Genomic DNA, 57671 nt, shown 5'->3' with positions numbered 1-57671 from the left:
GTAGAGCGTGCGGCCAGCTTTGATGTGGATATCCGGGCCGACCGTCGCGGTCGACCAGCGGGCCAGCACGAACGGGGTCGGTGGCAGCGGCAGCGGCGTCTCCGCCTCCAGGGCACCGAAGACTGCCATCGGTGCGGCTCCGCCCAGCGGGCGGCATGGTCTCTGGCCTGCGACGTCCTGAGCCCAGGTGACGGCCTCGGCCTGCATGTGCTCGATCGAGGTGAACTCCCGTCCGCGCCAGAACGAGTCACGGATGTAGGGCATCGGCCGTTCGACCCGCGGTTTGTCCTTGGGCTTCAGTGCGCGGGCCGGATCGACCAACGCCCCGTAGTGGGTGGCCAGTTCGGCATACGCCTTGTTGACTTTCGGGTCGTAGAGGTCGGGCTTGTCGACCCCGGTCTTGAGGTTGTCGGGCACCAGCCGGCGCGGGGCGCCGCCGAAATAGCGGAAGGCGGCGACGTGCGCCTCGGTCCACGAGTGCTGGTGCAGATGCAGGACCGGACGCACGAACATGTGGCGTGAGCACGGCAGCACCATCACGAAGGCCCAGATCCGGTGCCGTTTGCCCGTGCGTGGGTCAGTCCACTGCCCCAGAAACCCGTAGTCGATCTGGGCTTCCTCACCGGGCTCGACATCCTCGCGGAGCACGGTGACCTGCGAACTCTGCAGTCTGTCAGGGAGCGTGGCATGCACCCACCGGCGGAACGCGGAGACGGATACTTCCAGCTTGTGCTCGTCCCGCAGCCGCTGATGGATCGTGGTGACCGTCACCGTCCCCAGCAGGCTCTCGATGTAGTCACGGTGCCGGTCGATCTCCGGCCAAGTGATCCGCCTCAAACGTGAGTTGGCCAAGCCGGGCCACCACTCCTTGACCAGCTTGGCCCAGTCCGCCTCGCTCATCGGCGGACCGCCCGGACTGATCCCCGCCGCCTCCGCCGGGGCCAGATACTTGCGGACCGTCTTGCGGTCCAGTCCCAGCGACGCGGCCAGCTCGCTCTTCGAGCGGCCTGCGTACCAGTGGACATAGATCTCGGTGACATCGACCACGACGAACGTTCTCCTCGCCATCCGGGCTGCCCAACGGCCATCCGAAGCATGGTCCGAGGACTGCCCACCGCACCTCCGCGATGACCAGGTCCCTCGATCCCGAACTCCGCTGTACCCATGGCCAATTAGGAGAATTCGGGATGGGGAATTACGAGACGCTCAAACCACCCGGGATGGGGAAATACTCGATCGTCGACATGTGAGGAACTCCGCCAGTTGGACGGCAGCCCGGGACGAGTCGGCCAGTGCCTCGGCGGTCGCCACATCGCCGTCCAGCCAGCGGGACACCGCCCACGGCCACGGATAGCCGAAGTCGGGCTCACCCACCCCCGCCGGTACGGGGATAGCCAACGGCAGGTGCGGGGCGAGCTTGGGGAGCCACTCAGACTCCTTCATGGCCTGTCTGATGGCACCCGCATGGCGGGGCAGCCGGACAGACAGGTCCTCACCCAGCCGGTAGATCACATGGTCCGAACCGGCCGGGTCGAGCAGCTTGAGAGGCAGCTCGGCCCACTGCGGGAACTGCGTATCGACCAGACGTCTGGCCAGTGCGGCATCGATCGCGGGGCGGGGGTCCGCGGCTCTCCCGGCGGCCAAGAGCAACTCCTGTGGTGGGCCCGCTCCATGCGGCAGGCAGTCGGAGCCATCACAGCGCCTCGTGCACTCGTCTGTCGATCGATTTTCCTCGACTGGCCATCCTCTGCTCCGCGCACTCCACACGCACGCCTGTCGAAGCCGACCCAGCGTGTTCCCCATGAACTCAGGGGACTATCGCTGAAAATGGCGGCACCGGACCCTCAGTTCCCGATGAACTACCTTCAGCTTTCGCGAACCCACGGGAATCTCGGCCCTGTTCTCGTATAGCTACCGCCAGGTGGCGTGTAGCACTGAGTAACTTTCGTAGCCCTCGTTTCCCCGCCTGGGTCGCTTCGTTGAGCTGAACGAGTGACGGCGAAGGATGGGGCGCATGCGGCAGGACTGGGAGCCGGAAGACCTGATCGAGGTCTGGACGCTGCTCGAAGACGACATGAAGAAGGTGCGGAACAAGTCCGGGGCGACCTGGTTGGGATTCGCGCTGTTGCTCAAGTTCTTCGAGGTGGAGGCCCGGTTCCCGGAGTCCGCCAAAGAGATGCCCGCGGCGGCGGTGGAGTACGTGGCCCAGCAGGTGAAGGTCCCCGCCGAGGCGTGGGACGCCTACGACTGGCAGGGTGACCGGATCAAGCGGCACCGCAAGGAGATCCGAGAGGCGTATGGGTTCCGGGCGAACACCGAGGAGGACCAGGAGCGGCTGGCCGAGTGGCTGGCCGCTGAGCTGTGTCCGGTGGAGCTGTCGCGAGATCGGCTGGCGGCAGCGGTGGTGGCCCGCTGCCGTAACGACGACATCGAGCCGCCGGCCCCAGGCCGGGTCGGGCGGCTGGTGGGCAAGGCGGTCAAGGACTTCGAGGCCCAGTTCTGCCGCAGCAGGATGGAGCGGATCTCACACGCGACGCGGTCGCGCCTGGAGGACCTGGTCGCCGGCAGCCAGGACGAGACGGGCGAGGGAGCGGACTGCCAGGATGTGGTGTCGGCCGGCGGGCGTTCGCACTTCGCCGAGCTGAAGGCCGACCCGGGGGCGCCGGGCCTGGAGAGCCTGCTGGCGGAGGTGAACAAGCTTCAGCGGGTGCGGCGGCTGGAGCTGCCCGCGGACTTGTTCGGGGACGTGTCGGAGAAGCTGGTGGACGCGTGGCGTGCGCGGGCGTCGAAGGAGTACCCGGCGAACCTGGAGCGGATGAAGCCGCCGCGGCGCCTGACGCTGCTGGCCGCGTTGTGTCATGTGCGGCAGACGGAGATCACCGACTCGCTGGTGGACCTGTTCATCCAGCTCGTGCTGAAGATCAACACGAGGGCGGAGCGGAAGGTCGACAAGGAGCTGAACGCCGAGCTGAAGAAGGTCCGGGGCAAGGAGGGGATGCTCCTGCGGGTCGCGGAGGCGGCGCTGTCCGAGCCGTCCGGCACCGTGCGGCGGGTGATCTACCCGGTGGTCGGCGGGGAGAAGACGTTGAAGGCCCTGGCGGCGGAGGCCGCGGCGAACGAGGCTCGCTACAAGGCCCGGGTCCGTACGGTGCTGCGCTCCTCGTACTCGGCGCACTGGCGGCGGATGCTCTCGCCGCTGCTGGGCGCGCTGGAGCTGAAGTGCAACAACACTGCCTACCGGCCGGTGATGGACGCGATCGATCTGCTTCAGCGCTACCTGGACCAGCCGTTGAAGGAGGGGGCGTTCTTCGATCCGGCGGAGAGCGTGCCGTTGGCGGGGGTGGTGCCGGATCAGTGGCGGGCGGCGGTGGTGGACGACAAGGGGCGGGTCGAGCGCATTCCGTATGAGCTGTGCGTGCTGGTCGCTTTGCGGGACGCGGTGCGCCGGCGGGAGATTTGGGTGTTGGGGGCGAACCGGTGGCGCAACCCGGAGGACGACCTGCCCGCCGACTTCGAGGACAACCGGGACGTGCACTACGCCGCGCTGGGCCAGCCGCAGGACGCCAGGGAGTTCATCGCCGCCCGCAAAACCATGCTCCGCACCTCGCTGGACCGCTTCGAGGGTGCGCTGGCGGAGGGTACGACGGGCGGGGTGGCGATCGTGAAGAAGCACGGCGAGCCGTGGATTCGGGTCTCCCCTCGGGCGAAGCAGGAGGAGCCGGAGTCCCTGGTCGCCATCAAGGAGAGATCGAGCGGCGCTGGGGCACCATCGACCTGCTGGACATCCTGAAGTACGCCGAGTTCGACACGGACTTCATCGCCGAGTTCACCTCGGTGGCCACCAGAGAGAACCTGTCCAAGGACGTGTTGCGGCGCCGCCTGCTGCTGGTGCTGTTCGGGCTGGGCACGAACATGGGCATCAAGCGGGTCGCGGTGACCGGCAAGCACGGCGAGAGCGAAGCGACCTTGCGGCGGGTGCGGCACCTGTTCGTCAACCGGGCCAACATGCGTGCGGCCCTGCGCAAGCTGGTGAACGCCACCTTCGCCGTCCGGGCTGATGCCGAGGCTGAAGAACATCGGCTCCGCGAAGCTGTACCGGCCGGCGGCCGGGGAGGACGACCAGGGGCCGAACCTGGGCCCGGTGCTCTCCACCAAGACGATCGACTGGGACCTGATCGCCCAGCAGTACGACCAGATCGTGAAGTACACCACTGCCTTGCGCCTGGGGACCGCGGAGGCCGAGCAGGTCCTGCGCCGGTTCACCCGAGGAGGGCCGAAACACCCGACGTACCGGGCGATCGAGGAGCTGGGCCGGGCGGTGCGGACCTTGTTCGTCTGCGACTACCTGGCCGACGTGGAGATGCGCCAGGAGATCCATGAGGGGTTGCAGGTGGTGGAGAACTGGAACTCCGCGAACAAGGATCTCTTCTACGGCAAGGACGGCGACTTGGCCGGTTCGGACAAGGAGTCCCAGGAGGTCAGCATGCTCGCGCTGTACCTGCTCCAGTCCGCGCTGGTGCACGTCAACACGCTGCTGGTGCAGGAGCTAGCCGATCCGAAGTGGGCGGACAAGCTTACCGACGCGGACCGCCGGGCGCTGTCGCCGCTGTTCTGGACCCGTGTGAATCCGTACGGCCGCCTCGATCTGGACCTGTCCATCCGGGCGACGGTGCCCGGCCCGCGCACGCCGCAGGGTGAGACAGCAAGCACCTCGGCGTGACACTCCGGGCCTGGCCGGAGCAGTGGTGCTTGCTCAGCCGGGCAGAGTGACGAGCCCCATCTCATAGGCGGTGATCACGAGCTGGACCCGGTCCCGGGCGCCCAGTTTGGTGAGGAGGCGTGACACGTGCGACTTGGCGGTGGCCACCGTGATGAAGAGGTCCTCCGCGATCTCAGTGTTCGTCCGGCCGCGCCCGATGAGGGTCAGGACTTCCTGTTCCCGCTCGGTGATGCCCTCGACTGGCCGTGGCGAGCGCCGCGGGGGGTTCCCGACGAAGTCGGCGATCAACCGGCGCGTGACCCCCGGCGCGATCAGCGCATCGCCGACGGCGACCACGCGGATGGCTGCGAGGATGTCGTTCAATGCCATGTCCTTGACCGCGAAGCCACTCGCTCCGGCCCGCAGCGCGCCGTAGACGTGGTCGTCCTCGTCGAACGTGGTCAGGACGAGGACGCGCGTCGCGGACGGGCCGGCGGTGATCTGGCGGGTGGCCTCGATCCCATCCATGCCGGGCATCCGGATGTCCATCACCACGACGTCAGGGCTGATGTCCCTGACCAGTTGGACCGCCTCGGCGCCGGTGGCGGCTTCGCCGACGACCTCCAGGTCGGGGTGATCGGCCATGACCAGACGCAGGCCGGACCGCACCAGTGGCTGGTCGTCGGCGAGTACGACGCGTACGGGACCGGTGGTCATCGGGCCTCCACCGCGACTTTGACGGGGGCGGGCAGCGGCAGCCGGGCCGTCACCCGGAACCCGCCCTCGGGGCGCGGCCCGGCGCTGAGGTCGCCGGACAGCAGGGTGACCCGCTCCTGCATGCCCACGAGGCCGAAGCCGTGGGCCGATCCGTTCTCGGTGGCACCGCGCCCATCGTCGACGACCTCCACGGACAGCTCCTCGTCCCCGTAGTCGATGAGTACCCGACAGCGTCCGGTGCCCGCGTGGCGGACCACGTTGGTCAGCGCCTCCTGAACGATACGGAAGGCGGACAGGCCGATGTCGGCCGGCAGAGGGCGCTCTTTCCCACTGCGGCGCACATCAACATGTACCCCCGCGTCGGCCGTGGCCGCCGCCAGCCGGTCGATGTCCGCCAGACCTGGCGAGGGTGCGAGGACTGCCTGCCCTCCCGTGGCCGCCGCACCCGGGCCTGCCTGACGGAGTGCCACCAAGGTGTGCCGAAGGCCCGACAGAGTCTCCCTGCTGGTGGCCTCGATGGCCCGCAGTGCCTCACCGGCCTCCGTGGGCCGGGTCCGGATGACTTGGCTCGCCGCCCCTGCCTGGATGGCGATGATGCCGATGCTGTGCGCGACCATGTCGTGCAACTCCCGGGCGATCCGCAGCCGTTCGGCGATCACGGCCTCGGCCACCTCCTGTGAACGCAGTGCCACCGCGTGCTCGCGGCGCTCACGGCTCAGCAGTCCGACCGTGCAGGCCGCTGCCATCGCCAGGAGGGCGATCACGACGTTGACGATCAGATTGTCCCCGTGCGCGTAGCCGCCGATGATCAGGAGCTGGATGATGAGGGATCCGGCCACGGCGACGATCGAGGCTCGCCGCGCGCAGATGGCGACGATGAAGCCCAGGACGAGGTCCACCGCCAGATACGACAGAAACTGGCCCTGGTGCGAAGCCGACAGGTTCACACGGGCGGAGCTCGGGGCGCCCACCACCACGGCGGTGGATCCGAAGAGCGCAATGGATAGCGCCAGGAACGGCATGCGTCGCAGCACACCGACGAGCAGACTCGCGGCAAGCAGTGCCCCGATACCGTGGACGGTGCCCGAAGCCCGCGGCGCGCCTCCGATGAGCAGCCCCACCGCGAGGAGATATAGGGCGCCTCCCACCCAGGCCATGGTCTTCGTTCTCGTCATCGCTGGTGTGGCCTCTCAAGAGGGAGACCGCGCCGTGCGACGCGCGAGGGCAACGGGGTGGTCGGTATGGCGTCCATCCCGCGAGGGTATCCAGCTGCCGCCCCTGGGGGATCGGCCCGCGGACGTACGCCCACGGGCGAAGGCGGCCGCGCGATTGCCGCCCACGGCCCCATGACCGGACGGGGCCCTCCCGGCAGGGTTGTCCCTGTGATCGAAGTCAACGAACTCACCAAGCGCTATGGCGACAAGACCGCAGTCGACCAGCTGTCCTTCACCGTGCGACCGGGCAAGGTCACCGGATTCCTCGGCCCCAACGGAGCCGGCAAGACCACCACTCTGCGGATGATCCTCGGCCTGGACGCGCCCACCGGCGGCGGTGCCACAGTCAGCGGTGTCCCCTTCCGCAGCCACCCGCGCGGGCTGCGGCACGTCGGCGCCCTCCTCGACGCAGGCCAGGTCCACGGCGGACGCACCGCCGCGGCCCACCTGTCCGCCCTGGCCTACAGCAACGGGATCTCCCCACGCCGGGTCGACGAGGTGCTGCACGAGGTGGGCATGGCCGAGGCCGCGTCCCGCCGCATCGGCGGCTTCTCGCTCGGCATGAAGCAGCGGCTCGGGATCGCCACCGCGCTGCTCGGCGACCCGCCGGTGCTGATGTTCGACGAGCCGGTCAACGGCATGGACCCGGAAGGCGTGCTCTGGATGCGCCGCCTCTTCCGGCGCCTGGCGGCCGAGGGGCGTACGGTCTTCCTCTCCAGCCACCTGATGTCGGAGATGGAGAACACCGCCGACCAGCTCGTCGTCATCGGCCGGGGCCGGCTCATCGCCGCCGAGTCGGTACGGGACTTCGCTGCACGCAGCACCCGCCTTGGCGTCGTGGTGGGCACGCGGCAGGCCGCCGAGCTGACGGCAGTGCTGACCGCCGCGGGGGCGTCGGTCGAGCCGGAGGGGTCGGCGGACGCCCAGAAGCTTGCCGTGACCGGGCTATCGGCGGACCGGATCGCAGCGCTCGCCTTCGAGAACCGGATCCTGCTGAACGAGCTGACCACCCGGACCGCCTCACTGGAGGAGGCCTTCATGGAACTCACCGCCGGCAGCGTCGAATACCAGGCAGGACAACCCCGATGACCACACTCTCCTCGGCCACCCCGACCATCTCGGCCGTGACTGTCGCTGAGCTGGCCGTCCGGTTCCGCAACCTGCTCGTCTCCGAATGGATCAAGATACGGTCCCTGCGCTCCACCCCGTGGACCCTCGCACTCACCACCCTTTTTGTCATCGGGTCCGCCGCTGTAGCGGCACTGACGGAGATCAACAGACTCCGGACGATGAGCCCGGCAGCAAGGGCCGATCAGGGATTCCTCGTGTTCGACGCGTTCCCCGCGGCCGGTTACATGGCGCTGATGCTCGTCGCCGGCAGCGTCGGCGCCCTCACCGTCGTGAGCGAGTACAGCAGCGGCCTGATACGCACCACCACCGTGGCTGTCCCCGCGCGTGGTGCGGTGGTGTTGGCCAAGGCGGTCGTCACCGCCGCGCTCTGGACCGCGGTCGGTACGGTCATCTCCACCGGTTGCTTCCTGATCTCCCAAGCCATCCTGAACGGGCAGCAGGCCGGAGTTCCGCTCACCCATCCCGGAGTGCTCCGGGCGTTGGTGGCATCCTCCCTGCTGGCCCCAGTCTGCGCACTGATCGGCCTCGGCTTCGGCGCTCTGATCAGGCACAGCGCCACCACCATGGTCACCAGCGCCTTCACCCTGGTGATGCTGCCGCCGATCTTCTCGCAGAGCGCACGCTGGTCCGCCGCGGTGAGCCACGCGATGCCGGTCACGGCATGGAAGCGACTGGTCCAGAACTGGGCGCCGGACCCCCATTCGCTCGCCTACAGCTCCACCGTCCCCGGTTCGTGGGCCGTGTACGCGCTCTGGCCGCTGATCGCGGTCGTCCTCGCGGTGCTCGTCGTGCGGCACCGCGACGTGTGAACGTGCCTCCGAGATTCGGAGGCACAGGGCAAGGCCCTCGAAGCTTTCGCAGCCTCGATGGCCGTCTCTCACAAACGACCCTTTCTCGGAGCAAGATCAAGAACAGTCAGCGGGAGCGGCCCGGGTCGCGGATTCACTGTCACAACTCGCTCTCACTCAAAAGTGGAACCAGGCATGTTCTGGGAAATGTTTGTGACAGCATCCGGGGCCATGACGGACCCTCAGATCGCACTTACGTCCGAAGCGGACGACGTCGAGCGCCATCCTTGCCCACGCTGTAACGCTCAGCCAGGCTCACCCTGCCGCTCGCGTTCCGGCGCGGTTGCCGGGACCTACCACACCGGCCGCTTCACCAAGGTGCCCCGGCTCGCGAAACTCCTGCGCGTGCCCACCCCTGCCGACCGCGGCCCCGGCCAGCCGTGGCGGCCCGGCGCCCGCGCCTGTCGATCACGACACCCCGACCGCGGACATCCGCATCGGGTACGCGCGGTGCTCCAGCCTCACCCAGGAACTCCAGTCGCAGCTTGACGCGCTCGCCGGACACGGCATCCCACGGGACAAGATCTTCGCCGAAAGTTCAGCACCCGGATGCGGGTCCGCCCGCAGTTCGAGGCCGCGCTCGCCGTCGCGAGGGAGATCAAGGCCCACGCCCCGCACTGCCGCGTCATCTTCACGGTGAACGAGATGAAGCGTCTGGGACGCGACGCCGCGGAGCTGACAGCGCTCGCCGACCACCTCACCGCCCACGGCCTGGTCCTGGAGATGCTCGCCGGCCCTCTCCAGGGGATGTACGACCCCAGCGGACCGGGGCGCCTGCTGTTCGGGTTCTTCGCAGCAATGGCGGAGACGGAACGGGAGAACATCCGGGAGGCCACCCTCGAAGGGCTGGACGCCGCGGCCCGCAAGGGCAACCACGGCGGCCGACCGCCGGTCATCACCGACGACATGCTGCACACCGTGCTCCGCCGCCGCGCGAACGGCGAGACCGTCGAGGACATCCAGCCCGACCTCCTCATCCCCACTGGCCGCCGCAAGGGACAGAGCCCCAGCCTCTCCAGCGTCTACCGGGCGCTGGCCGAGCACGAGAAGACCCAGGCGTACCCGGAGGCCGTCGAAACGGCACACGCCGACTTCGCCGCCCTCCAGCAGCGCGACCGCAGCCCCACGTAGTTGCTCAGCGCTACACACCACCTGGCGGTAGCTATACGAGAACAGGGCCGATACGACCTCGCCGGCACCGGTCCCACCGCCACCGAAGCCTGACCCGACGCCGGAGGCGCGCCCGCGACCGACGACGACCCGCGCGCCGGCACGGGTCTGCTCGCCGCCGACCTCGCCCACCACGACGGGCTGCTCGGCTCCCCGCCCAGTATCCGCGAAGGGATGCGGAATCAGCTGATCCGCACATGCCCTGTACCCCGTACCGGGGGATCATCGTTGTGAGGCGGTCCGCAGATCAGAAAGAGTGGCCGATGTTCGAGTTCGAGAGCTTCGAGGAAGCTACCGTCGCCGCCGCGCTTTTGACTGGCCCCCGGCACCGGCTGGTGCAGTGCAACCGGGCCTTCCGGGCACTGTTCGGTTTCTGGCGTTGCGGTCAGGAGGCCGGCGTCGCCCTGGCCGGCTCGGGGCTGCGCCCGGTGCTCCGGGCGCTGGACCGGGCCGGGACCGACCGCTCCCCTGCGCTGCTCGATGCTGCCGGGGTCACAGCCCAGGGACCGCCCGGGCATCGATTCTGGGTGGTGAGCTGTCTGCCGGTGACCTCCCGGCACGGGGCGTCCGTGCTACTGCTCGCGGTCAGGGCGCCGGACGAGCTGGGGGGCACCGCCGTGCGCCCGGCGGACACAGCGGATCCCAACGCGGACCTGGCGCGGTACGAGGCCCTGCACTCGGCCGTGCCTCAGGTGGTCTGGCGGATGACCCCGCAGGGCGAGGTCTCGGCTCTGGTCGGCAGCCTCGGGGAGACGGGGGGCGGCCTGTGGCACCCCAGTCAGCCCGCTCTCTCCTGGATGGACGCAGTCCACCCGAAGGACCGCGACTGGTTCGCCGGACAGTGGGCCGCCACGGCCCGGGGCGACGCGCTGCTCGACGCCGTAGTGCGGATCCGGCGGGCCGGGAACCCCGTCCGCTACCGGCATGTCAAGATCATCGCCGTGCCCGTCCTTCGCCGCGGTGAGCTCTACGAGTGGATCGGCACCGTGGCGGACGCCGAGGACCAGTGGCGCCAGCAGACCCGGGACCGTCTGCTGAAGCGGGCGTCGGCGACCGCCTCCGCCCGCGACCTGCGAGAAGCGTTCGCCACCACCGCCTCCGCTGTGGTGCCCGATCTCGTCGACGCCTTCGTCGTCTTCCAGCTGAGGCACCCCGAGCACACCCGGTCCGGCGCCGAAGCCCTCAACGCCACCAGGGCACGGACGGCGCTCGCCGCCGGCGTACCGCCGCTCCCGCCGATCACGGACGACTTCACACTCGGCGCTCTGGCCGAGACAGTGGTCGACAGCCGACGGACGAAGCTGGTGACCTTCCCTCCCGGCGAACCGCCGAAAGCCCTGGTGTCAGAGCCGTCCGCCGACTGGATGGTCCAGGCCCGCGCCACCAGTCTGGCCATCGTGCCCGTCGTCGTCGACGAACGGACCGTGGCGCTGGCCGCAGCAGCCACCTGCCTCGGCAACCCGCCGCCCGACGACTCCGAGCTCCGCCTGCTCGAAGAAGTCCTCCACAGCGTCCGGGGCCCGTTGCGGCGCGCTCTGGAGCTCCAGAGCGTCCGCCACACCGCCCTGGTCCTCCAGCGGTCCTTCCTCACCACGCCGCCCCACGTCGACGGCGCGGAACTGGCCGCGGTCTACCAGCCCGCCAGCGCGACGGCGGAGATCGGCGGTGACTGGTACGACGCGATCGTGCTACCGGACGGCGCCGTCGCCCTCTCCATCGGCGATATCGCCGGACACGACCTCGACGCGGCAACCCAGATGACCAAGGCCAGCAGCATGCTGCGAGCACTGGCCTACGCCGACGGCCCGGCCGACCCCGCGCACACACTCAGCCGCCTCGACCACGTACTGCAAGGCGTCAGCACCGCCCCCCTCATCACCGCCCTGCACACCGAGCTCCGCCCGACCGCAAACCGCGCCTGGAGCGTCACCCTGTCCAACGCGGGACACCCACCGCCCCTCCTGATCCCCGCCGACGGCCCGCCCCGCTATCTGCACGGCCCCCTCACACCCGATCCACCCCTGTGCGTCGCACCGGATATGGAGCGCCACCACTCACACCACGAACTCACCGACGGCGACACCCTGCTGCTCTACACCGACGGACTGGTCGAAGTGGCAGGCACCGACATCTCCGACGGCTTGCAGCGCCTTGCCGACCAGGCCAACCTCGCCCGCAACCCCGACATACCCCTCACCGAACTCGTCAACGCACTGCTTCCCCTCCCTCACGAGCGAGCGGACGACGTGGCCATTCTCGCGTTCCGCGCCGACAGCAGACGTCAGCCGCCACACGGCGCAGGATCGCACCTCCTCGTTGAAGGCCCCGCACCAGGGCGTCCAGCGGGCCGGGGACGACGCGCTGCGAGCCGGCAAGCGCCGCTGCCGCATCCGCTGCCGCAGCCACCGACAGACGGACCACGGCGGGCACTCCGGCGTGTCCGTCACCGGCGCCGAGGCTGACCTGTGCTTGCGATGGCGGCTTGCCACAGCAGCGGCTCAACACGATCACGTCTCAGAGCTTCTGTACGAGGTCTATGCGTGGCGCGGGCTGCGCCGTACGGCTGCCCGTTCCGTCGGGAGGGGGAGCCGTACGGTCAGCGGTTCGTCAGACCCTCCGAGGATGAGCCGCAACACGGCAGGTGAGGCTGGACGATGGCATTCCATCGGGCGAGGGCATCGAATCGCAGCCTGATGGACACGCGCCCGTCGGGGTGGGAGCTGAGCACCTGGGAGGCGTGTCCGTCACCGGCGCCGAAGTATGCCGTCCGCGGCCAGGACAGGGCGTCAGCGGCTACGGTCCGAACACTCCGGCACTGCCCCGCACTGCGAGGAAACCCATGACGCACCCGCCCCCCACTTGGCCCGTTTCCGTCAAAGGCGTCGCCCTGGACCTGCGCGGCCGGATGCTGCTGCTGAAGAACGAACGTGACGAGTGGGAACTGCCCGGCGGCCGGCTGGAGGCAACGGATCCCAACCCCGAGTCCACGGTCGAGCGCGAACTGCACGAGGAGCCGGGCTGGACGGTGAAGGCGGGGCCGCTGCTGGACACCTGGATCTACCAGCCGCTTCCGCCTCGTACTGGACGTACTCGGATGCCTTCGAAAACGCTGTCAACGAAGCGAGGTGCCGTGCCAGGCGTCCCGGGCCCCCGAAGATCCGCCGGCTAGGTGGGCCAGATCGTCGTCGGCCGGACGGGGCATCATCTCTTGCCGCTGCTCTCGTCGTGGGCGCCGTCGACGGCCGGCAAGCGCCGGTCGACCGACGCGGCGAGGTCGGCGAGGCGCACGCGCCGCTGTTCCTCGGGCGTCTTGGCGAACTCCGCGAGCTGTACCGCCTGATTCTTGATGCACTCGACTAACGCGATCACTCACCATGTGGGCACCACAGAAGCTGAGCCAGAACCACGACTCGTGAATAAGTCCACCGCGCGCACCCGCCGCGGCCCCCACTCCTTTTCCGATGCGGCTTCTCCTGCGTGCGGCCATGCTCGACCGGGCGCTTCACATGTGGCAGCGGCTTCGGCGTCGTTGAGATCACGACCTGCGGCAACTCCGCCTCACGCAGGCAGAGCCAGTTCATGTCGTGGACCTCTTGCGCCGTGTGCCCCGACCAGGCTGCGTACTTGTCCAGCCACGCCTTGTTGAACGCCCCGCCATGCGGCGTCCTTGGCCCTCTGCGGTACGGTCCCGGCTCCGCCTTGGGTACCAGTTGGGGACCATACGGTGTAGGCACAGGTGAACGGCATGGACAGCGGAGCACGCCGCTCTCCCTTATTTCTAGCTGTATATGCAGACAAAAGGGATCAGTCTTACTCCTGGGGGTCAAGGGGTCGCAGGTTCAAATCCTGTCGTCCCGACTCGTGACAGTCGTAGATCGGGGCCTGTTTCGGAGAAATCCGAAACGGGCCTCTGGTCATTTCGGGGGCCGGGCCGGGCGAGTGGGGCCGGGCGGGGCCGAACGCGCCGATCTCCGAAGGGGTCACGGCCACCGGCCGGTGGGGCTGAGGTCGGCCGGATGGTCGGGCAGGGTCACGGTGCTGCTGACTCGCTCTCCCAGCTTGAGCATTCCGTTCAGGAGCAGGGGACGGGACAGCAGGGTGTTGCGCAGACGCAGGCCGGCGGCGGTGCCGGGGGCGAGGAACTTTCCCGTGCGCTCGCCGCCCGCCTGGCAGCCCTTCGCGTACTTGCGGAGCCTGCTTTCGTACCGCGTGAAGGCCGTCCGGTGGTCGCCGCGGGCTCGGGCGAGTTCGCAGGCGAGCACATAGGCGGCGACCACCGCGGTTCCCGAGCCCATGCCGCCGATGGTGGCCCCGCACGCGGCGTCACCGACGAGACAGACTCGACCCGTCGACCAAGTGTCCACGTCCGCCCGGCTGATGGAGTCGAAGTACAGGTCGGGGGCCTGGTGCAGGGAGGCGAGCAGGTGGGGCACCTCCCAGCCGAGTCCGGAGAACGCGTTGTCGATCAATTGCTTCTGCCGGTCGAGGTCGTGGCGGTCGTAGGACAGTTCCGGCGAGGCGAAGGCGAAGAACGCCCCTGCCCGGGCCGGATCCCGATGGTCGGCGCCGGCGGAGGCGAGCCGCCCCGGCACGTTGTACCCGACCGACCCCTTCTCCAGGCCCAGTTCATTGGGGAGCCGCCAGGTGGCGGCGTAGTACCCGAGGTGGCTCACATAGTCCTCCTCCGGGCCGAAGGCAAGGCGGCGGACGTTGGAGTGCAATCCGTCCGCGCCGATGACCAGGTCGAAGTCGCGTGAGGCTCCGCGCCGGAAGTCGACGCGGACGCCGGACGGCGTCTCGGTCAGGCCGGTGACCGAGTCGCCGAAGACGTACTCGGCGCGGGGGAGGCTGTGCTCGTACAGCACACCGGCCAGGTCTGCGCGCGGCACCTCTATCTCGCCCCCGGCGAACTCGGCCGGCAGCCGCAGCAGTGTCCGGCCGCGTTCGTCGACGAAGCGCATCGGGCTGCCGCCGGTCTGGATGTCGCGCAGCGCGGGAAGCAGGCCCATGCGCTCCAGCACGGTCAGGTGCGTCTCGCCGCGGAAGTCGACGGCCTGGCCTCCCTGGCGCAGGGCGGGGGCCAGTTCGAGGACGGTGGGTTCGAAGCCGAAGCGGCCCAGCCAGAAGGCCAGCGCCGGGCCGGCGATGCTCGCGCCGGAGATGAGGACGTTCTTGTTCACGGCATGCCTCCGCTCGAAAACTGTGTCCTGAGGACACTATTAATTACTGTGTACCCTAGACGCAGTTGTTTCGGCAAGGTGCGAGCTGCGAGGCGGGAGGAGCGGCAGCCATGGATGGTGAGCGCACCGAGATGGTGCGGCTGCTGTGGGGTCCACACCCCAAGCCCGCGCGAGGTCCCCGGCCGACGCTCGACCTGCGCCGCATCGCGCGGGCGGGGATCGAGATCGCCGACTCGGAGGGGCTGGGCGACGTGTCCATGCAGCGCGTCGCCGCGCGGTTGGGCGTGACGAAGATGGCGCTGTACCGCTACGTACCGGGCAAGACGGAGTTGGTCGCCCTGATGGTGGAGGCCGCGATCGGGCCTTGCCCGCCGCCGGAGGAGGGTCGGTCCGTGGGCTGGCGGGAGCAACTGGAGCAGTGGGCAAGTCAGTTGCTGACTCTCTTTCTCCAGCACTCCTGGGTGCCGGCCGCGACGGTCGGGCCGCGCGTCCAGGGGCCGGGGGAGCTGTCCTGGCTGGAGCGTGCCGTCTCCGCGCTGGACGGCACGGGGCTGAACGGTGCCGAACGGATGGACGCGGCTGTCCTGCTGGTCGCTCACATCCGCGGCATCACCCAGCAGGCCCACGCGGCGGGCGGCCCCGCCGGCACCCCGGAGGCACAACTGGGGGCCATCCTGGGCGACTTGATGCGGTCGCACGGAGAGGCGTTTCCCGCACTCACGGCGGCCCTCGCGTCGGCGGTCGAGTCCGACGGCCAGGATCAGGCGTGGGAGTTCGGGCTGCAACGCATCCTGGACGGCTTGGCCGCGCTCATCGACAGGCGCGGCTGACCCTGGCCTCGGGTCACGTTCCCGATGGGAGAAAGGCTCATCTCGGAACGTTCCGCCCAACTGCTTCTTTCGCCATGAGGATTCGTATGATGCGGCAATGGCAAGTCACGGGGATCTCATAGCGGGGCGCTACCGCGTCACGACACCGCTCGGACGCGGCGGTATGGGCACGGTCTGGCGGGCGAACGACGAACTGCTCGGCCGCGCCGTGGCGATGAAGGAGCTGCACGTCGACCTGGAGCTCTCGCCCGCCGAAGCCGAGAGCCGGCGCGGACGCACGCTGCGCGAGGCGCGCTCGGTCGCGCAGGTGAAACACCCCAACGTCCTGGTCCTGCACGACATCGTCCAGCACGACGCGCAGCCCTGGCTCGTGATGGAGCTGATCGACGGCAGCTCGCTCTCCGACCGGATCGTGGCGGACGGCCCCGTCCCGCCCGCCGAGGCCGCCCGTATCGGACTCGCGCTGCTGGCCGCGCTGCGCGCCGCGCACACCGCCGGAGTGCTGCACCGTGACCTCAAGCCCGCCAACGTACTCATGGAGGCGGGCACGGATCGCGTGGTGCTCTCCGACTTCGGGATCGCGCAGGTCGACGGGCAGGCGACGCTGACGGAGACGGGGGCGTTCGTCGGCTCCGCCGAGTACACCGCTCCGGAGCGGATGTCGGGGGAGCGGGCGGGCCCGGAGTCCGATCTGTGGTCGCTCGGGGTGCTGCTCTGCGCCGCGGTCGAGGGGGAGACGCCGTTCCGCCGCGACTCGCTGGTCGGCGTGCTGCACGCCGTGGTGATGGACGAGGCCAAGGTGCCCGACTCGGCCGGTCCGCTGCATCCGGTTCTGGCAGGCCTCCTTGAACGAGACCCTGGCCGGCGGCTCGGCGCGGACGAGGCGGAGCAGGCGCTGCGCGGCTTCCTGATGGAGGGGCGGGCACCGACCGTACCCCTGCCCCACATGCCGGCGACCCTCCACTCCGGGGCGTCGATCCCGCCCGGCGACCCGACCCTGCTCGGCGCCGCCGCCGCACCGACCGGGCGCCCCCGGGTCCGTACGGCGATCCTTGCCGGCGCCCTGGTCGCCGCCCTCGCGGCGGGCGGTACCGGCGCGTGGGTCATGACGCGGGACGACTCCACCGCGGGGCAGGAGGGGACGGGGCAGGCATCGAAGAACCCCGACATGCCGAAGGACCCCGGAAAGAAGAACTCCGCCGCCCCCGGCAAGGACAAGCCCGCGGACTACCGGACGGTCAACGACCCGAGCGGCTTCACAATGGCCACGCCCACCGGCTTCCTCCGCTCCTCCGAACCGCCCCGCGTCTACTACAACTCGACGGACAACGCCTTCCGTATAGGCGTCCACCCCCAGCCGCTGGACCCGAACGGCCCCGCGGCGGTGATGCGCCAAGCGCACAAGGACGGCCCGTCGGACTACCCCGGCTACCGAAACGGCTCGGTCCGCGAGACCACCCACAACGGCTTCCCGGCCGCTGTCTGGGAGTTCACCTGGAACGGCGGCCCCACCGACGGCGGCCCGCGCCGCACCTACGACCTGAGCTGGAACGAGGGCGGCAAGATGTACGACCTCTGGGTCTCCGCGCCGGCGGGCCAAGCAGCGGCAGGCGAACGCCACTTCATCAAGGCCCACAGATCCTTCGCCCGGACCGGCTCCTGACGTGTGCTTCACGGGAACCACGCATACGGCCTGAGGTGGCCGGAGGCGTCGAGTGCGGCAGCGGTGGACATTCGCCAAGCGCGGGAAGAACACTTCGTGAGCTGAGGCGTTTGAGGCTCTCTGCGAGTCTGACCGGGGGTCAATTCCGGTACCCCTGTTGGCGGAAGCCCGCGCGGAAGTTCCGTCGCCGGAGGAGCAAGGCTACGCAAATGCGCTGCCTGAAGGGCGGCCCCGGTGGCTGGTGGCTGGCGGGCTTGTGCTGTCGGTCGCGTCGCGAGGGTGGACATCTGTGCGAAGAAAACGACACTGCTGGCGCTCTACCCCGCCCGGGTAAGGGCATTCGCCTTCCTTCGTGTGATGACAGGTGAAGTCGGCAAGAGGGAGGGTAATTCGGCGTACCTACAGGAGGGCTGAGGATCACACATGACCGTTGAAGCCGACCGTGAAGCCGTACTGGCAGAGCCATCCGGGCAGCAGAGCCTGGCGACGTCCGCCGCGCGGAAGTTGGCGACGGCGAGGGAGCACGGCGTGGACGACAAGGTCCGCTTCCACCTCAAGAACATGCTGCACACCGGATTCGAGAGCGACAGCTTCCAGGCCATCTGGAACAACGAGAGCACCAAGTACGTGGACCTGACCCTCCTGTTCCCCGAATACGCCAGGCTCCTCAAGCACGGCGGTCGTTACGTGACCATCACCGGCTGCTACAACGACGCCTACGGGCTGCCGTCCCGGGCCGTCAGTGAGATCAACGCCCATTACATCTGCAGCATTCATCCCCGCAGCCGCTACTTCAAGGAAATGGCCGCCAACCGCCTGGTCCCCGTCAGCGTCGTCGACCTCACCGCGGCCACCATCCCCTACTGGGAACTGCGCGCCGAGTCGCCCCTGGCGACCGGCATCGAGAAAGCCTTCCTGGACGCCTACAAGGACGGCAGCTTCCAGTACCTGCTGATCGCCGCCTACAAGGTCTGATAGCCGGGTTGGTCTGCCGGGCGTCAAGGTGCTCACCCCGCCCGCACGCTCTCGGCCGGGGCCGGCCCGCGCGAGAAGTGGCGCGCGCTGGGGACGAGGGCGGCGGCTGCCGGGGCCATGAAGCAGATCAGCGTGCACACGGTCAGTACGGCGCGGGCGCCGAAGGCGTCGATGGCCGGGGCGATGAGCGCGAGGCCGACCGGCGCGAGACCGTACGACAGCATGAAGTCGAGAGAGGAGACACGGGCGAGCCTGTCGGGTGCCACCTCGCGCTGAGTGGCGGTGAACCAGGGGACGTTGAACAGTTCGATGCCGATTCCGGCGACCGCGTACGCGGCGATGACGACGGCGGGGTGCACCGGGAAGAGCAGGCTCAGCGGGGCGAAGCCGTAGGCGGCCAGTCCGGCGAGGGCTGCCCAGCCCTGGGAGGGCGGGCGCCAGCGCGCGATGAGCAGTGCGGCGGCGAGGGCTCCGGCGGTGTAGGCGGTGGTGGCCGCCGCGAGGACCACACCGGTGTCGTACCGGTCCCGGCTGACCAGGGGCAGTGCGACACCGGTGGCCGAGTAGCCGGTGGCGATGACGGCGGTCAGTGCGGCGAGCGTGGCCATGAACCAGGGGTGCCTGCGCGCCTCGCGCACCCCGTCGGCGAACTCCGCGAGGAATGAGCCGCGTTGGGGCGCGGCACCGGGCACACCCGGCGCGCCGCGCCCCGTCCCGCGCCCTTCGCCACGACCACCACGCCCGGGTATGAGCGCGGCAAGAAGCCAGAGCGCCCCGATGCCCAGGAGCAGTGTCCCGGTGCCGAAGGCGACCGCGAGCAGCGCGGTGAGGGCGGGTCCCGCGAGGGTGCTGACCCGGACGGAGAGCGTCATGGCGGCGTTGGCCTGCTGCCTGCGCCCGGGGTCGACGACTTCCGCCGTGAGGGCCTGGAAGGCGGGCCGGCAGGCGCCTTGACCGGCTCCGGCCAGAGCGGCGGCGAGTGCCATCAGGGGAAGCGAGCGCCCCAGTCCGGCGGCCAGGAGCGGGGCGGAGGCCGCGGCCACCAGGCCCGACCAGAGAACGACTCCGCGCCGGGAGTGCCGGTCCGCCAGCACCCCGCCCACGGGGACCGCCGCGAGGAATCCGGCGGTGCGGGCGGCCAGGAGCAGGCCGAGCGCGGCGGGGGACAGCGTGCGGTCGAGTACGGCGAGGCCGAGGACGAACGGCAGTGCCCAGGTGGCGAGCCCCGACGCGGTGGCGCCGGACCACAGCCGCAGGAAGGCGGCGTCCCGCAGCACGGAACGCGCGGGCGGGGGAGCGGACTTGGTGAGATCTGTCGGGGTGGGTGGGGTCGGCACGGTGTGACGCTCCTGACATCGGGGACCATCGGGGGCCGGATCGGGGGCCTGTTGATCCGGCTCCACCACCGCCAAGGACTCGCAGGACGGGGCCTGTTGACGTCGTACGGCGGCGAAGGACGGAACGGCGTGGGCCGCTCGGGGGCGCCTAAGGGTAGCAAGATGAAAATGATTATCGTTATAGTGCGGGCTGGCTCGCGCTTCCCCGTCAGAGGCGTGGGCCCTATCTGCCCCGTCTTCGACCGGAGGACCCTGATGGACCCGACACTGACCGGATCCCGACGCCGATCCGAATCCCGATCCGAATTCCGACCCGCACCCCGATCCCGATCCGGATCCGCCCTGCTGGAACAGCTCCCGCCCCCGCTCCCCGCAGAGCGGATCATCGCGCTCAACCAGCCGAAGGACGATCTGCACACCACCCGCGCCTACACCTGGGAGGGTTGGGACTTCGAGGCACCGCCGGGCGTCTTCCTGCCGGGAGCGACCAGCCGGATGATCCACGAGCGGCTGCTCGACGGCCGGATCGAGGTCCGCGGGCGCCGGTACGGTGCCATGGGCGCCGGACTGGGCGTCGAGGCCGTCGCCGCGGGCATACGCGGGGCCCGGGAGATCTACGCGTTCGACATCCACGCCGAGAGCGTGGACACCGCCGCCCGCCACTACGAGCGCCTGGTCGGCACCCGCGAGGGCACCGCCTTCCTCCCCGCGGCGGGCGACCTGTTCGACAGACTGCCCCCGGGCGTGCGGCTGGACGTCATCACCTTCAACCCGCCCGCCGTCAGCCGGCGAGTCAGTGACGACCCCGCCGTCGTGCGCAACGTGTGCGTGGGCGCGCCCCTTCTGACGCGGTTCTTCACCCAGATCCGCGAGCGGGATCTGCTCGCCGAGGGCGGCGAGGTCTTCCTCGTCGTCTCCAACACCGCCGACCTGCGCACCATCGTGCGCGATGCCCTGGACCAGGGATTCACCGCCGAGATCGACCACCTCCACGACTGGCGGGACGGCGTCCTGACCTTCCTGTTCCGGCTGACCCGAGGAGCCCGGTCATGACCTCGCGGACCTCCCCCGCCCGCCCCCGCACCGTCGACCACCTGATGTCCGACGTCCTGGCGGGAGCGCACGGCCCGGACCCCGCCGGCCTCACGGCCACCAGCGCGTTCTGGATCCACCACGGCACCCGCCTCGCCGGCGGTGACACCACCTACCTCAACCAGTACGTCCTCGTCAGGCTGGGCGGATCGTTCGGCGCCTGCGCCTTCGAAGCCGGTGAGGTCGACCCCGCCGTCTGCCGGGACGCGTCCGGGGTGCCCCTGGACGTACTGCTGCGCGACGCTCCCCGGCCGATCCGGATCGCCGCCCTCGACGCGTACCTCACCGAGGCCGAGCCCCACCCGCGTGCGGTACGGGCCGAGCCGGTGCCCCTGCCCGCCGGGACGCCGGAGACCCGGGCAGTGGCACGGGACGCCGCGGTGGCCGGTCTGCTGGACATCGCGCCCGGCGCGCGGGTCGGGCTCATCGGCGTGGTCAACCCTCTCGTCGCCGCGATCCGCGAGCGCGGCGGCATCCCCCTGCTCTGCGACCTCAACCTGCGCACGACCCAGTGGGGAGACCCGGTCGGCGCCACCATGGACGCCGTTCTCGGGTCCGCCGACGCCGTCATCGCCACCGGAATGACGGTCGGCAACGGCACTTTCGACACCATCCTCGCCCGCTGCCGCGCCCGCGCGGTGCCGCTGATCGTCTACGCCCAGACGGGCAGCGCGGTGGCGCGCGCCTTCCTGGGATCGGGCGTGACCGCCCTGTCGGCGGAGCCGTTCCCGTTCTCCCAGTTCAGCGCGGAGCCCACCACGCTGTACCGCTACCGCGCGCCCGCCGGGGGCGGCGCGTGACGGCCGGCGCGGAACACGCCATGTCCGGTACGGGCCAAGCCAGTTGCCACCACGGCGAGATCCTGCAAGGCGTCTTCCTCGACGCCCGAGGTCGACGCTGCGCCGGTCTCGTCACCCTGCCCCTGGCCGGCCTCGGCACCCGCGCCGAGGCCGTGATCCGGCCGGGCGTCCCGCCCGGGACCCACTCGGTGCACCCGCCCGACCGCACGAAGGCGCTGCGCGCCGCGGCCATCGCGCTGCGGGAGTGCCGCGCCCGGCGGCCCCAAGCCCCTTTCGGCGGACTGGAGTTGAGGCTCGACGGCGATGTCCCGCTGGGGCTGGGCATGGGCTCGTCCAGCAGCGACGTCATCGCAGCTGTACGGGCGGTCGCGGACGCCTGCGGCGTGCGACTGCCGTCGCGGACCGTGGCCCGTATCGCGGTACGGGCCGAGCGGGCGTCCGACCCGCTGATGCTCGACGGCCGGCCCACGCTGTTCGCCCAACGGGAGGGCCGGGTCCTCGAAGTCCTCGGTGCCGCGCTGCCGCCCGCCGTGATCGTCGGCTGCGCCCTGGGAGCGGGGCGGCCCGTGGACACCCTCGCCCTCCCGGCCCCGGCCTGCGACGACGACGACGTGCGCGGTTACGAACGGCTGCGCGCGCTGCTGCGGCGGGCGATCGCCGAAGGGGACACCCGACTGCTCGGGCACGTGAGTACACAGAGCGCCCGGCGCGCCCAACGGGTGCTGCGCCACCCGGAGTTCGACCGCCTGTCGCGCGTCGCCGAGCGGACCGGGGCCGTGGGGGTGCAGCTCGCACACAGCGGCAGCGTGGCCGGGCTGCTCTTCGACCCCGCCGCCCCGGACCTGCGGGCCCGCCTGGGCCGCTGCGTACTCGCCCTGGGCCGCGCCGGTATTCCCGTGACCCGCACCTTCACGACCGCCGCGCCCGTCGAGCCGGCCCAGCCCCGCACGCCCCTCACGACCATCCAGGAGTCCCGCCATGGACGAGCACATCGCCGACGCGATCGGACGCCCCGATCTGATACGGATCGACGAAGGGCTCATCTGTCTGCGCTTTGAGACCATGAAGGCCGTCTCCGCGACGGCGGCGGTACGCCACCTGCTCGACACCGGCACCGTACGGCCCGGCGACACCCTGCTGGACAGCTCCAGCGGCATCTACGCGTACGCCCTCGCCCTCGCCTGCCACCGCTACGGCATGCGCTGCCACATCATCGGCTCCACGACCGTGGACCACACCGTGCGCACCCAACTCGCCGTGCTGGGAGCGGAGTTCGAGCAGATGGATCCCAGCGACGACCTGAAGCTCGACCAGAAGCGACGGGTCGCCCGCATCCACGAGATCCTGGCCAAGCACCCCGAGTACCACTGGATGCGCCAGTACCACGACGACATCCACTACCTCGGCTACCGGGCCGTCGCCGACCGCGTCCACCAGGAGACCGGCCCCGGGCCGCTCACCGTCGTCGGCGGAGTCGGGTCCGGCGCCTCGACAGGAGCGCTCGCCCGCCGCCTGCGGGAGCACTCACCCGGTGTCGGCCTGATCGGCGTCCAGCCGTTCGGCAGTATCACCTTCGGCAGCGAGCACGTGCCCGACCCCGACATCATCATCGCCGGAATCGGCAGCTCCATCCCCTTCGCCAACGTCGACCACAGCCTGTACGACACCCTGCACTGGCTCGCCTTCACCGCCGCCCTCGCCGGCAGCGTCGACCTGCTGCGCAGGCACGCCGTCTTCGCCGGACTCTCCACGGGAGCCGCGTACTTGACCGCCCGGTGGGAACGGAACCGGGACCCCGGACGGACCTTCCTGTTCATCGCCGCCGACACCGGCCACCGCTACACCGACTCGGTCTTCGCCCGTCATCACACGGCACAGCCGGCCGACGCCCTCGCCCCGCGCACCGTGTCCACGCTCGACCAACTCGCCCACCCCTGGTCACGGATGGACTGGAACCGCGCCCCCGCCCCCCTGCCCGCACGCGAACGGCCGACCCGTTGACACTCCACCACCCCACACCCACCCAGCTCCCGGAGACCGGCACCCCCGCGACCCCACCCGTCGCGGACACCGGGCGGCTCCACCGCCCGCCGGCCGTCGCCGCCCTGTGCGCGGCCCTCGCCCTCGTGCTGGCGGGCTCCGTACTCCTCGCCATCAGCCTCGGTCCGGCGCCGGTCGCGCCCGGTGACACCGCCCGCTTCCTGTGGGCGGCGATCGGCGGCGGCCGCGTCGCGGCGGCCGACATCACGACGTATCAGATCATCTGGGAGATCCGCACCCCGCGCGTGCTGCTCGCCGCCCTGGTGGGCGCCGGGCTGAGCGCGGTCGGTGTCGCCATCCAGGCGATGGTCCGCAACGCGCTCGCCGACCCGTTCGTCCTCGGGGTCTCCTCCGGAGCCTCCGTCGGCGCCGTCGGCGTCACAGTCACTGGGGGGCTCGCGGGTCTCGGCGTGTACGCGGTGTCGGCCGGTGCTTTCGCGGGCGCCCTGTTCGCCTCCCTCCTGGTATATCTCGCCTCCTCGCGCGGCGGCGCGCTGTCCCCGCTGCGGCTCGTACTCACCGGCGTCTGCGTCTCGTTCGGGCTCCAGGCCGTCATGAGCGTGCTCATCTACCTCGCACCGAGCAGCGAGGCGGCCGGCACCGTCCTGTACTGGACGATGGGCAGCTTCGGCGCGGCGAGCTGGGCCGCCCTGCCGGTCGTCACCGCGGCTGTCCTGCTCGGCATCGTGCTGCTGCACCGGCGCAGCCGTTCGCTCGACGTCATGGCGCTCGGCGACGAGACCGCTGTCAGCCTCGGCATCAGCCCCGACCGCCACCGGCGCCTCCTGCTCGTCCTCGCCTCCCTGCTCACCGGAGTCATGGTCGCCGTCAGCGGCGCGATCAGCTTCGTCGGACTGATCGTGCCGCACCTCGTGCGCCTTGTGGTCGGCGCCGGACACGCGCGGGTCCTGGCCGTCGCCCCGCCGGCCGGGGCCGTCTTCCTGGTGTGGGCCGACCTGATCGCCCGCACCCTGGTCGCCCCCCGTGAACTGCCCCTCGGCGTCATCACCGCACTCGTCGGAGTGCCGGTCTTCATCACGCTGATGCGCCGCAAGAGCTACGTCTTCGGAGGCCGCTGACATGGAGCTCACCCTTGACGGCGTGACGTTCGCCGTCGACGGCACGACCCTGGTGCGGGACCTGTCCCTGCACGCCGGCACCGGCGAGGTGGTCGGACTCGTCGGCCCCAACGGCAGCGGGAAGTCCACCGCGCTGCGATGCGTCTACCGGGCGCTGACACCCACCGGCGGAACGGTGCTGGTCGACGGGCTCGACCTCACCGCGCTGAGCCTGCGCCGGAGCGCGCGGGCCGTCGCCGCCATGACCCAGGACAGCTCCGTCGATCTCGACTTCACCGTCGAGGAGGTCGTCACCCTGGGCCGGGCCCCGCACCTGCGCGGCAACCAGACCCTGAGCGAGCGGGAACGGGACCTGGTGACCGACACCATGGCCCGCCTCGACATCGGCCCGCTCGCCCACCGCGGGATCCTCACGCTCTCCGGCGGCGAACGCCAGCGCGTCCTGGTGGCCCGCGCCCTGGTCCAGGAGCCGAAGATCCTGGTGCTGGACGAGCCGACCAACCATCTCGACGTCCGGCACCAAATCCAACTCCTGTCCCTGCTGCGCGGATCGGGCCTGACCGTCCTGGTCGTCCTGCACGACCTCAACCTCGCGGCAGCCGCCTGCGACCGGCTCGGTGTCCTCGCCGAGGGACGTCTCGTCGCCGCCGGCACACCCGAGGAAGTCCTCACCGCCGAACTCCTGCGAGACGTGTTCGGCGTCCTGGCCGACGTCGTACGCCACCCGCACAGCGGCGACCCGCAACTGCTCTACACGCTCACACCGCTCACACCCCACTCATGAACAGAGAGACACCCATGTCCCCACGTCCTGCGGTACGCCGTTCCGTTCTCCTGGGTACGGCCCTGACCGTCACCGTCCTGCTCGGCGCCTGCGGCGCCGACATCGAGACCGGCACCGAGGCCGGGGCCGACGCCGAGATCACCGTACGGCGGTGCGGCGAAGCGGTCCCGTACACCGTCCCCAAGAGGGCCGTGGCCTACGAAGGAGGCAGCGCGGACAAGCTGTTCAGCCTCGGCCTGACCGACCACGTACTCGGCTACGTGATGCCCCCGGCCAACCCGCCGGTGAGCGAATCCCCTTGGGCCGCCGAGTACGCCAAGGTCAAGATGCTCGGCGACGACCTCCTCAACAAGGAACTCATCGTCTCCCACAAGTCCGATCTCGTCGTCGCCGGCTGGAACTCCGGCTTCAGCGACCAGCGCGGCATCACCCCCGAAATCCTCGACAGGCTCGGCGTCCAGAGCTTCATGCACACCGAGAGCTGCTACAACTACCCCGGTTTTCCCGAGAGGACCGCCCCGTTCGACGGGCTCTACACCGACCTCGAACGGCTCGGCGGGATCTTCCGTGTGGAGGACAGGGCGACCGAGGTCGTCGCCGGCCTGAAGAAACGGGTGAACGCGGTCAAGGCGAAGGCGCCCACGACCGACCCCCTGCCGGTATTCCTCTACGACTCCGGCACGGACCAGCCGTTCACGGCCGGGAGCCAGGTTCCGCCGAACGACATCATCAAGGCCGCCGGGGGCCGGAACATATTCGACGGACTCGACGAACGCTGGACACAGGTGAACTGGGAAGCCGTCACCCGGGCCGCACCCGAGGTGATCATCGTCCTCGACTACGGCGACCAGCCGGCGAAGGAGAAGATCGACTTCCTCAGGAAGTCGCCCCGCACCAGCGAACTGCCCGCCGTGCGGAAGAACCGGTTCTTCGTCCTCGACTACAACGAGGGCATCAGCGGACCGCGGAACATCGACGGGCTGGAGAAGTTCGCGGTCTACCTCGCCGCACTGGACCGCTGAGGCCCACCGGAGGCGTCGACCGCCGACGTCGACCGCTGACGCCGATCGGAGGTGCCGATCGGAGGTGCCGGGCCACGGGGGTCATTTCAGATAGTTGTAGACGGTGGCGCGGGACACGCCCATGATGTCGGTGAGCGTCCGGACCGCGTTCTTCACGTCCAGGAAGCCCTCGTCCCGCAGGAAGCGGACCATTTTCCTCCGCTCCGCGGAGTCCAGTCCGCGCGGCGTTCGGCCCCGTTCGGCGGCGTACTCCTCGGCCAGCGCGCGCAGTTCCCCGGCGGTGCGTGCCCGCAGGGTTTCGGTGACGGACCGCTCCTGTCCGTCGGTGCGGACCAGACTGTCCAGGCTGCGGGCGACGGTGGCGAACAGCGATACGTCGAGATTGAGGCAGATCGCGGCCACGTACTCACCCTCGCTGTTCCTGATCCCGATCGAAGTGCTCTTCGCCGGGCGGCCGTCGGGGAACGTGTTGGGGTAGTTCTGGATGACGTTGGGGTAGCCGGGGTCCTGGATACGGGCGATGCCCAGCTCGGTCGCCGGATCGCCGACGGAGCGGCCGGATTCGTTGTTCTCGATCGCGCGAATCGAGTGCTCCGGGTCCCGCAGGTCGTGCAGGACGACTTCGCACAGGCCCGGGAACATACGGCCGATGGCGGTCACGATGGTCTCGGCCTCGCGCAGCAGCAGCTCGTCCTCGTTCATGTGAAGAGCCTTCCCATCGTCGCGGCGGCTTTGAGGCCCGACCCGGTCAGAACGACAACAACCTTCTCACCGGGGCGAATTGCTCCCCGGGCGGCGAAGGCGTCGATCGCGGCGGCTGCCGAGGCGGAGGTCGGTTCCGCGTACAGTCCGATTCCCGCCAGCCGGCGGGTCGCCGCGACGATGTCCTGCTCCGGGATCGCGACCGTGTCACCGCCGGATCGCCGGATCGCCTCGACGACCTCCGGCAGCCGGACCGGCGACCTGATCGCGGTGCCTTCGGCGACGGTCGGCCCGAAGCCGGTCGCGGGCCTGCCCTGGAACGCCGCGTGGATCGGCGCGCACCGTTCGGGCTGGGCGACCAGCAACCGGGGAAGCCGCTCGATATGGCCGGCGGCGAGCAGTTCGCCGAAACCGAGGTCGCAGCCCAGGACGATGCTGCCCGCCCCGGCCACCGTGACGACGACGTCCGGCGCCGTGCGGCCCAAGTCCTCCCACAGCTCATAGGCCAGCGTCTTGGTGCCCTGGAGGAAGAGCGGATGCCAGTTGTGGCTGGCGTAGGTGGTGGTCCGGGCCTCGTGTATCGCCTGCTCGGCGGTGGCTGTCCGGTCGCCCGGCACCAAGGCCACCTCGGCACCGTACGCACGGGCCTGGAGCACCTTCGCCGGGGACGTCCCCTCGGGGGCCAGGATGCGCGCACGGATACCGGCGGCGGCGCAGTAGGCCGCGACCGAGGAGCCGCCGTTGCCGGAGCTGTCTTCGAGCACCGACTCCACCCCGGCCCCGGCGAGCGCCGACACCATCACACTGGTCCCGCGGTCCTTGAAGCTGCCGCTGGGATTGAACCATTCGAGCTTGAAGTGGACGTCCTGGTCGCCCCAACTCCCTTCGATCAGCGGGGTACAGCCCTCGCCGAGCGACACCGGCCGGGTGATGGCTCCGGGAAGCGCCGCGCGGTAGCGCCACAAGGAGCGGGTGGAATTCTCGATGCTCCCCGGCCCGATGCCGGGCCGTGGCCTGACCGTCAGGGGCGCGCCGTCGTCGCCCCGCCAGCGCAGCGCGTCGAGTGGATAGGTCCGCCCGGAGCGCGGATCGAGATAGACGTCCATGGTCACCTTCCCGTAGATGGATGAACAGTCTAACCATTGACTAAATGTCTACCTCACGGGTGGTCTCGCCGGGTGCTCGCGTCCGGTGCGGACCGCCGGCGAAGCGCGGGAACGAGGTGCGCCGGGTTTCACCGGGATACGGCCGCGGCGGGCCTCGGTGGGGGCTTCGACGGGCGTGTACAAGCGGTCGGGGGGACGGGTCCACCGGAGCGCGGCCGGTCCGTCCACCGCCCGCCACGACCGTCAACTCACCCCATCTGACCTGGCCTTCCATGCCGTCAGGCCGTACCGTCGACGCATCTGGAAGGGGATGTGATGGACCGGAACATACGTACTGTCGACGATGTGTTGAAGCTCCTGGACGACCTGTTCGCACCGGAGGCCGACCGGTGGACGACCGGGGCATCCGACTGGTGGGACGGCTTCTACGCCGACCGCTCGCGGGAGGTGCCGTTCTTCGTCGAGAAGCCCGACGAGAACCTGGTCTCGTATCTCGACCGGGGCCTGGTCGCTCCGCAGGGCCGGGCTCTCGACCTCGGGTGCGGGCCGGGCCGCAACGCCATTCGGCTGGCCGCCGCGGGCTTCCAGGTGGATGCCGTCGACCTCTCCGCGACGGCCGTCGCCTGGGCCGAGGAGCGCGCCCGCGCGGCCGGCGTCGAGGCCCGGTTCCGCTGCGGCGACGCCTTCGACCCCGATGGGCGGGGGTCGACTGACGGCCCGTACGACCTGATCCACGACTCGGGCTGCTTCCACCACTTGCCGCCCCACCGCCGTATCAGCTACCTCGCTCTGCTCGAACGCGCGCTCGCGCCCGGCGGGCATCTCTCCCTCACCTGCTTCGCGTCCGGCGCGATGGGGGCCGAACTCCCCGACTCCGACTTCTACCGCCGGTCCGGACCGCACGGCGGTCTCGCCTACACACCCGACGCCCTGCGCCGGATCTTCGCCGACCTGACGGAGATCGAACTGCGCCGCGTGAGCGACGAACCGCCCGAGTCCGCACGCTTCGGCGAACCCGTCCTGTGGACGGCCCTCTTCCGAAAGCCGACCGGGCGCCGGACATGAGCCATCGTCCGGCGCTCCGGGCGGAGTCGGAGGCCGGGCGTCAGACGACGCAGAACTCGTGCCCCTCCGGATCGGCCATCACCACGTGATCCGGTCTGCCCTTCAACTCGTGTTCGTGGAGCACCGTCGCACCCGCCGCCGTCAGCCGCTCGACCTCGGCGATCACCCGTGGCCACCGCGTCTCCCAAGGGGTCTGCCGGCCGCCGCCGACCCGGAGGTCCAGATGCAGGCGGTTCTTCACCACTTTCGACTCCGGGACCTTGAGGAAGGACAGCGTCGGCCCCACCCCGTCCGGATCCGCGAGATACGCGCCGTCGTCCCACTCCTCCTCCGGAACCCCGTAGTGGGCGAACCACGCCTCCCAGGTGGCGAATCCGGTGGGCGGGGGCGGTTCGGCATACCCCAGTGCGAGCGCCCAGAACTCCGCCAGTTTCGATGGGTTCGCGCAGTCGATCGTCAGACTCCACTTGGTGGACACAGTGCCTCCTCGGTCGTGTCCATGAACGGTACCGGGCACCACTGACAACGCCGGAATCCAGTACCGCCCGGCTCGCCCGGCGCTGTAGCGTCATGCCCCATGAAGTGATCTCTCCGACCACGACGTCCACGTGATCACCGCCGACGACCGCCCGGTCCTCCCGGCGGCCCTCACCGAGGGCCGGCGTTCGACCGCGCTGGATGTCATGTCGCTCTCCCTGTCGGCGTTCCGTACCCACGGCCCGCCCGGAGGCGCGCACGCCTGGGACCGTTACGCCTTCGTCCACAGCCAGGTGCTGCTCGACCGTCTCGACGGCACGATCACGCAACTGGTCGAGGAGAAGGCCGTTCTCGAAGGTCTTGAGGCGCACCGTCTGGTCCGCTCGGAACTCGACGTGCACATCAATTCCCTCTACCGGTCGGTCAAGGGCCACCACAACAACCGGCCCGCCGTCGCGCACCTGTTCGCGACCGTCGAACGCGCCGCCCGGCGGGCCGGCCACGGCTCGGTCCTCGACTCCTGGGGGACGGACACCGACCTCCCGCGCCCGCGAGTCTGACCGGACGCCGCCACCGAGGCCGGGCGAAGACGCTGGAGGACTACAAAATCCGTGCCCTGGACGCGGTGGATTCCGTCGCCGCCGCGATACGGCGCGCCTTCCCGCAACTCGGCGGACGCGACGCCGTCGACCTGAGCGCGGCCCTCACCTCCATGGTCGGCACGCTCCGGCAGATCGCCAACCCGTCGCGGACCATGGCACGTCTACACGCAGGACCCCCGGCTCGCCCACACCGCCGACGACTTCCTGCCGCGGCTCACGCGGCTGGTCGAGGCCTTCGTCCTCGGGCTGCCCACCCGGAGCGCGGACGTCGGGGAGGAGTAGGGGTTGATTGGAGCCGACACGTCGACAATCCTTGTCCGATGCGCTACTTGCGGGTCTGTCGAGTTCGGAGCGATTGCCGGTGACCTATGAGATACGTGGCGCCACGCCACCCACGCCCGGTGGCCCGCCCCCGGCGAAGCCCGGCCGGCTCGTCGCGACGAGCGACCTGCACATCCGGTACGCGGAGAACAAGAAGATCGCGCACTCCCTGTGGCCCGAGTCGGAGCACGACTGGCTCCTGGTGGCCGGAGACATCGGCGAGTTGGTGTCCGACATCGAGTGGACCCTGCGCACCCTGAGCGAGCGGTTCGCGAAGGTCATCTGGGTGCCGGGCAACCACGAGCTGTGGACGGCCCCCGACGACCCGGTCCAGCTCAGGGGTGAGGCGAAGTACCACCACCTCGTGGAGATCTGCCGGGGGCTCGGGGTCCTCACACCGGAGGATCCGTATCCCCTCTGGGAGGGCGAGGGCGGCCCCGCCGTCATCGCGCCGCTGTTCCTCCTCTACGACTACTCCTTCCGGCCCCCGGGCACGTACTCGAAGGATTCGGCCCTCGCCGTGGCCGAGACCGCCGGTGTCGTGTGCACCGACGAGTTCCTGCTCCACCCCGACCCGTATTCCAGCAGGGAGGCGTGGTGCCGCGCCCGCCTCGCCGCCACTGAGCGCCGGCTGGCGGAGATCCCGCCCGAGCTGCCCACCGTCCTGATCAACCACTGGCCACTGGTGCGCGAACCCACGGACGTGCTGTGGCGGCCGGAGTTCGCGCTGTGGTGCGGCACGGAGGGCTCGGCCGACTGGCCGCACAGATTCCGGGCCGCCTCGGTCGTGTACGGGCATCTGCACATACCCCGGCTCATGTGGTGCGGTGGGGTGCCTCATCAGGAGGTTTCCCTGGGCTACCCGAGGGAATGGGGACGGCGCTCGCAGGAACCGGGCCGCCCCGTACAGATCCTGCCGCTGCCGGTCCATGAGGAAACGGGGCAGAAGCGGTGATCGAGCGCATCGTGCCCGCCACGGCGGAGGCGGTTGAGGCGTACGGAGACCTGCCCGAGGCCACGCTCTTCCCCGAGGAGGCACTGCGGGTGAAGTCCGCCGTGGCCAAGCGCCGGGGCGAGTTCACCACCGCCCGGCACTGCGCGCGGCAGGCCCTGACGCGGCTGGGCGCGCCGGCGGGGGCGATCCTCACCGGCGAGCGCGGCGCGCCGCTGTGGCCCGAGGGGGTGGTCGGCAGCATCACGCACTGCGACGGCTACCGCGCGGCCGTCGTCGCCCGCCCCGCGCGGACCACCTCGATCGGCATCGACGCGGAGCCCGCGCTGCCGTTGCCCTCCGGCGTCCTGGAGTCCGTGGCCCTGCCCGAGGAGCAGATCGCCGTCAAGGAGCTCCTGAGGTCCGAGCCGGACGTCCCGTGGGACCGGCTGCTGTTCAGTGCCAAGGAGTCCGTCTACAAGGCGTGGTTTCCGCTGATGAGGAGCTTCCTGGAGTTCGAGGCGGCCCGGCTCGTCTTCGACCCGGCGGGAGGCACGTTCACCGCGCACCTCCTCGCCGGGCCGGCGCGGGCCGGGAGCCGTACCTTGCACACGTTCGACGGACGCTGGCTGTCGGCGGACGGCATCCTGCTGACGTCCGTCACGGTCCCGGCCTGATCGTCGTCCCCACTCGCCGGACGGGCCGCGACCAGGCAGTCCGTCCGGCGCCTCAGGAGGCTCAGGACACTCAGGCGATCGACGCCGACACGATCGCCGCCACCGCGATGTTGCACGACGCCGTCACCCACACCGCCGGGTGCGGCTCCGCCTCGACCAGCGTCGCGCCCAGCTTGCCCGGCGTCACCAGATCCACCACCAGGAACGCCACCGCCATCATCACGAGGCCGAGCACCCCGAACGCGGCCGTCGACGCCAGGCCCTTGCCGAAGTCGTCGTACGTCGTCCAGATGGACGTGAAGACGATGCCGCCGATACCCAGGAGCGCCGAGCTGAGCAGGAGCGCGGCGTTGCGGTTCCGGTCCTCCCAGATCTGCTTGCCGAGCTTCCCCGGTGTCAGCATGTCGACGAGGACGATACCGAGGATCAGAAGGACCACACCGAGCGCGCCGTAGGCGCCCGCTCGGCCAAGTCCGTTGACTATGTCGTTCATTGGGAAGCTCGTCTCCGCTGCTGAAGATGATCGTGGCAAAGGCGTCGCAAAATGTATCGCACGGTGTACGAGCTGCGCGGGGCAGCCGGAAACCGCAGCCGAACCGCGTCCCGACCGTGGCCGGAAGCTCGTGTTCCCTGCCCGGATTATCGATCAACACGCCTAAGCTCCTGGTTTGTCCGGCTGTATCGAGCGCACAGAACAGGCCCAGACATGCACCACATGAGGCGGCGCACCCTGCTGGCTACGATCGGTGCGACCGCCGTCGCGGCAGGCGCGCCGGCACGCGCGTCCGCCGCCGGCGGCTCCGCGCCCGCCACCGAAAGGACCCCAGTCGTGCAAGCCGCCACCCCGGCCGGCCAGCCGGACACCGCACTGGACACCGCACCGCTCGCCCCGTCGGCCAGGAGCGATCCGTACGACCACCCCGTCGCCGAGCTGCTCGCCCGGATGACCGACGACGAGAAGCTCGGCCAGCTTCAGCAGCTCGCCTGGGCGGGCGCCACCGGCCCCGGCGGCACCCAGACCCGACAGGCCGAAGAGGCCGCCCGCGCGGGCCTGTTGGGTTCCGTACTGAACATCCACGGCGCCGCGCAGAGCAACGCCGTCCAGCGCATCGCCGTCGAGGAGTCCCGGCTCGGCATTCCGCTGATCTTCGGCCTCGACATCATCCACGGCTTCTGGACGACCTTCCCCATCCCTCTCGCGCAGGCGGCGAGCTTCGACCCCGCCGTGTCCGAGCTGGACGCCTCGGTCTCGGCGGCCGAGGCCCGGTCCAACGGCGTGCACTGGACGTTCGCGCCGATGATGGACGTCACCAGCGAGCCGCGCTGGGGCCGTATCGCCGAGTCCGGCGGTGAAGACCCCTATCTGAACAGTGTGTTGGCGGCAGCCAAGGTGCGCGGCTACCAGGGCGAGGACCTGAAGGCGAAGGACCGGATCGCCGCCTGCGCCAAGCACTACGTCGCGTACGGCGGTGCCGAGGGCGGCCGGGACTACAACACCGTCGACGTGTCCGAGGCGCGGCTGCGCAATCACTACCTGCCGCCGTTCAAGGTCGCCGTGGACGCTCAAGTGGCCACGGTCATGGCCGCGTTCAACACCATCAGCGGTGTCCCCGCACACGGCAACGAGCACACCCTCAGCCGGATCCTCAAGCAGGACTGGGGATTCGACGGCTTCGTCGTCAGCGACTGGTCCGGCGTCCAGGAGCTGATCCCGCACGGGTTCGCCGCCGACGGCGAGGACGCGGCCCGGCTCGCGCTCAACGCCGGTGTCGACATGGAGATGGTCAGCACCCATGTCGTGGACCACGGACGGAAGTTGCTGCGGGAGGGACGGATCGACGCCGCGCGGCTGGACGACGCCGTCACCCGCGTGCTGCGGGTCAAGTTCCGTCTCGGACTCTTCGACGACCCGTACGTACCGGAGAGGGCCGAGATCACCGGGCCGACCGCCGCCGCCCGGTCGGCCGCGCGTACGGCCGCCGGGCGCTCCATGGTGCTGCTCAGGAACGAGTCAGGCGCGCTGCCGCTCGCGAAATCGGTCAACTCCCTCGCCGTCGTCGGGCCGTTCGCCGACTCCGACGACCTCCAGGGCACCTGGGCGGGTCCCGGCGCGGAGACGTTCCGGTCGGTCACGGTGCTCGACGCCGTACGGGCCGCGGTCCCCGACGCCACCGTCACCCACGCGCTCGGCATCGACGCCGCCGGCCAGGACACCGGCACGCTCCCGGCCGCCGTCGCGGCGGCGCGGGCCGCCGACGTCACCGTCGTCGTCGTGGGGGAGAGCCCGAGCATCAGCGGCGAGGCGAACTCGCGCAGCGACATCGGACTGCCGGGCCGCCAGGAGGAGTTGATCGCGGCGGTCGCGGCGACGGGCAAGCCGTACGTCGTCGTCCTCGTGAACGGCCGCCCGCTCACCCTCGGCGACTGGGCCGACCACGCCCCGGCCGTACTGGAGGCGTGGCACCCCGGCATGGAGGCCGGGAACGCGGTCGCCGACGTGCTGTTCGGCGATGCCGGCCCGGGTGGCCGGCTCCCCGTGTCCTTCCCCCGTACGGTCGGCCAGATCCCCGTCCACTACAACCATGAGCGGACCGGCCGCCCCTACGACCCCACCGATCCGGACCAGCGCTACGTCTCCCGGTACCTGGATGTGCCGGACGGCCCGCGCTACCCGTTCGGCCACGGTCTGAGTTACACGACCTTCACCATTTCCGAGCCCTCGCTCAGCCGGAGTTCCATCGCCGCCGACGCCCTGCGCGCGGGCGACACGGTGGAGGCCGCCGTCACCGTACGCAACACCGGCGAGCGCGACGGGGACGAGGTCGTGCAGCTCTATCTCCACGACCCCGTCGCGAGCATCGTCCAGCCGGTGCGGCGCCTGCGCGGGTTCCGCCGGGTGACGGTCGCGGCCGGGAAGTCCACCACCGTGCGCTTCAGTCTCGGCGCGGAGGACTTCGGCTTCTGGACGAACGATCCGGACGGCCGGTTCGTGGTGGAGCAGGGCGCGGTCGACATCATCGTCGGCGCCGACTCGTCGGCCACGGCGAAGCACACGCTGAAGATCGTCTGAGGATCCGACACCACAACCACAACCACAACCACGACCACGACCATCACCACGACCGGGGAGACATCCGCCATGGCAGAGACCGACATCCGCGACAACCGGGCGCAGGGCCGGCTGGAGGCGTACGAGGGGGACGAGCTCGTCGGCGTCGTCGGCTACTTCGTGCTGGCCGGTGCCCCCGCCGCGCTCGTGGCCGTGCACACGGTCGTGGAGCGGGGCCACGAGGGCAAGGGCATCGCGGGCGCGCTGGTGAAGGAGTTCTACGCGACGGCGGCCCGCGAGGGCGTGCCCGTCGTACCACTGTGCCCGTACGCCGCCAGGTGGGCGCAGCGCCACCCGGACGAGGTCGCCGTGGCCCCTGTCGCGTCCGAGGAGACGGTGCGCGCGGCTGAGGCCCGGCTCAAGGCGGATTCCGGGCGCTGGTGAGGCCGGCGGGACCGGCGGGGCCGGGTGCGCGGGGCCGATCATGAGTGGACCCGGCGCGCGTGGGCACGCGCACCGGGAGACATTGGGAACGCACGAGTCCGTACTTTTGGAGGACTGGCATGACCCACCCGTATCCCGACCCCGTACCGCCCTCGCCCACCCCGACGCCGGGCCCGCCGGGACCCGAGCCGGGACCGCTGCCCGGTCCGGGACCCGGCCCGGCGCCCGTTCCCGCGCCGCCGCCCGCGCCGTCACCGGACCCGATCCCCAGCCCGCCGGGCCCCGACCCGGTCCCGGACCCGGAGCCCGCGCCGGGGCCGCTGGGGCAGGACGGCGGGTCCGGCCGGTAGATGGTGTCCTCAAGCGCCGGACGGACTGCGCATACAGCCCGTCCGGCGCTTGAGAACCGGGCGCGGCCCGCGAGCCGCGCAACCCGGTCCACGGCCCTCGCTCAGCCGGCGACCTCGGAGCGGTCCCCGCCCCACAGGGTGTGGAACGACCCCTCGCGGTCCGTACGCCGGTACGTGTGCGCACCGAAGAAGTCCCGCTGGCCCTGCGTGAGCGCGGCCGGCAGCCGCTCCGCGCGCAGCGCGTCGTAGTACGAGAGCGCCGCCGCGAAGCCCGGCGTCGGCACAGCCTGCCGTACCGCCGTCGCGATGACCTCGCGCCAGTCGTCCTGCGCCGCGCCGATCTCCTCGGCGAACTGCTTGTCGGCCAGCAGGCTCGGCAGATCGCGCTGCGCGTCGTACGCGCTGCGGATCCGGTCCAGGAACGCCGCCCGGATGATGCAGCCCGCCCGCCAGATCGCGGCGACCGACCCGAGGTCGATGTCCCAGCCGTACTCCTCGCTGCCCGCCTGGATCTGGTGGAAGCCCTGGGTGTACGACACGATCTTCGACGCGTACAGCGCCTGCTCGACCTGGTCCGCGAAGCGCGCCGCCTCGTCCTCGCCCAGCGCGGTCGCCGTCGGGCCCGGCAGGGACCGCGAGACGTCCCGCAGCGCGGCGTGCCCGGAGAGCGAGCGCGCGAAGACCGCCTCGGCGATGCCGGAGACCGGCACCCCGAGGTCGAGCGCGATCTGCACCGTCCAGCGCCCGGTGCCCTTCTGTTCGGCCTGGTCCACGACGACGTCGACGAAGGGCTTCCCGGTCGCGGCGTCCCGGTGGGCCAGCACCTCGGCCGTGATCTCGATCAGATACGAGTCGAGCCGCCCGGTGTTCCAGGTCCGGAACGTCTCGGCGATCTTCTCGGGGGAGTAGCCGGCGACCGTGCGCAGCAGGTGGTACGCCTCGGCGATCAGCTGCATGTCGGCGTACTCGATGCCGTTGTGCACCATCTTCACGAAGTGTCCGGCGCCGTCGGGGCCGATGTGGGCCACCGTCGGGGTGCCGTCCGGCGCCTTCGCGGCGATGCGCTCCAGCAGCGGGCCGAGCGACGCGTACGAGTGCGTGGAGCCGCCCGGCATGATGCTCGGTCCGTGCAGCGCGCCCTCCTCGCCGCCCGAGATGCCCACGCCGACGAAGTGGATGCCGCGCTCGCGCAGTTCCTTCTCGCGGCGGCGGGTGTCGGCGAAGTGCGCGTTGCCCCCGTCGATGATGACGTCGCCCTCTTCGAGCAGCGGAGCGAACTCCTGGATCACGGCGTCGGTCGCGTCGCCCGCCTTCACCATGATGACGAGACGGCGCGGGCGCTCCAGCGCCGCCACGAACTCCTCCGCCGAGTCGGCGGGCACGAAGACGCCCTCCTCGCCGAACTCCCCGACCAGGGCGTGGGTCTTCGACGCGGTGCGGTTGTGCAGGGCGACGGTGAAGCCGTTGCGGGCGAAGTTCCGGGCGAGATTGCGGCCCATCACCGCGAGCCCGGTGACGCCGATCTGGGCAGTACCACTCATGCGTGTGCTCCTGGGTCTCCGTCGGATGTACCTCGTCCGGCGGCCGGGGTACGTACCGGCGGACGGGGCGGTTCATCGATCTTCAAGCCGCCCGCATTCTTTCGCATTCCGGGTCGGACGCGTCGTGTCCGTTCATCTCTTGGGCAGAAGGGGCGCCGTCGCGGACCGTAGTTCACCAACTCTTGACACTGTCTCAGCGGCGGCGTAACACTGGGCTGGCTTTGGAGAGCGCTCTCCCGTAGTGATCCCGGGGTTCCAGACGGTCCCGGGTCCAGAAGTCGCTGTCCGCGGTGCACCGTCCAGTACCACTCTCTCCCCCCACCGCATACGGCCCGTATGCGGACGAAGAGCGGCATGGAGGTCCGCATGGCCGAAAGACTCCGCAAAACCACCCTGATGTCGGCGTTGCTCGTGTTCACCGCCCTGGCCCTGGTGGCCATGGGGCTGACCGCGATCACGGACACCGCCACCGCCGGCCCGAAGAACGACCGCGCCACCACGGCCGCGTCCCACGCGGGGCACAAGATGGCTCCGGCCGTCCCCGTCCCGTCGGGGGACGATCCCGACGGCGACGGCTACATACCGGCGAACCCGCCGGTCACCGGCGTCGAGCCGTCGGCCGAGATCCCGCCGCACCGCTACTTCCACGAGTTCCAGGCGAACTGCGACGTCACCCACACCAGGCCGGACGACCCGATCGTCTTCCCGGGGCAGTCGGGCGCGTCGCACGACCACACCTTCATGGGCAACCGGACCACCGACGCCAACAGCACCACGGCCTCGCTGGACGCGGGCACCACCGCGTGCAAGGCGCCGGGCGACCGGTCCGCGTACTGGATGCCGACCCTGCTCAACGGGGACGAGCCGGTACGGCCCATCGGTCCGCAGACCATCTACTACAAGGCGGGAGTCACCGACTACCGCACCGTGCGGACGTTCCCGAAGGGGCTGCGGTTCGTCGTCGGCAGCCCGACCCAGACGGCCGAGCAGTTCCGGAACCATCCGGGCTGGGTGGAGGGCTGGGAGTGCGGTGAGTCGTACAACAACACCGAGTTCCCGGCCAGTTGCCCGACCACCCGGGACACCCAGCTCAACCTCCGCTTCCAGGCGCCCAGTTGCTGGGACGGAAAGTATCTGGACACCCCGGACCACAAGAGACATATGGCCTATCCGCTCGTCCAGGGCGCCAACCAGGACGTCTGTCCGACATCGCACCCGGTGGCGCTGCCGATGGTCGAGTTCAAGATGGCATGGCCGGTCAACGGAGACATGTCCAAGGTGAGACTCGCCAGTGGGACAGGGCACTCGTTCCACTACGACTTCTTCAACGCCTGGGACGACGCCACGCTGCGCGCCATGGTCAACCACTGTGTCGTCGGCGGACTCCAGTGCGACGCACGCGGCTACGACCAGAACAACCCCGGGGCCGGTGCGGCCCTGAACGAGGACTACGAACTGCCGTAACCGGGACCGCTCTCCCGATCGGGACGTGACCCGCCGATGGGAGAGCGCTCTCCCATGAGCGGTCGTCCGATGTGCGGTCGTCCGATGCGCGGCCCTCCCATGCCGCCCCCGCTTCCGCTTCTCATATCCCCCGCCCGCACTCTCCCCACAGGTGACTCATGAGCGATTCACGACTCCTTCCGAGATCCGCGCCCGGCCGGCTGCGCACCCTGGCATCGGTCGCCGCCACCACGCTCCTCGCCGCCTTCGCCGTGACCCTCCCGACCGCCGGCCCCGCGCAAGCGGCCGGCGGTGTCGTCAAGGTCACCGGATCGCAGGGCGCCTGGCAGTTGACCGTCGACGGAGCGCCGTACCAGGTCAAGGGCCTGACCTGGGGTCCGTCCGTCGCCGACGCCGACAGATACATGCCCGACGTCGCCTCCATGGGCGTCAACACCATCCGGACCTGGGGCACCGACGGCACCACCAAGCCCCTCCTCGACTCGGCCGCCGCCAACGGCGTCAAGGTCATCGCCGGATTCTGGCTCCAGCCCGGCGGCGGCCCCGGAAGCGGCGGCTGCGTCAACTACCTCACCGACACGCAGTACAAGAACGACATGCTCGCCGAGTTCCCGAAGTGGGTGGAGACCTACAAGGACCACGCGGGCGTCCTGATGTGGAACGTCGGGAACGAGTCCGTACTCGGTCTCCAGAACTGCTACAGCGGCGACGCGCTGGAGCAGCAGCGCAACGCGTACACGACCTTCGTCAACGACATCGCCAAGAAGATCCACGCCGTCGACCCGAACCACCCGGTGACCTCGACCGACGCGTGGACCGGAGCCTGGCCCTACTACCAGCGCAACGCGCCCGACCTCGACCTGTACGCGGTCAACTCCTACGCCGACGTGTGCAACATCGAGGAGACCTGGAACGCCGGCGGTTACACCAAGCCCTACATCGTCACCGAGGGCGGTCCCGCCGGCGAGTGGGAGGTGGACGACGACGCCAACGGTGTGGCCTCGGAGCCCACCGACCTGGCCAAGGCCCAGGGCTACAAGGACGCGTGGAACTGCGTCACCGGCCACCGGGGTGTCGCGCTCGGCGCGACGCTCTTCCACTACGGCACCGAGTACGACTTCGGCGGCGTCTGGTTCAACCTGCTGCCCGCGGGCCAGAAGCGCCTCTCGTACTACGCGGTGAAGGAGGCGTACGGCAGGAGCACCGCCGGCGACAACAAGCCGCCGGTGATCACGAACATGGCCGTGGACGGCGCCACGTCCGTACCGGCCGGACGCCCGTTCAAGGTCACCTCGGACGTGGCCGACCCGGACGGTGACGCCCTGGGCTACGAGGTCCTGGTCAACAGCAAGTACATCGACGACGGCGGGCAGTTGACCCCGGCCCGGTTCACCGCCGGGGGCACCGGCGACTTCACCGTGACCGCGCCGGACAAGCTCGGCGTGTGGAAGGTGTACATCAAGGCGACCGACGGCAAGGGCAATGTGGGGATCGAGACCAAGTCCTTCAAGGTCGTGCCGCCGCCCGTCGACGGCAGCAACGTGGCCAAGGGGAAGCCCGCCACGGCGTCGTCCTTCCAGCCCGACAGCGTCGGCTGCCCCTGCCCGGCGGCCGGCGCCGTCGACGGCGACTTCGGCAGCCGGTGGGCCAGCGACTGGGCCGACCCGCAGTGGATCCAGGTCGACCTGGGCGCGCGGACCGCGTTCAAGCACGTGCAACTCGCCTGGGAGGCCGCGTACGCCAAGAGCTACACCGTCCAGACGTCCGACAACGGACAGGACTGGAGCACGGTGAAGACCGTCACCGGCGGTGACGGCGGCATCGACGACATCGCGGTCACCGGCGAGGCGCGGTATGTACGGGTGAACGCGACCGAGCGCGGCACCGCGTGGGGCTACTCGCTCTACGAGTTCGGCGTCTACAGCTGACCCGGACTGACCCGGACTGATCCTGACCGGCCCGGACTGGTTCCGACTGGTTTCGACGGCTCTCGTCCTCGGTCGCCGGACGGCCGCACACGCGGCCCGTCCGGCGACCGAGGACATCCGCCTGTCCGCGCCCGTTTCCGTTCCTCCCGCCGCCCGTGTGCCGGCGGCGATTCGTCCGTGGTTCCGTACGTGGTCCGTACATGTTTCATGCCCGTTTCGCTGACCGTTTTGAGGGGTCGGGCGGGACGCAGCTCACGTTTAGCGGGCCGATTCGCGGAAGGCCGACCACCGCTTCGGGCGCCGTTCGGGCAGCGATCTGCTTCAATCGGGCACCGAACCGGGCGCCGGAGGGGGGTGCCCCCCGTACCACCAGGGCAGACGCCGAAGGTGAAACGGGCATGAACGGGCAGAGTCAAAGCTGCGAAGAGCCTGGTCGAGCCGGGGCTCTTGCTTGTACAAACGACCCATGAGCCCGAACGGGTGCTGAGTCGCAGCAGAGCAGGGAAGTGTGTCGTGGACACGGATGAACGCCGACGAGAAATCCTTGAGATCGCCCGACGTGACGGGTCGGTGGAAGTCACCTCGCTGGCCACGAAGTTGACCGTCGCCAAGGAGACCGTCCGGCGTGACCTGCACGCCCTGGAGGAGCACGGCCTGGTACGGCGCACCCACGGCGGCGCCTACCCCGTCGAGAGCGCGGGCTACGAGACGACCCTCGCGGTGCGCACCACCCGCCTCGTACCGCAGAAGTCACGGATCGCGGCAGCCGCCGCCGATCTCATCGGTGACGCCGAGACGGTCTTCATCGACGAGGGCTTCACTCCCCAGCTCGTCGCCGAAGCCCTGCCCAGGGACCGTCCGTTGACCGTCGTCACCGCGTCCCTGGCGGTCGCCAACGGACTGGCCGACGCCGAGAGGATCGCGGTCCTGCTGCTCGGCGGGCGGGTGCGCGGCGGCACCCTGGCGACCGTCGACCACTGGGCGACCCGGATGCTCGCGGACTTCGTCATCGACCTGGCGTACGTCGGCGCGAACGGCATCTCGCGCGAGTACGGGCTGACCACCCCCGACCCGGCCGTCAGCGAGGTGAAGGCCCAGGCCATGCGTAGCGCGCGCCGCAAGGTGTTCGCCGGTATCCACACCAAGTTCGGCGCCGTCAGCTTCTGCCGGTTCGCCGATGTCGGTGACTTCGAGACGATCGTCACCGACGTCGGACTCCCATCGGCGGAGGCGCAGCGCTACTCGCTGCTCGGCCCCCAGGTCATCCGCGTCTGACGTGTCCCACCGCTCTCGGACCCCCGCCGCACCGGCCAGGGGTTGGGACCCGTACGCCCCCACGACGGCCCCCGACGCCCATGGCACCCCCGATCTTTCCACCCCTCACAGTCACCAGCAGTTACCGCAACCGAACGATCAGGAGAAATCTCATGCCCCTCCAGCAGCGACGACGTGGAATTGGCGTACGTGTGGGCGCGGGAGCGGCCCTGACGGCACTCCTCGCGGGGTGCAGCGGCGCGGGCGGCACCGCCTCCGACGGCGGTGACACGCTCAACGTGCTGATGGTCAACAACCCGCAGATGGTCGAACTCCAGAAGCTGACCGCCGCGAACTTCACCAAGGACACCGGCATCAAGGTCAACTTCACGGTGCTGCCGGAGAACGACGTACGCGACAAGATCAGCCAGGACTTCTCCAACCAGGCCGGCCAGTACGACGTCGCCACCATCAGCAACTTCGAGGTGCCCTTCTTCGCGAAGAACGGCTGGCTGCACACGCTCGACGAGTACGCGCAGAAGGACAAGGCGTTCGACCAGGGCGACATCCTCAAGCCACTCCAGGAGTCGCTGACGGCCGAGGACGGCAAGCTCTACGGCCAGCCGTTCTACGGCGAGTCGTCCTTCCTGATGTACCGCAAGGACGTGTTCGCCGAGAAGAACCTCACGATGCCGGCCAACCCCACCTGGCAGCAGGTCGCCGGCCTCGCCGCCAAGACGGACGGCGCCGAGAAGGGCATGAAGGGCATCTGTCTGCGCGGTCTGCCGGGCTGGGGCGAGGTCATCGCCCCGCTGACGACCGTCGTCAACACCATGGGCGGCACCTGGTTCACCAAGGACTGGGAGCCACAGCTGACCTCGCCCGAGTTCAAGAAGGCGACCAAGTTCTACGTCGACCTCGTGCGCGAGCACGGCGAGGCGGGCGCGCCGCAGGCCGGCTACGCCGAGTGCCTCAACAACATGACGCAGGGCAAGACCTCCATGTGGTACGACGCCACGGCGGGCGCGGGCTCGCTGGAGGCGAAGGACTCCCCGGTCAAGGGCAAGATCGGCTACGTGCCGGCGCCCGTCGACAAGACGGACAGCTCCGGCTGGCTCTACACCTGGGCCTGGGGCATGCAGAAGGCTTCCAACAACACCGACAACGCCTGGAAGTTCATCTCCTGGGCGTCCGGCAAGGAGTACGAGAAGCTCGTCGGCGAGAAGATCGGCTGGGCCAACGTCCCGGCGGGCAAGCGTGCTTCGACCTATCTGAACGAGGACTACCGCAAGGAGGCGGGCGCGTTCGCCGACGTCACCGCGGAGGCGATCTCCAGCGCCAACCCGCGTGACCCGGGCACCCAGCCCCGCCCGACCGTCGGTATCCAGTTCGTCGGCATTCCCGAGTTCACCGACCTCGGTACGAAGGTCTCGCAGGAGATCAGCGAGGCCATCGCCGGGCGCCAGTCCGTCGACGAGGCCCTGGAGGCTTCCCAGAAGCTGGCCGAGAAGGTAGCCGAGGAGTACCGGTGAGCACTTCCGTCACCCCGGCGCCGGCCCCGCCGGACCCGGCCCCACCGGCCAAGTCCCGCCCCCCGGCGGGACCCCGTTCCGGACGGGCCCGCGCCTGGGCCACCCGCGCCCCCCTCCTGCCCGCCCTGATCTTCCTCATCGCCGTCACCCAACTGCCTTTCGTGGCGACGCTGTTCATCTCGCTCTTCGACTGGAACTCGCTCAACCCGGACGCCCGCGGCTTCTCCGGACTGTCCAACTACGGCTCCGTGTTCACCGACGCGGACCTGCGTGACTCGGTGTTCACGACGATGCTGCTCACCGCGAGCGTCGTGATCGCCAGCGTGGTGCTCGGACTGCTGCTCGCGCTGCTGCTCGACCGCGAGTTCATGGGCCGGGGCTTCGTCCGTACGCTGCTCATCACGCCCTTCCTGCTGGTGCCCGTCTCGGCGGCGCTGCTGTGGAAGCACGTCCTCTACAACCCCGAGTACGGCCTGCTGAACGGCGGTTGGGCCTGGTTCACCGGACTGTTCGGCGTCGAGAACCCGTCGCAGCCCGACTGGATCTCGGACATGCCGCTGCTCGCCGTCGAGGCGTCGCTCGTGTGGCAGTGGACGCCGTTCATGATGCTCATCCTGCTGGCCGGACTCCAGAGCAGGCCGCTGGACATGATGGAGGCGGCACGCCTGGACGGCGCGAACGCCTGGCAGATGTTCGCCTTCCTGACCCTGCCTCATCTGCGCCGCTACCTCGAACTCGGCGTCCTGCTCGGCTCGATCTACATCGTGCAGAACTTCGACGCCGTGTTCACCATCACCGCGGGCGGACTCGGCACGGCCAACCTGCCCTACACCATCTACCAGACCTTCTACCAGGCTCACGAGTACGGACTGGCCTCCGCGGCAGGCGTGGTCGTCGTGATCGGCACCATCGTGATCGCGACCTTCGCCCTGCGCGTCGTCTCGTCCCTCTTCAGTGAGGAGGCGAAGCGCGCATGAGCACACTCTCCGCACCGAAGACCGCGGCCGCCCCCGGCAAGGCGTCCACCCGCGTACGGCAGCAGGACACGTACGGCCCCGAGGCCCGGCGCGCCAAGCGGCGTTCCACCGCGCTGGGGCTGCTGGCCTGGGTGATCGGGATCGTCTTCTGCTTCCCCGCGCTGTGGATGCTCCTCACGTCCCTGCACTCGGAGACGGACGCGGCGACCAACCCGCCGTCCCTCACCGCGCCGCTGACCTTCGACAACTACAGCGCGTTCTTCGGCGCCGAGGGCGGGGCGAGCCCCTGGCCGCCGCTGATCAACTCGGTGACGGCGTCCGTGTTCTCGACCCTGTTCGTCCTGGTGCTGGCGCTGCCGGCGGCGTACGCGCTGTCCATCAAGCCCGTCCGCAAATGGACGGACGTGATGTTCTTCTTCCTCTCCACGAAGATGCTGCCGGTCGTCGCCGGACTGCTGCCGGTCTATCTCTTCGCCAAGAACGTGGGGATGCTGGACAACATCTGGCTGCTCGTCATCCTCTACACCTCGATGAATCTGCCGATCGCGGTCTGGATGATGCAGTCCTTCCTCGCGGACGTGCCGGTCTCCATCATCGAGGCCGCACAGGTGGACGGCGCCCGGCTGCCCACTGTCCTGATCCGGGTCGTGGCGCCCGTCGCCGCCCCCGGTATCGCGGCCACCGCGCTGATCTGTTTCATCTTCAGCTGGAACGAACTGCTCTTCGCCCGGGTCCTGACCGGCGTGACAGCGCAGACAGCGCCCGTCTTCCTGACCGGATTCGTCACCAGCCAGGGCCTCTTCCTCGCCCAGCTGTGCGCCGCTTCCGTCGTCGTGTCCCTGCCGGTGCTCGCCGCCGGCTTCGCCGCCCAGGACAAACTGGTCCAGGGCCTTTCTCTTGGAGCCGTCAAATGAGGGCAGCGATCGTCGAAGGTGTCGGCAAGGTGTCCGTCACCACGGTCCCCGACCCGACCCCGGGCCCGCGCGATGTCGTCGTGTCCGTCTCCGCCTGCGGTATCTGCGGTACCGATCTGCACATCCTCCAGGGCGAGTTCGCACCGACGCTGCCGATCGTGCCGGGCCACGAGTTCGCCGGCGAGATCGTGGGCGTCGGTGCCGAGGTCACGGAGCTGGTGGTGGGTGACAAGGTCGCCGTCGACCCGTCGCTGTACTGCCACGAGTGCCGTTACTGCCGGGCCGGTCGCGGCAACCTCTGCGACCGGTGGAACGCGATCGGGGTCAGTGTTCCCGGCGGCGCCGCCGAGTTCGCCGTCGCGCCGGTGGCCAACTGCGTCAAACTGCCCGACCACGTGGACGTACGGGACGCGGCGCTCATCGAGCCACTGTCCTGCGCCGTACGCGGCTACGACGTGCTGAGCAGCACGCTCGGCGCCGATGTGCTGATCTACGGCTCGGGCACCATGGGCCTGATGATGCTGGAGCTGGCCAAGCGCACCGGCGCCGCGGGCGTCGACATCCTGGACATCAACCCCGAGCGCCTGGCCACCGCGTCCAAGCTCGGCTGTTCCCGCGCGGGCGCCTCGGCCGAGGAGTTCGAGCGGCCCGGCGGCTGGGACGTCGTCATCGACGCGACCGGCAACGCGGGCGCGATCCAGGACGGCCTCGGCCGGGTCGCCAAGGGCGGGACGTTCCTTCAGTTCGGCGTCTCCGACTACGCGACGACGGCGGTCATCGAGCCGTACAAGATCTACAACCAGGAGATCACCATCACCGGCTCGATGGCGGTGCTGCACAGCTACGAGCGGGCCGCCGCGCTGTTCGCCACCGGGGTCCTCGACCCCGCCGTGTTCATCAGCGACCGGCTGCCGCTGGAGCAGTACCCGCAGGCCATCGAGCGGTTCAAGGCGGGCCAGGGCCGCAAGATCGTGGTGCAGCCGTGACCGATACGCCCGGCCCGGCACCGGACCCCGTACCGGGTCCCGGCGCCGTCCTGGTGATGGGTGAGGCGCTGATCGACCTGGTGCCGGCGGCCGGCGGAGCTCAGGCACACCTGGCCCAGCCCGGCGGCGCCCCCGCGAACGTGGCCACCGGACTGGCCCGGCTGTCCACGCCGAGCTGGTTCGCCGGCGCCCTCGGGAGCGACGGGTTCGCCCGGTCGATCGAACGGCGGCTTCGCTCGGCGGGAGTCGAGCTTGGCCTCTGCGCCCGGCCGGACCTCCCCACGGCGCTGGCCGTCGCGGACCCCGGCCCCGAGGGCACCGGCTACCACTTCCACCTCCAGCGGACGGCGACCTTCCAACTGCCGCACCGCACGGACGTGGAGCGCTTCGCCGCCGTGTACGTGGGCGGCCTCGCCGCCGTCGTCGAACCCGCGGCCTCGGCCGTGGCGGCGACGGCACGCGCGGCGGCGGCCGGGAGGCCGCTGCTGGTGGTGGATCCGAACGTGCGCGAGGACCGCACGCTCGACACGCACAGCGGGCGGCGCCAGCTGCGCGAACTGTGCGAGCTGGGCCAGGTGGTCAAGGCCAGCGACGAGGACCTGGCGCGCCTGTGGCCGGACTCGACGCCCGACGAGACATGCCGCCGGCTCGCCGCCGGTGGCCGGCTGGTCGTGCTGACCAGGGGATCGCGGGGGAGTACGGCCTACTCGGAGGACTCCGCCGAGCCGGTGTCCGTGCCCGCCGTTCCGGTCGAGGTGGTCAACACCATCGGCGCGGGCGACGCGTTCATGGCGGCCGTGCTCACCTGGCTGGTCACGCGCGGCGTCCACACCGGCCACCTGCCGGAGTTCACCCCGACGCCGCTGCGGGACATGCTGGACTTCGCCTCGCGGGTGGCGGCCTCCGTGGTCGCACAGGCGGGCACGGAGCCGTCGCTCCCGGCGGCGCGTCTCTGACGTAACGTCAGTTCAACCGGGTAACTCCCGTCCCCGACAGCGGTGGTGACCGCTGCCGGGGACATGTGTTCACGACTCAGGCCGCCTTGTGGCTGCGGGCCGCCGACTCGCGGATGATCTCGGCATAGCGGTGTCCGCTCGACTTGATCGTCCGCCGCTGCGACGCGTAGTCGACATGGACGAGGCCGAACCGCTTGTCGTAGCCGTAGGCCCACTCGAAGTTGTCCAGCAGCGACCACGCGAAGTACCCGGCCAGCGGCACCCCCTTGCGTACGGCACGGGCGCAGGCCGCCAGATGCTCCTCCAGATAGCGGGTGCGCTCCGGGTCGTCGACCGTGCCGTCGTCCCGCAGGACGTCCGGGTAGGCCGAGCCGTTCTCGGTGACGTAGACGCGCTGTGCGCCGTACTGGCCGGCCAGCCGCAGCAGCAGCTCCTCCAGGCCGTCCGCGTGCACCTCCCAGTCCATGCCCGTGTGACGTACGCCGGGCAGATAGACCTGCTTGGCGTACGGCGCCGGCCCGGCCGGGTCGTCGGTGACGACCTGGCGGAAGTAGTAGTTGAGCCCCAGCCAGTCCAGTGGCGCGGCGATGGTCCGAAGGTCGCCGGGGCGCTCGGGCAGCTCCACCCCGTACACGTCGAGCATGTCCTGCGGGTAGCCGCGCCCGTGGACGGGGTCCAGCCACCAGCGGTTGATGTGGCCGTCGGCCCGCACCGCCGCCGCCCGGTCCGCCTCGCGGTCGGTGGCCGCCTCGATCGGGCTGAGGTTGTTGACGATGCCGACGCGGGCGTCGGAGGAGGCCGCGCGGATGGCCTGGACGGCGAGCCCGTGGCCGAGGTGCAGATGGTACGAGGCGCGCACGGCGGCTTCGATGTCGGTGAGCCCCGGCGCCATCCGGCCCTCCAGATGGCCGATCCACGCGGAGCACAGCGGCTCGTTGAGGGTCGCCCAGTCCGTCACCCGGTCGCCCAGGCGCTCGGCGACGACGGAGGCGTAGGAGGCGAAGTGTTCGGCCGTCTCGCGGGCCGGCCAGCCGCCGCGGTCCTGGAGCGTCTGCGGGAGGTCCCAGTGGTAGAGCGTGGCGAACGGGGTGATGCCCGCCTCCAGCAGGCTGTCCACCAGCCGGTCGTAGAAGCCGATCCCGGCCTCGTTCACCGGCCCGTCGCCGCCGGGCACGACACGCGGCCAGGCGACCGAGAAGCGGTACGAGCCGACCCCGAGCCGCTTCATCAGGCCGATGTCCTCGGGCACCCGGTGGTAGTGGTCGCAGGCGATGTCCCCGGTGTCGCCGTTGTCGACCTTGCCGGGGGTGTGGGAGAAGGTGTCCCAGATCGAGGGCGAGCGGCCGTCCTCGGCGACGGCGCCCTCGATCTGGTAGGCGGCGGTGGCGACGCCCCAGAGGAAATCGTGGGGAAGGGTGTTGAGGTCGTTCACTGACTGCCTTTCTGCAGAGGCCACTTGAGGAATGGGTTGACGGTGAACCACTTGGCGGGGGGTGACGTGACGACGCGTCACTTCACCGCTCCCGCCGTCAGTCCGGCGACGAGATAGCGCTGGAGGAGCAGGAATCCGGCGACGACCGGCACGCTGACGACGAGCGAGGCCGCCATGATCTGGTTCCAGTACACGTCGTTCTGGGTGGCGTAGCCCTGGAGACCGACGGCGAGCGTGCGGGTCTCGTCGTTCGTCATCACGGACGCGAAGAGCACTTCCCCCCACGCCGTCATGAACGCGTAGACCGACACGGCCACGATGCCGGGGATCGCGGCCGGCACGACCACCCGGAACAGGGCGCCGAACGGGCCGCAGCCGTCCACCATCGCCGCCTCGTCCAGATCCCTCGGGATGGAGTCGAAGTACCCGATCAGCATCCAGATGGAGAAGGGGAGCGAGAAGGTCAGATAGGTGAGGATGAGCCCGCCCCGCGACCCGTACAGGGCGACGCCCGTGCTGTTGCCGATATTGACGAAGATCAGGAACAGCGGGAGCAGGAACAGGATGCCCGGGAACATCTGCGTCGAGAGCACCGTGACGGTGAAGACGCGCTTGCCCTTGAACCGGTAGCGGCTCACGGCGTACGCGGAGAACACCGCGATCGTCACCGAAAGCACCGTCGCCGCGCCCGCCACCATCAGCGAGTTCATGAAGTAGTGCGCGAGCGGGACGGTGTCCCAGATGTCGAAGTACGGGCGGATGGTGATCTCGGACGGGATCCACTGGAACTTGCCCGTCACATCCTCAAGCGGCTTCAAGGAGCTGCTGACCATCACACAGACGGGCAGCAGCGCGAAGGCGGCGAGGAACGCCAGGATGATCCGGCGGGTCCACAGGAAGGACGCCGGGGGAGCCAGCGGAGATCCGGCCTTGCAGGCCAGGGCCTTATGCGGCATCGGAACCCTTCCCTCCGCGCGAGGTGGCCACCAGGTGGACCGCTGTCACCAGCAGCAGGAAGAGCAGCAGCAGGACGGACATCGCGGAGCCCGTACCGAAGTTCCAGGTGACGAAGGACGACTGGTAGATATGGATCGAGATCAGGTCGGCCGCCTCGGGCGCCGAGTCGCCGAACAGGACGTACGGCGTGTTGAAGTCGTTGAACGTCCACAGGAACAGCACCAGCACCAGCACCTGGTTGACCGGCCGCAGCGACGGCAGGGTGATCCTGCGGATCTGCTGCCAGATGCCCGCGCCGTCGATGGACGCCGCCTCGTACAGCTCGCGCGGGATGTTCTGGAGCCCCGCCATCAGCATGAGGAAGGCGAACGGCCAGGACTTCCAGACGGCGACGACGACCAGCGCGATGAAGCTGTTGTCACCGATGAGCCAGAACGACGGCTCGTCGGTGAGGCCGAGTTGGTCGTGCAGGACATGGTTGATGATGCCGTTGTCGCGCTGGAACATGAACGCCCAGGTGATGACGGCGGCGTACACCGGCAGCGCGTACGGCGTGAGGAAGATGGCCCGCAGCAGGCCCCGGCCGCGGAAGTTCTCCTGGAGCATGATCGCGGCGGCCATGCCGAACAGCCAGGACAGACCGACCGTGATGACGGTGAAGACACAGGTGACGTAGAAGGAGTGGAGCAGCGCCTCGCCGAGCGGGGCGTCGAAGTCCACGGCGATCTTGTAGTTGTCGAACGCCCGCCACGGCGCCTTGTCCCAGTTGTTGATGTAGAACTGCGTCAGTTCGCGGAAGCTCATGACGATCCCGATCACCATCGGGACGATGTGCACGAGCAGTTCGAGCAGGACGGCCGGGAGCAGCAGAAGGTAGGGCAGCCCGCCATGGCGGATCCGGTCGGGGACGCGCGGCAGACGCCGCCGCCGCGCACCCCCGTCGCCCTGGTCCGCACCGCTGCCCGACGTGTGTACGGGGGGAGTCGGGGGAGTCACGGTGGACGTCATGGGCGGTGCCTCACTGCCGCATCTGCTGCTGGGCCTTGTCCAGCCGCTTCTTGACGGACTCGGTCGTCACGGGGGTCCCTGAGGCGGCGTCCGCCCACAGGTCCTTGACGGCGGTGCCGACGGCGGTCTCGAACTGCGACTCCTCGGGCACCTGGGGGAGCGGCGCCGCGCTGTTGGCGAGGGTGTCGCGCAGAACCTTCAGATCGGGCGCGGCGAACGCCGGGTCGGCCTGGGCCGCGGCGACGGGCGGGATCGACCCGTAGGTCTTGTTCAGGAGCCTCTGTTCGGCGTCGCTCGTCATGAACTTGACGAACTTCTTCGCGCCGTCGACGTTCTTGGTGTTCTTGAAGACGGCGATGTTGATGCCGGCGACCATGGAGTTCACCTGCTTGCCGGTGCCGGGCGCGCCGGACGGCACGGGTACGGGCGCGGCGCCCCAGTCCGCGGGCTTCATGCCCTGGGAGGCGAACGTCGAGGCCGCGGCCTGCCACAGCACCATCGCCGTCCTGCCCTTGGCGAAGTCGGTCAGCGACTGGTTCTGGGCGTATTCCGCGTTGCCCGGAGCGATGATCTTGTCCTTGGCCATGAGGTCGACGTACTGCTTGACGGCGGCCACATTGCCTTCGGTGGTGAACGTCGGCTTGCCCGACGCGTCGAAGAAGTCGTCGCCGTGCTGCTGGCCGAGCGCGAAGACCTGGTGGATGTTGTTGGACAGATTGCCGCCCTCGGCGCCCAGCGCCCACTTGCCGTCCTTGGACAGCTTCTTGCCGTCGGCGACCAGCTCGTCCCAGGTGGCGGGCGGTCCGTCGATGCCGGCGTCCGCGAACATCCGCTTGTTGTAGTAGAGCGCGTACGCGAGCGAGTACAGCGGTACGGCGGCGGGCGGCTGCCCCTCGGCACCGGCGGAGGCGACGGCCGAGTCGACGAAGCGGTCCCGGCCGCCTATCGCCTCGAAGTTCTTGTCGTCCCACGGCAGCAGCGCGCCGGTCGCCTGGAGTGAGGCCGACCAGGTGTTGCCGATGTTCAGCACGTCGGGTCCCTGCCCGGACGTGGTGGCGGCCAGGATCCGGGTGAGCAGATCGGACCACGGCACCACTTCGAGCTTGACCTTGATCCCCGTCTCCTTCTCGAACTTCTTCAGTTCGGGAGTGAGGATCTTCTTGTCGGCCTCGATGCTGGGGCCCTGGTTGGACGCCCAGTAGGTGAGGGTCTTCGGCGAGTCGTTGCCGCCGCCCTCGTCGGTGGACGTGCCACCGCCGCATCCGGTGACGGTGGCGGCCAGGGCGGTGGCGAGGGTGACGACTGCCGCAGCTCTGATTCTGCGCATGGGTGGCCCCTTTCCGGGGTGGCTTGTGTTCGAGAGTCGAACGCTGCCTCACGGCTTAATTTATGTCGTGATTTAAGAGGTGAGGGAAGGTCGCGTCAAGGTCTGGGACCGGGGTATGTTGCCTGCTGGGAAGGAGCACCATGGCCGAACGGGACAGAAGAACAGTGCGTGACCTGCGCAGGGGCAACCGGGCGAGGGTGTTGCAACGGTTGTATTTCGACGGGCCGTTGAGCCGTCAGGAGCTCGGTCCCGCGACCGGACTGAGTTCAGGTTCCATCAGCAACGTCGTCACCGAACTCGCCGCCGAACGCCTCCTGGAGGAGGCCGGAGTGGTCGATTCCGACGGCGGCAGGCCGCGCACACTGCTGCGCGTCGCCCCCGGCGGCGCGCTCCTCATCGGCATCGACATCGGGGAGACCCGCGTCCGCGTCGAACTCTTCGACCTGTCCCTGACCGAACTCGCCCGCACCGAAAGACTGTTGGCCCAGCACGGCCACGACGTCGAACGCATCGTCGCGCACGTGCGCACCGGAGTCGCCCACGTCCTGCGGGACGCCGGGGCCGACCCCCGCGAACTCCTCGGCATCGGCATCGGCGTCCCCGGCATCATCGAACGCGACGGCCCCGAGGGCGCGGTCGTCCACGGCCAGACCCTGGGCTGGACCGCCGTACCCTTCGAGAAACTGCTGCGCGCCGCCGTCGACATACCCGCCGAGGTCCCGCTCTTCATCGACAACGGCGCCAAGACACTGGGGCAGGCCGAGATGTGGTTCGGCGGCGGCCGGGGCACCGGCACCGCGGCGATCGCGCTCATCGGTTCCGGCGTCGGCGCCAGCGTGATTCACGGTGGCGAAGGCGGCACGCTCGACGAGAACCAGCGAAGCGGCGCGCTCGAATGGGGCCACACCACGGTGCAGTTGCGGGGCCGCCGCTGCCGCTGCGGCTCCATCGGCTGCCTGGAGGCGTACGCGGGCGCCGAGGCGATGCGCGAACGCTGGCAGGAGGCCGGCGGGCCACTGCCCGCCGACGCGGACGACGAGACGGCCCTCGCGGCCCTGCTGACCGCCGCCTTCCCGCCGCCGGGCGGACCCGCGCCCGACCCGGTCGCCGTGGCACTGCTCGACGAGACGGCGGAATGCCTCGGCGCGGCCGTCGCCGACCTGATCAACCTGTTCCTGCCCGAACGGGTACTCCTCGGCGGCTGGGCGGGCCTCCTGATCGGCCCGCACCTGCTGCCGGACATCCGCCGCTATGCGCGTGAGTACGCGCTGCGGCACACGGGGGCGCGGGCGACGGTCGAGATGGGCCGGCTGGGCCCCGACGCGGTCACGGTCGGCGCGGCGACGCTGCCGCTGACGGACTTCCTGTCCCGCGGTGGCACCCGCCCCTTGCCCCCGGCGGTCCAGGGGCGGGTGCCACCGCGTTGGTCCCCCACCTCGGCGGAGCCCCGTCCGTGACGGCCGGTGGGCGGTGTCCTCAATCGCCGGACGGGCTTGACGACTCAGCCCGTCCGGCGTTTGAGGACGATGCCGGGCTGGTGGGGCCGGCGTCCTGCGTGGGTGGGTGCGCGGCCGTGGCCGGGGTGCGACTTTCGAGCCCGTCCGCACTGTCCAGCCCGTCCGGCGTTTGAGGACGATGCCCGGCCGGTGGGGCCGGCTTCCTGCCTGCGTGGGCGCACGGCCCCGGCCGGGGCGCGCCTTTCGAGCCCGTCCGGCGTTTGAGGACAAGCCCCGGCCGCAGGGCCGGTGTCCTGGCGTGCCGCGTGGGCAAGATCAGCCCGTCCGGCGATTGAGGACAGAACCCGGCCAGTCGGTCAGGCCGAGGCCCGTACCACCAGCGTGGGTTCGAAGATCACCGACGTCACGGGGCGGTCCGGCCGCGCCAGGCGATCCAGCAGCAGCCGCGCCATCTCCGCCGCCATGTCCTCCACCGGCTGCCGCACCGTCGTCAGCGCCGGCCGGCAGGCCGCCGCCGCGCGGCTGTCGTCGAAGCCGATCACCGCGACATCCTCCGGCACCCGCCGCCCACGCTCCCGCAGCACCTGGCACGCCCCCACGGCCATCAGGTCGTTCGCCGCGAACACCCCGTCCAGATCCGGGTGTTCGGCCAGCAGTCGCTCCATGGCCGCCGCGCCGCTCTCCTCGGTGAACAGGCCCTCGGTCACGGGGACGTACGGATGCCCGTGCCGGGCCATCGTGTCCCGGAAGCCCGCCAGCCGGTCCTGCCCCGCCGGTACGTCGAGCGGCCCCGCGATGGTGACGATCCGCCGGCGGCCACGGGCGAGCAGATGCTCGGCGGCCAGCCGGGCGCCGTCCTGGTGGGCCAGGTCGACGTAGCTGATCCGTACCGGACGGGCGGGGCGCGCGTACAGCACGGCGGGCAGACCCGCGTCCGTGATCAGCGCGGGCAGCGGGTCCTCGGCGTGGGTCGAGACGACGAGTGCGCCGTCGGCGCTGCCCTGACGGAGGTACGAGACCACCTCGTCCCGCGCACGCGAGGTCTCGGCGAACATCAGCACCGGGTGAATCCCGTGCGGGCGAAGGAAGTTGACGACGCCCGTCACCACCCGGCCGAAGAACGGGTCGGCGAAGACGTCCGTCATGAAGGAGCCCACGCCGCCGTCGAATCCGGCGGCCTCGTGGCCACCGTCGCGCCGGTCGGTCGCCGAATCAGCGGTGGAAGCCGTCGCGGAACCCGCCGCCCCGGACCCCGCCGTCGCGGCGACCGGTGGCGGATCGTTCCCGGCGCCCGACACCACCAGGGCGATCGAGTCGGCCTTGCGGGTGACCAGTGAGCGGGCCGCGCGGTTCGGCGTGTACCCGGTGACGGCCACCGCGTCCCGTACGGCCGCCTGGATCACCGGGTCGACGTTGCGTACGCCGTTGATGACGCGCGAGACGGTGGCACGTGAGACTCCGGCCGCCCTGGCCACATCCTCCAGCGTGGGCGCGCCGGCCCCTCGTGAGTCCTCCGTCATGAGACGCATTTATAGCATCAGTGGAGAGCGCTCTCCATCGGCGCGCCCGGCGTGAGCGGCCCCGACGCCGCCACCGTGACGGTGGTGCTGAGCGGCAGCTCTCCCGCCGAGGAACCCGCCAGGAGCGTGAACTCGCCAGGTTCCGTCTCCCAGCGCCCCTGGTCGGCCGACCAGTGCGACAGCGCCCGCGCCGCGAGCCGTACGGTCGCCACGGCCTCCTCGCCGGGGCCGGCCTCCACCGCCGCGTAACCCGCGAGCGCCCGCACCGGCCGGTCGACCGCCGTGTCCGTCCTGGTCACATAGACCTGGACGACCTCACGGCCCCTGCGCGGGCCGGTGTTGCGCAGCCGTACGCGTACGTCGACACCGGCCCCGGACCCGTCCGCCCCGGACCCGCCCACGGCGGAGGGCGCGTCCATCCCCTCGTACGTCCATGTGGTGTAGCCGAGGCCGTGCCCGAACCAGTACGCGGGCTCCGCCCCGGCGCGCAGCCACGCGCGGTGGCCGATGTGGATGCCCTCCTCGTAAGAAAGACGTCCGTCGTGCGGCAGGGTGTCGAGCACCGGGACGTCCTCCTGGGCGAGCGCCCAGGTCGTCGGCAGCCGCCCGCCGGGCTCGGCACGGCCGAACAGCACGTCGGCCAGGCCGTGTCCGGCCTCCTGGCCGGGGAACCAGGCGAGGAGCAGCGCGGGTACGTCGCGGTGCCAGGGCAGCGCGACCGGGCCGCCCGAGTTCACCAGCACCACCGTGCGCGGGTTCGCGCGGGCCACCGCCCGTACGAGCGCGTCCTGCCCGTCGGGCAGGGCGAGCGACTCGCGGTCGCGGCCCTCGGACTCGCTCTCCTCGGTCGTGCCCACCACGACCACGGCGACATCGGCGTTCCGCGCGGCGGCCACGGCGGCGGCGAGTGCCGTCGGCGCGTCACCCGGCGGAGGGGCGGCGGCCAGCAGCGTCGCCACGCCCGTCCCGGGTTCCAGCCGCCGCCGCGCGACCACCTCCGACTCCACGCCCTCGGCCAACTCTGCCTCCGCGCACCGGTAGGGCGGCGAGACGTGCACGCGGGTCGGGTCGTCGCTGTCGAGCGGGTACTCGCCGGACAGCAGCGTGCGGCCGTCCACGGACAGGGACATGAGCCCCCAGCCGCCCACCCCCAGCGTCCAACTCCCGCTCTGCGTGGGCCGGACGAGGGCGCGGATTTCCACGGTGACCGCGCCAGCGACGCGGGCCGGTTCCACGATGCGGCCCGACAGCCGGTGTTCGGCGTGCAGTTCGGCGCCGTGGGCGTCCAGGAGCCGTACGAGAACGCCCGGTTCGCCGTCGCGCGGATCACGCGTCCAGGCCGGGTCCAGCGGCCGTGGGCGGGTGTGTGGCGGCAGTCCGGGCGTGTACGTCACCCCGGCCCCACCGGCTTCGCGCAGGGCCGCCTCGATCCCCGCCAGCGGTGTGACCACGGACGACGGGAACACCTCGGCGCTGCCGCCACCCTGGATCCGTACGGCCGTGGCGTGCGGGCCGATCACGGCGACGCGGCGCGACTGTGCCGGATCCAGCGGCAGTACGTCCCGCTCGTTGCGCAGCAGGACCGTACCGGCGGCGACGGCCCGCCGCAGCAGCGTCCGCCGGCCGTCGGACGGGGCCGGCAGGCCCCCGGCGGAACCCAGTGCCCCCACCCGCCGGGCCAGCCGCAGCAGCCGCCGTACCTTGTCGTCGATCCGCGCCTCGTCGATCAGGCCCGCCGTCACGGCGGCGAACAGCCCGGCCGCCCACGGGCTCGCCGGGCCCGGCATGGCGAGATCCTGACCCGAGCGCGCGCTGTCGCACAGCGAGCGCACCGCGCCCCAGTCGGAGACGACCAGTCCGTCGAAGCCCCACCCGACCTCGCCCGGCGGCTCGCCCGCGACCGGCCGTCCCCCCTTGAGGGGGTGGTCGAGAAGCGGACTCGCCGACATGGTCACGCCGTTGACCTTGTTGTACGCGGACATCACCGCCCAGACGCCGGCCTCCACCGCCGCCTCGAACGGGGCCAGATACAGCTCGCGCAGGGTGCGCTCGGCCACCCGCACATCGACGTGCAGCCGGTCGGTCTCCGCGTCGTTGGCCACGAAGTGTTTGG

At 70.3% G+C, this 57671-nt stretch carries 49 protein-coding genes and 4 pseudogenes (2 of these 53 only partly in view); 35 read left to right on the top strand and 18 right to left on the bottom strand.

Features of this window, described 5'->3' with window-relative positions; all coding sequences use genetic code 11:
* Positions 1-1047: the 5' portion of an IS21 family transposase gene (gene istA / locus OG700_RS03685; protein ID WP_405608791.1), read on the bottom strand. It extends 549 nt beyond the left edge of the window; the window shows 1047 of its 1596 coding nt (coding positions 1-1047); it begins with the start codon at positions 1045-1047; its stop codon lies off the left edge, out of view.
* A gap of 198 nt (positions 1048-1245) precedes the next feature.
* A pseudogene (locus tag OG700_RS03680) lies at positions 1246-1644 on the bottom strand (phosphotransferase); the annotation flags it as partial.
* 370 nt (positions 1645-2014) lie between these two features.
* Between OG700_RS03680 and OG700_RS03675 the strand changes: the two are divergent.
* The 3 genes and pseudogenes from OG700_RS03675 (at position 2015) to OG700_RS03665 (ending at position 4720) form a co-directional block, all read left to right on the top strand.
* Positions 2015-3790 carry a DUF4158 domain-containing protein gene (locus tag OG700_RS03675; protein WP_405608788.1) on the top strand — a complete coding sequence of 592 codons (1776 nt, stop codon included), beginning with the start codon at positions 2015-2017 and terminating at the stop codon, positions 3788-3790.
* A pseudogene (locus OG700_RS03670) lies at positions 3682-3993 on the top strand (Tn3 family transposase); the annotation flags it as partial. The gene OG700_RS03675 and the pseudogene OG700_RS03670, both read left to right, overlap by 109 nt.
* A 64-nt stretch (positions 3994-4057) precedes the next feature.
* Positions 4058-4720 carry a Tn3 family transposase gene (locus OG700_RS03665; RefSeq protein ID WP_405608785.1) on the top strand — a complete coding sequence of 221 codons (663 nt, stop codon included), beginning with the start codon at positions 4058-4060 and terminating at the stop codon, positions 4718-4720.
* A 33-nt stretch (positions 4721-4753) separates the two neighbouring features.
* Here the strand turns inward: OG700_RS03665 and OG700_RS03660 are convergent, their stop codons facing one another.
* A complete protein-coding gene (locus OG700_RS03660) occupies positions 4754-5416 on the bottom strand; it encodes a response regulator (protein WP_405608782.1) in 663 nt (220 codons plus the stop codon).
* Positions 5413-6591, bottom strand: a complete 1179-nt coding sequence (locus OG700_RS03655; protein WP_405608779.1) for a sensor histidine kinase — start codon at positions 6589-6591, stop codon at positions 5413-5415. The genes OG700_RS03660 and OG700_RS03655 overlap by 4 nt, the downstream gene beginning before the upstream one ends.
* Positions 6592-6798: 207 nt before the next feature.
* Between OG700_RS03655 and OG700_RS03650 the strand changes: the two genes are divergently transcribed.
* The 5 genes from OG700_RS03650 (at position 6799) to OG700_RS03630 (ending at position 12948) form a co-directional block, all read left to right on the top strand.
* Positions 6799-7719: an ABC transporter ATP-binding protein gene (locus OG700_RS03650; protein ID WP_405608776.1), complete on the top strand. Its 921-nt coding sequence runs from the start codon at positions 6799-6801 to the stop codon at positions 7717-7719.
* Positions 7716-8570 carry an ABC transporter permease gene (locus tag OG700_RS03645; RefSeq protein WP_405608773.1) on the top strand — a complete coding sequence of 285 codons (855 nt, stop codon included), beginning with the start codon at positions 7716-7718 and terminating at the stop codon, positions 8568-8570. Before OG700_RS03650 ends, OG700_RS03645 begins: the two co-directional genes overlap by 4 nt.
* Before the next feature lie 588 nt (positions 8571-9158).
* Positions 9159-9740 (top strand): recombinase family protein, encoded by a 582-nt coding sequence (locus OG700_RS03640; RefSeq protein ID WP_405608770.1) that lies wholly within the window; start codon positions 9159-9161, stop codon positions 9738-9740.
* Between the two features lie 302 nt (positions 9741-10042).
* The gene (locus OG700_RS03635; RefSeq protein WP_405608767.1) at positions 10043-12241 is read left to right on the top strand and encodes a SpoIIE family protein phosphatase; all 2199 of its coding nucleotides are present in this window, start codon (positions 10043-10045) and stop codon (positions 12239-12241) included.
* Positions 12242-12618: 377 nt separating this feature from the next.
* Entirely contained in the window at positions 12619-12948 is a 330-nt protein-coding gene (locus OG700_RS03630) for an NUDIX domain-containing protein (protein WP_405608764.1), read from the top strand.
* Positions 12949-12980: 32 nt separating this feature from the next.
* Here OG700_RS03630 and OG700_RS03625 read toward each other — a convergent pair whose 3' ends face one another.
* Positions 12981-13148 (bottom strand): hypothetical protein, encoded by a 168-nt coding sequence (locus OG700_RS03625; protein WP_405608761.1) that lies wholly within the window; start codon positions 13146-13148, stop codon positions 12981-12983.
* Between the two features lie 611 nt (positions 13149-13759).
* Positions 13760-14959 (bottom strand): FAD-dependent monooxygenase, encoded by a 1200-nt coding sequence (locus tag OG700_RS03620; protein ID WP_405608758.1) that lies wholly within the window; start codon positions 14957-14959, stop codon positions 13760-13762.
* Between the two features lie 110 nt (positions 14960-15069).
* Between OG700_RS03620 and OG700_RS03615 the strand changes: the two genes are divergently transcribed.
* The 3 genes and pseudogenes from OG700_RS03615 to OG700_RS03605 form a co-directional block, all read left to right on the top strand.
* Positions 15070-15789 (top strand): TetR/AcrR family transcriptional regulator, encoded by a 720-nt coding sequence (locus tag OG700_RS03615; protein ID WP_405608755.1) that lies wholly within the window; start codon positions 15070-15072, stop codon positions 15787-15789.
* 97 nt (positions 15790-15886) lie between these two features.
* Entirely contained in the window at positions 15887-17452 is a 1566-nt protein-coding gene (locus OG700_RS03610) for a serine/threonine-protein kinase (protein WP_405608752.1), read from the top strand.
* 510 nt (positions 17453-17962) lie between these two features.
* A pseudogene (locus OG700_RS03605) lies at positions 17963-18427 on the top strand (methyltransferase domain-containing protein); the annotation flags it as partial.
* Positions 18428-18459: 32 nt separating this feature from the next.
* Here the strand turns inward: OG700_RS03605 and OG700_RS03600 are convergent.
* Positions 18460-19764 carry an MFS transporter gene (locus OG700_RS03600; protein ID WP_405608749.1) on the bottom strand — a complete coding sequence of 435 codons (1305 nt, stop codon included), beginning with the start codon at positions 19762-19764 and terminating at the stop codon, positions 18460-18462.
* A gap of 255 nt (positions 19765-20019) precedes the next feature.
* Here OG700_RS03600 and OG700_RS03595 point away from each other — a divergent pair, with 255 nt between their 5' ends.
* The 7 genes from OG700_RS03595 to OG700_RS03565 are packed head-to-tail and all read left to right on the top strand — an operon-like array spanning position 20020 to position 26581.
* Complete coding sequence (locus OG700_RS03595; RefSeq protein ID WP_405608746.1) at positions 20020-20817, top strand: methyltransferase; 798 nt, start codon at positions 20020-20022, stop codon at positions 20815-20817.
* Entirely contained in the window at positions 20814-21656 is an 843-nt protein-coding gene (locus OG700_RS03590) for a Rossmann-like domain-containing protein (protein WP_405608743.1), read from the top strand. The genes OG700_RS03595 and OG700_RS03590 overlap by 4 nt, the downstream gene beginning before the upstream one ends.
* A gap of 20 nt (positions 21657-21676) precedes the next feature.
* Positions 21677-22714, top strand: coding sequence for a GHMP kinase (locus OG700_RS03585; RefSeq protein WP_405608740.1), 1038 nt, complete (start codon positions 21677-21679; stop codon positions 22712-22714).
* On the top strand, positions 22635-23657 hold the full coding sequence (locus OG700_RS03580) for a pyridoxal-phosphate dependent enzyme (RefSeq protein ID WP_405608737.1): 1023 nt from the start codon (positions 22635-22637) through the stop codon (positions 23655-23657). Before OG700_RS03585 ends, OG700_RS03580 begins: the two co-directional genes overlap by 80 nt.
* Positions 23654-24775: a FecCD family ABC transporter permease gene (locus OG700_RS03575; RefSeq protein WP_405608734.1), complete on the top strand. Its 1122-nt coding sequence runs from the start codon at positions 23654-23656 to the stop codon at positions 24773-24775. Before OG700_RS03580 ends, OG700_RS03575 begins: the two co-directional genes overlap by 4 nt.
* Before the next feature lies 1 nt (position 24776).
* Entirely contained in the window at positions 24777-25559 is a 783-nt protein-coding gene (locus tag OG700_RS03570) for an ABC transporter ATP-binding protein (protein ID WP_405608731.1), read from the top strand.
* Positions 25556-26581, top strand: coding sequence for an ABC transporter substrate-binding protein (locus OG700_RS03565; protein ID WP_405608728.1), 1026 nt, complete (start codon positions 25556-25558; stop codon positions 26579-26581). Before OG700_RS03570 ends, OG700_RS03565 begins: the two co-directional genes overlap by 4 nt.
* An 81-nt stretch (positions 26582-26662) precedes the next feature.
* Here OG700_RS03565 and OG700_RS03560 read toward each other — a convergent pair whose 3' ends face one another.
* Both OG700_RS03560 and OG700_RS03555 read right to left on the bottom strand, forming a co-directional pair.
* Positions 26663-27283: a transcriptional regulator gene (locus OG700_RS03560; protein ID WP_405608725.1), complete on the bottom strand. Its 621-nt coding sequence runs from the start codon at positions 27281-27283 to the stop codon at positions 26663-26665.
* Positions 27280-28389, bottom strand: coding sequence for a pyridoxal-phosphate dependent enzyme (locus tag OG700_RS03555; protein ID WP_405608722.1), 1110 nt, complete (start codon positions 28387-28389; stop codon positions 27280-27282). Before OG700_RS03555 ends, OG700_RS03560 begins: the two co-directional genes overlap by 4 nt.
* Positions 28390-28704: 315 nt before the next feature.
* Here OG700_RS03555 and OG700_RS03550 point away from each other — a divergent pair, with 315 nt between their 5' ends.
* On the top strand, positions 28705-29454 hold the full coding sequence (locus OG700_RS03550; protein WP_405608719.1) for a class I SAM-dependent methyltransferase: 750 nt from the start codon (positions 28705-28707) through the stop codon (positions 29452-29454).
* A gap of 40 nt (positions 29455-29494) precedes the next feature.
* Here the strand turns inward: OG700_RS03550 and OG700_RS03545 are convergent, their stop codons facing one another.
* Positions 29495-29932: a VOC family protein gene (locus OG700_RS03545; RefSeq protein ID WP_405608716.1), complete on the bottom strand. Its 438-nt coding sequence runs from the start codon at positions 29930-29932 to the stop codon at positions 29495-29497.
* Between the two features lie 130 nt (positions 29933-30062).
* Between OG700_RS03545 and OG700_RS03540 the strand changes: the two genes are divergently transcribed.
* From OG700_RS03540 to OG700_RS03525, 4 genes are read left to right on the top strand one after another with little or no spacing between them, the layout of a single operon-like run.
* Positions 30063-30491 (top strand): hypothetical protein, encoded by a 429-nt coding sequence (locus tag OG700_RS03540; protein WP_405608713.1) that lies wholly within the window; start codon positions 30063-30065, stop codon positions 30489-30491.
* Positions 30452-30898: a hypothetical protein gene (locus tag OG700_RS03535; RefSeq protein ID WP_405621404.1), complete on the top strand. Its 447-nt coding sequence runs from the start codon at positions 30452-30454 to the stop codon at positions 30896-30898. The genes OG700_RS03540 and OG700_RS03535 overlap by 40 nt, the downstream gene beginning before the upstream one ends.
* Positions 30895-31809, top strand: coding sequence for a metallophosphoesterase family protein (locus OG700_RS03530; RefSeq protein WP_405608710.1), 915 nt, complete (start codon positions 30895-30897; stop codon positions 31807-31809). The genes OG700_RS03535 and OG700_RS03530 overlap by 4 nt, the downstream gene beginning before the upstream one ends.
* Positions 31806-32462, top strand: a complete 657-nt coding sequence (locus OG700_RS03525) for a 4'-phosphopantetheinyl transferase (protein ID WP_405608707.1) — start codon at positions 31806-31808, stop codon at positions 32460-32462. The genes OG700_RS03530 and OG700_RS03525 overlap by 4 nt, the downstream gene beginning before the upstream one ends.
* 70 nt (positions 32463-32532) lie before the next feature.
* Here the strand turns inward: OG700_RS03525 and OG700_RS03520 are convergent, their stop codons facing one another.
* Positions 32533-32955 (bottom strand): DUF350 domain-containing protein, encoded by a 423-nt coding sequence (locus tag OG700_RS03520; RefSeq protein WP_405608704.1) that lies wholly within the window; start codon positions 32953-32955, stop codon positions 32533-32535.
* A gap of 450 nt (positions 32956-33405) precedes the next feature.
* Here OG700_RS03520 and OG700_RS03515 point away from each other — a divergent pair, with 450 nt between their 5' ends.
* The 3 genes from OG700_RS03515 to OG700_RS03505 all read left to right on the top strand — a co-directional run bounded on the left by OG700_RS03515 (position 33406) and on the right by OG700_RS03505 (position 36305).
* On the top strand, positions 33406-35532 hold the full coding sequence (locus OG700_RS03515; RefSeq protein ID WP_405621402.1) for a glycoside hydrolase family 3 N-terminal domain-containing protein: 2127 nt from the start codon (positions 33406-33408) through the stop codon (positions 35530-35532).
* Positions 35533-35601: 69 nt separating this feature from the next.
* Positions 35602-35955 carry a GNAT family N-acetyltransferase gene (locus OG700_RS03510; RefSeq protein ID WP_405608701.1) on the top strand — a complete coding sequence of 118 codons (354 nt, stop codon included), beginning with the start codon at positions 35602-35604 and terminating at the stop codon, positions 35953-35955.
* A gap of 119 nt (positions 35956-36074) precedes the next feature.
* Positions 36075-36305, top strand: coding sequence for a hypothetical protein (locus tag OG700_RS03505; RefSeq protein ID WP_405608698.1), 231 nt, complete (start codon positions 36075-36077; stop codon positions 36303-36305).
* Between the two features lie 101 nt (positions 36306-36406).
* On the opposite strand, the gene gndA is transcribed toward OG700_RS03505, so the two are convergent.
* Positions 36407-37846, bottom strand: coding sequence for an NADP-dependent phosphogluconate dehydrogenase (gene gndA, locus OG700_RS03500; protein ID WP_405608695.1), 1440 nt, complete (start codon positions 37844-37846; stop codon positions 36407-36409).
* Positions 37847-38212: 366 nt separating this feature from the next.
* Here gndA and OG700_RS03495 point away from each other — a divergent pair, with 366 nt between their 5' ends.
* The 8 genes from OG700_RS03495 (at position 38213) to OG700_RS03460 (ending at position 47857) form a co-directional block, all read left to right on the top strand.
* The gene (locus OG700_RS03495; protein ID WP_405608692.1) at positions 38213-39310 is read left to right on the top strand and encodes a DUF1996 domain-containing protein; all 1098 of its coding nucleotides are present in this window, start codon (positions 38213-38215) and stop codon (positions 39308-39310) included.
* 158 nt (positions 39311-39468) lie between these two features.
* Positions 39469-41238 carry a discoidin domain-containing protein gene (locus OG700_RS03490; protein ID WP_405608689.1) on the top strand — a complete coding sequence of 590 codons (1770 nt, stop codon included), beginning with the start codon at positions 39469-39471 and terminating at the stop codon, positions 41236-41238.
* A 513-nt stretch (positions 41239-41751) separates the two neighbouring features.
* Positions 41752-42513, top strand: coding sequence for a DeoR/GlpR family DNA-binding transcription regulator (locus OG700_RS03485; RefSeq protein ID WP_405608686.1), 762 nt, complete (start codon positions 41752-41754; stop codon positions 42511-42513).
* 152 nt (positions 42514-42665) lie between these two features.
* On the top strand, positions 42666-44024 hold the full coding sequence (locus OG700_RS03480) for an ABC transporter substrate-binding protein (RefSeq protein WP_405608683.1): 1359 nt from the start codon (positions 42666-42668) through the stop codon (positions 44022-44024).
* On the top strand, positions 44021-45001 hold the full coding sequence (locus OG700_RS03475; RefSeq protein ID WP_405608680.1) for a carbohydrate ABC transporter permease: 981 nt from the start codon (positions 44021-44023) through the stop codon (positions 44999-45001). The genes OG700_RS03480 and OG700_RS03475 overlap by 4 nt, the downstream gene beginning before the upstream one ends.
* A complete protein-coding gene (locus OG700_RS03470) occupies positions 44998-45915 on the top strand; it encodes a carbohydrate ABC transporter permease (protein WP_405608677.1) in 918 nt (305 codons plus the stop codon). The genes OG700_RS03475 and OG700_RS03470 overlap by 4 nt, the downstream gene beginning before the upstream one ends.
* Positions 45912-46901: a zinc-dependent alcohol dehydrogenase family protein gene (locus OG700_RS03465; RefSeq protein WP_405608674.1), complete on the top strand. Its 990-nt coding sequence runs from the start codon at positions 45912-45914 to the stop codon at positions 46899-46901. The genes OG700_RS03470 and OG700_RS03465 overlap by 4 nt, the downstream gene beginning before the upstream one ends.
* Positions 46898-47857 (top strand): PfkB family carbohydrate kinase, encoded by a 960-nt coding sequence (locus tag OG700_RS03460; protein WP_405608671.1) that lies wholly within the window; start codon positions 46898-46900, stop codon positions 47855-47857. The genes OG700_RS03465 and OG700_RS03460 overlap by 4 nt, the downstream gene beginning before the upstream one ends.
* 76 nt (positions 47858-47933) lie before the next feature.
* Here OG700_RS03460 and OG700_RS03455 read toward each other — a convergent pair whose 3' ends face one another.
* The 4 genes from OG700_RS03455 to OG700_RS03440 all read right to left on the bottom strand — a co-directional run bounded on the left by OG700_RS03455 (position 47934) and on the right by OG700_RS03440 (position 52581).
* Positions 47934-49289, bottom strand: coding sequence for a GH1 family beta-glucosidase (locus tag OG700_RS03455; RefSeq protein ID WP_405608668.1), 1356 nt, complete (start codon positions 49287-49289; stop codon positions 47934-47936).
* Positions 49290-49366: 77 nt separating this feature from the next.
* Positions 49367-50245 carry a carbohydrate ABC transporter permease gene (locus tag OG700_RS03450; RefSeq protein ID WP_405608665.1) on the bottom strand — a complete coding sequence of 293 codons (879 nt, stop codon included), beginning with the start codon at positions 50243-50245 and terminating at the stop codon, positions 49367-49369.
* Positions 50235-51254 (bottom strand): carbohydrate ABC transporter permease, encoded by a 1020-nt coding sequence (locus OG700_RS03445; RefSeq protein WP_405608662.1) that lies wholly within the window; start codon positions 51252-51254, stop codon positions 50235-50237. Before OG700_RS03445 ends, OG700_RS03450 begins: the two co-directional genes overlap by 11 nt.
* A 10-nt stretch (positions 51255-51264) precedes the next feature.
* Positions 51265-52581 carry an ABC transporter substrate-binding protein gene (locus OG700_RS03440; RefSeq protein WP_405608659.1) on the bottom strand — a complete coding sequence of 439 codons (1317 nt, stop codon included), beginning with the start codon at positions 52579-52581 and terminating at the stop codon, positions 51265-51267.
* A gap of 140 nt (positions 52582-52721) precedes the next feature.
* Here OG700_RS03440 and OG700_RS03435 point away from each other — a divergent pair, with 140 nt between their 5' ends.
* Positions 52722-54038: an ROK family protein gene (locus OG700_RS03435; RefSeq protein ID WP_405608656.1), complete on the top strand. Its 1317-nt coding sequence runs from the start codon at positions 52722-52724 to the stop codon at positions 54036-54038.
* A 356-nt stretch (positions 54039-54394) separates the two neighbouring features.
* Here the strand turns inward: OG700_RS03435 and OG700_RS03430 are convergent, their stop codons facing one another.
* Positions 54395-55558, bottom strand: coding sequence for a LacI family DNA-binding transcriptional regulator (locus OG700_RS03430; RefSeq protein ID WP_405608653.1), 1164 nt, complete (start codon positions 55556-55558; stop codon positions 54395-54397).
* A 17-nt stretch (positions 55559-55575) separates the two neighbouring features.
* Positions 55576-57671: pseudogene (locus OG700_RS03425) on the bottom strand (glycoside hydrolase family 3 C-terminal domain-containing protein); it runs 438 nt beyond the window's last position.

It is taken from the genome of Streptomyces sp. NBC_01508 (assembly GCF_045040315.1).
Classification (GTDB): domain Bacteria; phylum Actinomycetota; class Actinomycetes; order Streptomycetales; family Streptomycetaceae; genus Streptomyces.
Note: the sequence above shows the minus strand (reverse complement) of the source record. Positions and strands in the feature narration are given on the sequence as shown.

What these genes read in the sequence shown, in the direction of transcription:
- OG700_RS03520 (WP_405608704.1), bottom strand. Translation starts at nt 32,955, where the DNA reads ATGAACGACATAGTCAACGGACTTGGCCGAGCGGGCGCCTACGGCGCG.
- OG700_RS03595 (WP_405608746.1), top strand. Translation starts at nt 20,020, where the DNA reads ATGGACCCGACACTGACCGGATCCCGACGCCGATCCGAATCCCGATCC.
- OG700_RS03675 (WP_405608788.1), top strand. Translation starts at nt 2,015, where the DNA reads ATGCGGCAGGACTGGGAGCCGGAAGACCTGATCGAGGTCTGGACGCTG.
- OG700_RS03555 (WP_405608722.1), bottom strand. Translation starts at nt 28,389, where the DNA reads ATGGACGTCTATCTCGATCCGCGCTCCGGGCGGACCTATCCACTCGAC.
- OG700_RS03570 (WP_405608731.1), top strand. Translation starts at nt 24,777, where the DNA reads ATGGAGCTCACCCTTGACGGCGTGACGTTCGCCGTCGACGGCACGACC.
- OG700_RS03435 (WP_405608656.1), top strand. Translation starts at nt 52,722, where the DNA reads ATGGCCGAACGGGACAGAAGAACAGTGCGTGACCTGCGCAGGGGCAAC.
- gndA (WP_405608695.1), bottom strand. Translation starts at nt 37,846, where the DNA reads ATGAGTGGTACTGCCCAGATCGGCGTCACCGGGCTCGCGGTGATGGGC.
- OG700_RS03635 (WP_405608767.1), top strand. Translation starts at nt 10,043, where the DNA reads ATGTTCGAGTTCGAGAGCTTCGAGGAAGCTACCGTCGCCGCCGCGCTT.
- OG700_RS03655 (WP_405608779.1), bottom strand. Translation starts at nt 6,591, where the DNA reads ATGACGAGAACGAAGACCATGGCCTGGGTGGGAGGCGCCCTATATCTC.
- OG700_RS03565 (WP_405608728.1), top strand. Translation starts at nt 25,556, where the DNA reads ATGAACAGAGAGACACCCATGTCCCCACGTCCTGCGGTACGCCGTTCC.
- OG700_RS03510 (WP_405608701.1), top strand. Translation starts at nt 35,602, where the DNA reads ATGGCAGAGACCGACATCCGCGACAACCGGGCGCAGGGCCGGCTGGAG.
- OG700_RS03615 (WP_405608755.1), top strand. Translation starts at nt 15,070, where the DNA reads ATGGATGGTGAGCGCACCGAGATGGTGCGGCTGCTGTGGGGTCCACAC.
- OG700_RS03515 (WP_405621402.1), top strand. Translation starts at nt 33,406, where the DNA reads ATGACCGACGACGAGAAGCTCGGCCAGCTTCAGCAGCTCGCCTGGGCG.
- OG700_RS03645 (WP_405608773.1), top strand. Translation starts at nt 7,716, where the DNA reads ATGACCACACTCTCCTCGGCCACCCCGACCATCTCGGCCGTGACTGTC.
- OG700_RS03465 (WP_405608674.1), top strand. Translation starts at nt 45,912, where the DNA reads ATGAGGGCAGCGATCGTCGAAGGTGTCGGCAAGGTGTCCGTCACCACG.
- OG700_RS03480 (WP_405608683.1), top strand. Translation starts at nt 42,666, where the DNA reads ATGCCCCTCCAGCAGCGACGACGTGGAATTGGCGTACGTGTGGGCGCG.
- OG700_RS03450 (WP_405608665.1), bottom strand. Translation starts at nt 50,245, where the DNA reads ATGCCGCATAAGGCCCTGGCCTGCAAGGCCGGATCTCCGCTGGCTCCC.
- OG700_RS03580 (WP_405608737.1), top strand. Translation starts at nt 22,635, where the DNA reads ATGGACGAGCACATCGCCGACGCGATCGGACGCCCCGATCTGATACGG.
- OG700_RS03550 (WP_405608719.1), top strand. Translation starts at nt 28,705, where the DNA reads ATGGACCGGAACATACGTACTGTCGACGATGTGTTGAAGCTCCTGGAC.
- OG700_RS03470 (WP_405608677.1), top strand. Translation starts at nt 44,998, where the DNA reads ATGAGCACACTCTCCGCACCGAAGACCGCGGCCGCCCCCGGCAAGGCG.
- OG700_RS03585 (WP_405608740.1), top strand. Translation starts at nt 21,677, where the DNA reads ATGTCCGGTACGGGCCAAGCCAGTTGCCACCACGGCGAGATCCTGCAA.
- OG700_RS03560 (WP_405608725.1), bottom strand. Translation starts at nt 27,283, where the DNA reads ATGAACGAGGACGAGCTGCTGCTGCGCGAGGCCGAGACCATCGTGACC.
- OG700_RS03630 (WP_405608764.1), top strand. Translation starts at nt 12,619, where the DNA reads ATGACGCACCCGCCCCCCACTTGGCCCGTTTCCGTCAAAGGCGTCGCC.
- OG700_RS03505 (WP_405608698.1), top strand. Translation starts at nt 36,075, where the DNA reads ATGACCCACCCGTATCCCGACCCCGTACCGCCCTCGCCCACCCCGACG.
- OG700_RS03640 (WP_405608770.1), top strand. Translation starts at nt 9,159, where the DNA reads ATGCGGGTCCGCCCGCAGTTCGAGGCCGCGCTCGCCGTCGCGAGGGAG.
- OG700_RS03440 (WP_405608659.1), bottom strand. Translation starts at nt 52,581, where the DNA reads ATGCGCAGAATCAGAGCTGCGGCAGTCGTCACCCTCGCCACCGCCCTG.
- OG700_RS03445 (WP_405608662.1), bottom strand. Translation starts at nt 51,254, where the DNA reads ATGACGTCCACCGTGACTCCCCCGACTCCCCCCGTACACACGTCGGGC.
- OG700_RS03590 (WP_405608743.1), top strand. Translation starts at nt 20,814, where the DNA reads ATGACCTCGCGGACCTCCCCCGCCCGCCCCCGCACCGTCGACCACCTG.
- OG700_RS03660 (WP_405608782.1), bottom strand. Translation starts at nt 5,416, where the DNA reads ATGACCACCGGTCCCGTACGCGTCGTACTCGCCGACGACCAGCCACTG.
- OG700_RS03495 (WP_405608692.1), top strand. Translation starts at nt 38,213, where the DNA reads ATGGCCGAAAGACTCCGCAAAACCACCCTGATGTCGGCGTTGCTCGTG.
- OG700_RS03610 (WP_405608752.1), top strand. Translation starts at nt 15,887, where the DNA reads ATGGCAAGTCACGGGGATCTCATAGCGGGGCGCTACCGCGTCACGACA.
- OG700_RS03665 (WP_405608785.1), top strand. Translation starts at nt 4,058, where the DNA reads ATGCCGAGGCTGAAGAACATCGGCTCCGCGAAGCTGTACCGGCCGGCG.
- OG700_RS03430 (WP_405608653.1), bottom strand. Translation starts at nt 55,558, where the DNA reads ATGACGGAGGACTCACGAGGGGCCGGCGCGCCCACGCTGGAGGATGTG.
- OG700_RS03490 (WP_405608689.1), top strand. Translation starts at nt 39,469, where the DNA reads ATGAGCGATTCACGACTCCTTCCGAGATCCGCGCCCGGCCGGCTGCGC.